The sequence below is a fragment of the Prescottella sp. GW823-FHT02E09 genome (assembly GCF_058797375.1).
The window spans coordinates 737,177-782,954 of sequence record NZ_JBXAJP010000001.1; the positions used below are offsets into that span (position 1 = coordinate 737,177).

Genomic DNA, 45,778 nt, shown 5'->3' on the forward strand with positions numbered 1-45,778 from the left:
CGGGGCTCTTCCCGCCCGTGGTGATGGTGTGCTCGATCGGCTTGTGGATCGTCATCTTCGACCGCAGCCCGACGTGCTGGCCGCGCCGGAGAATCACCCACGGGGCCGTCGGGTCGGCGTTGTTCGGGTCATCGTTCGGATCCGCGATCGTCACCGTCTCCGAGGTGCCGTCGGGGGCGATGATCCGCACCAGGTCCCGGATCGGATCCACGATGGTTCCGGTGACGCCTGCGGCGACCCGCCGCCGGACGACGTCGAACACGAGGGTCGGCCGATCGAGAAGGAAGTGGCTCGGGCACGGTTGCGGATCGCCGGGGAACCACACGTCGGCGGTGAGCTGCAGACCCGCGTCCTCGAGGGTGTGGATGACCAGGTCATAGAAGTTGTCCATGCGGGAGTCGAGGGCGCACCATTCCGCGACACCGTCCCGTTCGGCGATGTACGGGATCATCACCATCGGCCACTTCGCGTTGTCAAAGTTCGCTTTCCAGTTCGCCGCGTTCCAGATGTCGAAGAACGGGATCCACCCGGGCTGTTGCTCGCGCAGCAGGTTCCGGTGGGCGTACCCCTTGATCACCTTGATCGCGTTCCCGAATTGGGTGTCGGACTTGGGGAATTGCGCTCCCAGCGGTGCCATCGTGTTCGGCCAGCACTGCCAGTGCTTGGCCTCGTCCAGGACGTGGAGCGCGATCGGCCGCACGACCATGTTGCCGTGGTCGTCCTCGTCGATCTCGATGTCCTTGACCTTGTAACACTCACGTTTCCAAGGGGTTTGGAAGACGAGGAACACATCGTGGTCGACGGTTTGCGCGTCGATGAGCCACTGCGCGAGGTCGTCCTCGCCGGGGATGGTGACCGCGGCTTCGCCGGCGTCGTTGCAGATGTCCTCCCAGTCGGCGTCGTTCTCGCCGAACACTTCTCCGACAAGCTCGAGGTTCCGGTCGTAGATGAACACCCGGTCGCGTTCGTTGCTCGCGGCCTGTTCCGCCTCGAACCGGGCATCGATGGCCGCGAGGCCCGCGTCGAGATCGACGCTCATGGATCACCCCCAGGGCATTTGGTGGTACCGCGGCATGAAGCAACGCAGCTCGGCCTTGACGGGCGCGTTCTCCACGCGCACGGGAAGCTCGGTCGGCGTTGTGCCGGGCGGGATTTCGAACTGGAAGTTGACGCCGCGCATCTTCGGCCACACGAACTCCCCCGACGCCGAGGACGGCGTTTCGAAGTTCTGCCGAGTGCGGACCTTCCACACGTCGTTCTGCACCGGGATCGGCACGACGCGGCCCGACAGTGCGTCGGGCAAGAACCAGCGGCCCGGGGTACCGCCCCACTCCACCCACAGCGGTACATCCGTCAGGTTCGACACGAGGACCGTGCCCTCATGTGTGCCGGCCGGACACTCGAACTTCTCGACGTCGACCCCGGAACGCAGGTACGGCCAGCACGCGACCGCAACCATCTCGAGGTCGAGCTTGCGGGCCTGCATCGAGATTCGGCTCGCAGGCTTCATCTGCCGGTCGAGACGCAGGCTGATCGTGCGGGTGCCGCCGGTCTCGGTCCTCGTGTCGAGGTCGAGATCGGCGTCCTTCGACCAGGCGCGGTTCCACGCAGCGAGCAGCTGCTCGAAGTCGCTCCGGGTGCGGCCCTGCAGCCGCACCCGGAAGTCGAGCAGCCGTTCCTCGACCTTCGTCATCCTCGGTGTCGAACCGATCTGGTACGCGCGTGATGTGCGTGCCGCGGTGAACGGCGGTGGCACGAACAGCGCGTCGAGGCCGCCGACGATCCACGCATCCTTCGCGAGGTTGCGTGGACCGCCGAGCGGCCACACCGATCCATCGACCCCACGGGCCCGGACGGAGTCGACCAGGCTCACCGCTGCCCCCTGTCGTAGCGGCGGCTGCGCGTGCGCTGGTTCGACCAGATACCGACCTCGTTCATCGTTTCTCTGTCCGCCTTTCCGTAGACGTGGAACGTGTCCCCCTCGGCGCCGACGGGCGCGTACTCAAGGGACGACAGAGCCGACGCCGGCATGACGTCGGCGGGCGCGGTGGTCGACTGCTGCATCCGGTCGAGCATCGGGATCAGCTGCTCGAACGTCGCCGTCTGCCGCGGCGAGAGGACCCGCTCGGGATGGATGATGTCCTTGAGCAGGTAGCCCTTACCGCGCGCGATTCCGCCCTGGTCGTAGAAGCCGTTCTTCTCCCAGAACGACCGCGCCCGAACGGGATCGCCGTAGCGGTCCCGGATGTAGTCCCGGCCCGCGAGCCCCTGGATGTACGGATCGGGGTTCTCGTCGGGCAGGTACTGGTCCTTCGTCGAGCCGAGGAACTGGAACAGCGAGAACGCACCCGACTGCGGGTTACGGGCGAGCGGGTTCCAGCTCGATTCCTTGCCGACGATGAAGTCGACCGCGGCCCACTGCTCGCCGGTGTCCCATCCGAGCGGTGCGAACGCCCGCTTGACGACGTCGACAACGGATTCCGGATCGCCAGCAGGGTCGACCGGTGCCGGGGCAGCCGCCGACGCCGGAGCGGTGCCGGAGTCGCCGACCGGATCCAGGTCGCCGGTCGGGCCGTCGTCGAAACTGGCCTCGTTCCGTGCACCGGCCTCGTCGGAACGGCGCCGGCCGGTGTCGTCAACGAGCTTCATACCCTCGAACCGGTTCGAGAGCCCCACCATGCCGAGCAGGCCATTGCCCCACTCCGCGAGGAGCGAAGTGCCGATCTGCGCACCGACACCACCCCAGTCGATCTCGGACGCGTACGTGCCGGTCGCGTCGAGATTCGCCTGTGCCGCGAGGATCCCGTCGCGGGCGCCGAGAACAGCGCCGACGACCGGGTGGTCCTCCTCGATCCCGAACTGACGCCGCACCGCGGGGGTGTAGTCGCCGTTCACGATCAGATCCCGCAGCCCGAGGACCGCGTCGACGTACGGGTGGTCTTCCTCGATCCCGACCCGCGACAATGCGCTGGTGTAGTCGCCCGTCTCGAACAGATCCCGCAGAGCCATGATCTGGTCCCAGTTCAGGACCGCCTCCGGCTTGCCGGTCTCGTTCCGGACGATCGAGAGCCCATTCGGGATCCAGCCGCCCTGGTCACGGAACAGCCCGAATCCGTCCTTGGCCCTGCCCCACACCGACGACAACAGCGATCCGAGGCCGAGAACCTTCTCGGACAGGAACGCCGACGCCTTGTCGCGACCGTGGTCGAGGAAGCTCGGCGGAATGCCGAGCCACTCCGGCGGCGGTGTGCCGATCGCGGCACCGATTCCGGCCTTGATCGGGTTCAGGAAGAAGTCGAAGATGCCCGCGATCTTCTGCTGCAGCCACGACGTCTTCTGTTGCGGTGACGGACCACCCGCCGATTCGAACGCACCGTCAGCGCCGATCGCCAGGTGGAACAGGCCCGGCGACTTGCCCGCGAAGATCGGTGCATCCGCGCCGACCGCGGGGCCGCCATACGCGACATAGTTGTGCGCACCACCCGATTCGACGTTGGTCGTCGAGTACGGGCCGACACCGGTGAGGGTGCCGGCGGTGTGGCCGCCGCCCGGCCCGCCCGGGTCATCCCACACGCCGACCGAGAATCCTTCGCCGAGACCGGGTGCCCACGGCTGCCCGCCCGGGAACGATCCCGTCGCCCACTTCCACGAGCCGTTGCCGCCGTTGAGGATGGCATCGGCGATCGCCGACACGTAGCCCGAGCAGTCCTCGAAGCCCCACGTGTACGGGTTGCCGTTGCGCATCTTCGCGGCGCGGTGGCCGTTCTCGAGCTGCGATTCCCACGCGGGGCGGATCTCTCCGCCGTCCTTGTACTTCGGGAGCAGCCAGTCGAACATGCCCTGCGGGTTGACGTTGCCGAGGCCCTTGACCGCGACCTTGGCGCCGTAGGCGTTGACGTTGTCGCGGCCGAGCTCGCGGATGATCTGCCCGCCGTCCCAGGTGAACGGGACGCCGCGCATGATCATGTCGCGCAGTGCGTAGACGGCGTTGTGGCCGCCGACGCGCTGCACTTCCTTCGTGGTGAGCATGTGCTCGCCGTTCGAGCCCCACATCAGCACGTCGTCGGACGTACCGGTGCCGGGCCCACGGATCGCGCCACCGGTCGCGTGTTCCGGGATGCTGGCCAGTTCCTCGGCCTTGTCGAGCCCGAGGAGATCGGCCGCCTTGTTCCAGGCCTTCAGGATGCCGCCGTTCCAGACGGTGTTGATCAGGAAGTTGATCGGCTTCGCGAGGATGGCCTTGAGACCGTTCCACTTGCCCTGGATCCCCTTCACAACCTCCCCGAAGAAGTCGCGGACCTTGCCGAGAGCGCCGGTCATCGCGTCCCACGCGGGGCGGATCACCTTCTCCCAGACCCACGCGATACCGGCGCCGAGGCCGTCCCACGCGGGCTTGATCGCGTTGTCCCAGATCCACTTGAAGAAGTCGCCGAGAGCCTGCAGCGCAGCCTTGAGGCCGTCCCACGCGGGGCGGATCACGTTCTCCCAGGCCCACTTGATTCCGGCCGCGAGGCCGTCCCACGCGGGCTTGACGAGGGAGTTCCACACCCACCCGAAGAACGCGCCGACTGCCTGCAGCGCGGCCTTGAGCGCGTTCCAGGCGGGCTGGATCACGTTCTGCCACACCCACGAGATGCCGGCACCGAGGCCGTCCCACGCGGGCTTGATCAGCGAGTTCCACACCCACCCGAAGAACGCGCCGAGAGCCTGCAGCCCGACCTTCATCAGCGCCCAGACGGGCTGGGCGACGTTCTCCCACAACCAGGTCAGGATCGCGCCGACCATCTCGATGTAGAGCTTGACACCCTCCCAGAGCAGCAGGAACTCCGTGATGACGACAGCCAGCGCGATCTTCAGTCCGGTGAATACCGGCTGCACGATGTTCTCGTACAGCCACGTGAAGATCGCACCGATCGCCTCGAAGATCGGCCGGATGAAGTCCCACGCCGCGGCCATCGCGGCCTTGATGCCTGACCACACCGTCTCCCAGATCCGCTTGCCGGTCTCAGTTTTGGTGAAGAACCACACCAGCGCGCCGACGAGCAGGGTGATCACCGAGACAATCGCCATGATCGGGTTCGCCTTGATCGCCGCGTTCAGCGCTCGGACGCCGACGGCGGCGCCCTTCGATGCCGTCGACGCGACGGTCTGGGCGATGCCCCACGCACGCGTCGCGATCGTCGAGGCCTTCGTGGCGATTGCGTGCGCCTTCGTGGTGATCATCGACCGCTTGGCCCACACGTCTTGCACCTTCACGGCGGCCGTCGCCGCAACCACGGCACCGCGGTAGGCGGTGTAAGCGCCGACGACGAGTGTGACGACCCCCGGGTGCGCGGCCATCAGGTCGGCGAGCGTCTGCACCGCCGGGACGAGGATGTCGCCGATCACAGGCAGCAGCGCCTCGAGGACGTCGAGGAACACCGACCAGGTGCTGATGCCGATCGCTGCGGAGGCCTGTCCGAGCGAGCCGACGATCTGCCCGACCGGTGGGCCGAGTTCGACGAGGATGTCCTTGACTGTGCCGAAGATTCGGCCGATCTGCTCGCCCCAGCCGCGCACCATCACGCCGGCGTCGATGACCTTGTTCATCCAGGGCAGGTCGACGTCGGCGCCGTCTCCGGCGATCACGCCGAAGAACAGCTTCACGGTGTCGCGTGCCTGCTCGATCGCTTCCCGCGTCCGCAGGATGCGGTCGACGAGCTCGGAGTCCTCACTTACGCCGAGCGCACGCCCGATGTCGGTGGTGAAATCGCCGGTCGCGAACAGCTTCGTCGCGGCGAACAGCGAGTGGATGTTCTCGCTGATCGTGACGATCCCGCGCGCGAGACCCGAGTTCGAGAGGTCCTTGCCGGGGAATGCCTTCTCCCACGCCTCGCCGAACGCGCCCGTCGTCAGCAGCTCGAGGACGCCCTTGGTCTTGGCGTTGATGTTGTCGATCCCGCCGGAGATGCCCTTGAACACTCCGGGTGCGGCCTTGAACGGTGCCGACAGTAGGGTCTCGCCGAGTCTGCCGAGCGCGGCACCCATGTTCTTCATCGAGCCCTGGAAGGTGTCGCCAGCGGCCAGGGCGGACCCGCCGATCGACGACTCGAGCGCCTTCTGGAAGGTCTCGAAGTCGATCTTCCCGTCGGAAGCCATCTTTCGGACTTCCTCGGCCGTCTTGCCGGTGACCTTCTGCAGGCCGGCCATGATCGGGATCGCGTTCTCACCCATCTGGGTCAGGACGGCGCCGCTGAGCTTTCCAGACTCGGCGACCTTCATGACCATCGGCGCGACCTCGCCGAATCCCTTGTTCGCGAACGCTGCGGAGTCGCCGACCAGCTTGAGGGTGCGCTGCAGGTCCTTGCCGGGCTTGATGCCGTTCGACAGCGCCATCGCCGCGGCGTCGGCCGCCTCGTTGGTGCCGAACGCAGTGCCCGACACCGAGGCGCTCACGTCGCCCATCACAGACTTGACCTCGTCGGCGGCCAGGCCGAGGCCCTTGAGCTTGGCCTGCGCGTTCTCGATCGCGGTCAGCCGGTTGAAGCCCTTCGTCAGGGCGGTCCCGAGAACCGTCGCGACGGTCGCCCCGACGGCTATCGCCCCGGTCTTCATGGCCGCGCCGATACCGCCGACGAGCTTCGAACCGATCCCATGGCCCGACGTCTCCGATTTCGCTGCGAGACGCTGCAGGAACGACTCCGACTGCGCGTCGGCCTTGCTGCCGTCGAACTGCGCCTCGATGCGCTGCACGCGCATGTCGCCGGCCTTGCGCTTGGACTCGGCTTCCGCCAGCGATTTCGACGCGGCTTCACTGCTGCGCTTCGCCTTCTCGACCGCCTCCTCGGCGGCGGCGAGCCGTCCGACGTCGGTGACGCCCTTCTCGCGGAGCGCCTGCAGCTTCGCCTCGGCGACGGTCTGGGCGCCGGCTGCATCGGCGGCCTTGCGGCGTGCTGCCTCCTCGGCCTTAACCATCGACTCGAGGTCGCTCTTGGCCTTCGCCAATCGGCGTTCGTTGATCTTGACGTCGACGTTCTGCTCGATCGGGTTGCCCTGGATCTCCGAGCGGATCCGCTTGAAGTAGCCCGTCATCGACGGCAGGACGTTGAGGAATGTCTGCCCACCCTGTAGGTCGGCCATGGGGCACCCCCTAGTTTTCGGAGTAGCGCCGCGTGTAGCGGGCGCCGAGGAGCTGCGACGAGATGTCGTCGTGCTCGCGGAGTGCGACGCGTTCTTCGGCGCGGTCGTGCGCGGTCTCTGGGCGGGGCCGACGCTGGGGCGGCTTGCCGCCCTTGCCCTTGAACTTCGGACTCGCGCCCCAGACGGCGTGGACGACGTGCTCGAGGAGTTCAGCGACCTCGGTCATCAGCTCGCGTTCGGGCGTCCACCCGATCAGCGAGGGGCGGTTCGAGCGCGGCGGTAGTTCGCCGCGGGCTTCCATCTCGAGGATCTGGTCCGCGCGTTCGTCGTCGTCGGCGATCGCGGCGTAGTACCAACCCCCGACGGGGAGGGTGGGGAGCATGCGCATGAAGTGGTTCCACGGCAGGTCTTCGTGGTCGCGCACCCAGTCGTACAGGCGCGCGTCTCCGGGCATGCCGAACAGGTCCCGGTCGATCGCTATGCCGTAGCGGTCGATCTCGTCGACGAGGTAGGCCCAACCCTGGTCGGGTGGCGTCAGTAGCGCGAAGTGTGCGCGGATGTCGTCGACGAGGTCGGCGAGTTCGCTGATCGGCCGGCGGGCGTACGCGTCGGCGATGGTGTCGGCTGTGTCTTCGTCGACGAGGAGATCGAGGACGTCGTGGATGGAGGTTGTGGTGTCGAGGTCGGCGACGTCGTCGGCGGCGGGCACCTCGATGACGAGTTCGGTTCCGTCGTCCAGAGAGACGAAGAACGGGCCGACGGCCTCGTCGAGAAGTGTCTCGAAAAACGATGCCGTCGACCCGTTCTCGTCTGCGTTCATGGTCAGCGGCGACTACGGCCGCCGCGGCGGCGGTCGCGGCTGCGGCGTTCGGCGCGGTTGATCGCGGAGTCGGCGTCGAACAGGCCGAAGTGCTTCGACATGTCGCGTGCGATGTCTACGAGCACATCGGGATCGAGCGGTCCGATGTAGTCCTCGAGGTCCTCGTACTGGTCCCCGAGGAACAGCTTGAGCACGCTGCGGGAGGTCTTCGCCTCCTCGATGTCCATCACGGTGTAGCCGTCGGGCTCCTCGACGACGAACTCCGGCGAGTCCGCCACTCGGAAGGTGAACGGTTCCTTTTTCGGCCGGGTGGAGTCGTACTGCCTTGCAGCAGTGCCATTTCGCGGCTCGAAGCTGGTCACGGTGTCGATGTCCTTCGCGCTCACTGCGCACCTCCGTTACGTCGGCTGGTCTTGGGCTTGGGGGCGTCCGCGGCGGTGGCCGCGGCGGCTGCGGATTCGGCCGTGCTTTCGACGGCGTCGCGGGCCTGTTGGGCGTCGAGCGCGAGCTTGCCGTCCGGATCCTCGGCGGCCGCCGATGCAGCGGCAGCGGCGACGTCGGGCACGGACGGCGACGACTCGGCCGGTGCCTCGCGGTAACCGGAGGCGAGCAGCTGTCGGTGCTCGGAGTGATCGCCTGGCGTGTAGGTGCGGCCGTCGGGTGAGACGAGCGTGACGGGCCGCCAGCCCTCCATGCTGAGGGTGGGCATCGTTCCCATTGATTTTCTCCCGTATCTACGACGCTGATGGCACACTCTTCGTGTGTTCAGACGTGTTGAGTTGTATGAAGCAGTAATTGATGCCATCGAGAGCGAGCTCGAGGCCATTGATTCGGCCGACCCCACAGACGAGGCGGTCGTCGCCGCGCTCGAGGCAGACCTCGGCGAAGCGAAGTCGCATGCTCACCTCAGGAATGGTGTTGTGGTCCCTTCGAGCCCAAAGCTGTGCGCTGTCGACGGCGAACCGGCGCCATGCCAGCGCATGCAGGAGCTGGGGCAGAAGTACAACATCCCATTCCAGCCGACGCTTTAGCGCGGCGACGAAACTAGGGCCCGCCGGGGGTGGCGCCCTTCTTGAAACCGGCGTCCTCGAGGACGCGGTTCCAGCCGGGGCCGCCGAAGAAGTGGCGTACAGAGACGCCGTGGACCGGGTCGACCATCGCGTTGACCTTCGTCGGCCACACCAGTGCGCCGCCGGCATCCGACAGGGTCTGCTCGCCCATCTCGGCGACCTCGCCCGCGTAGAGCTGCCGGCCGAGATAGATCCGGTCGACGCCGACGCCGAACTGCGACAGCAGCAGGTACCGCAGCTGACGGATCTCGGCGATCGCGGGCTGGTCGAACGCGACCTCACCGGTGACCGGGTCGGCGGTCATCGCCGACAGGTCGATACCGAGGTTGTTCTCGATGTTGTAGCGGTTGGTTTCGAGACCGGTGAACTGGATACCGGAGATGTCCGAGATCCAGTCGGACATAACCGGATTCGAGTACCCGATCGCGTTGATGTCGTCCTTCTCCATCTCGCGAGTGAGCGTGATGGCGTCGTCCTTGAGGAGCAGGCCGAAGTCGAATGCCCCCTCGGGCAGCTCGGCGAGAGCGGAGTTCGGGCCTTCGGTGATGAACTCGATCGGGTCGACGGACATGGGCATGCCGAAGATGTGCATGCGCTTGGGCTTGAGGATGAGCTCGCGCTGGTGCCGCGCGACCTCGAGCTTGCCGATATCGGTAGCCATGGGTGCCTCCTGGGCATGAGAAAGGCCCACAACGAATGTCGTGGGCCTCGTGGATGTTCGGGGTGGGTCAGCGCCGCCAGGGCTTCGACAGGCTCAGCGCGTAGTAGGCGACGACGCGGCGGACGTCCGGGTTCTCGAACGGTTCCGCCTCCGGCGGGGTATCGACCCGGCACGAGTCGACACCGATCGGCTTCGGCTCGTCCTCGACGTCGATCTCCGCGTCGACGATTCGTTCCATGTAGTTCGCGACCTGCCGAGCCAGCTTCGACGCGGCCCGCGGATCCGGATCGTGGCAGACGATCATCACGCGCGGGTAGTCGCTGATCCCGTCGTCGTGGCCGCCGACGCGGTTGATCTGGATCCCGCGGCCACCGTCGTCTTCGACCGGCGGTTCGGTGTCGGTGTCCCCCAGCGGCGCGAGGTACGCCATGAGCACGTCCTCGACATCCGGGAACAGGGTGTCATCGATCTCGACGACCATGTCAGTACCTCCGCTTCTGGCTCATCGCCTTCATCGCCGCCTCCTGCGCGCGCACCGGCCGCGAGCGGCGGGTGCCGAACAATGCGGACTGATTTCCACGGCGGGACGCGACGATCCGCGATCCCGGCCGCCCGTCCCATCCGGTCGCAGGTTCGACGCGGACCTTGTAGGCGAGCTGACCGGATCGCTTGTGCCGGCGCGCTTCCCTCCGGAACGCGTCAGCGCCGACCTTCGCCAGCCGAGCAGTCGCCACCTGTACCTGCCTCGACGCCATGATCGCCTTAGCGTCCTTCGACGAGAACCGGATGCTGCCGGGCTTACCGCTAGCCATTGGTCCCCTTCCCGTTCCAGCGTTCGAGGTAGCCCCAGACGTACTCGGCGACGCCCTCGTCGTCGAACCACGTCTGCAGGTCACCGTCGACGTGCAGCCGGTCACCGATCCCGTCGACCGCGAGGATGTTCTCGGACGACTCCGGGAAGCCTGGAGGGGCGTAGAGGACCCACCGGGTGTGCCGCTCGAGGGGTACGCCTTCCGCCGAGTCGACCGGTTGGACCGAGCAGCCCGGCCACACTGCGCCTGGCCGCTCGGTCATGACTCCGCGTTTGCCGCGGGCCCGTTCGATCACGCGCACGGTCTGGGTTCCGAGGTCATCCATGTCAGTCTCCGAAATGCCACTGCGGCATCACTGATTTGGAGATGCCGAGGAGCTCGCGGTGGAAGTCGCTGAACACAATCAGTTCGCCCGGGTTGGCCAGGGTGCCGCCACGGGAGACGCCGCCGGTTGCCTTCGTGAAGGAGACCAGGCCGCGGAACTTCTCGGTGTCCATGGCGGTTCGCACCACCTGGACCACAACGAAGTTCGCGGCCTGGTCGCCGTCCGCGATATCGGGTCGCTTCTCGCGGATCCACAGGCCTGCGGCGGCGATCATGGCCTCGACGTTGACCCGCTCGTCGCTCGAGAGGGGGCGCCGGCCACGATTGACCTCGTCGGCGGTGGCGAACTCTGCCATCGTGCGCCCCCTGTTCTACTGCGTGTCGAGTTCGTCGACGGCGGCGATGATGGCGTCCTTGTTCGCCATCGCGGCAACCTTCTCGGCGGGGATGCCGCGGGCCTCGGCGTACGCAGCCCACAGCTTCATCGAGGCGGCGGGTCGCGGTCGTTCCGGATCGGCCCCACCCGCGGCCGTCGGCGCGGTAGACGCGTCGGAGCCGCCAGCGGCGTGGTTGGCGTCGTCGGCATCGCCTGTGCCGGCGTCGCTGTCGCCGTCGGATTCGTCGTCGTCGGCATCCACCTCGGACGCGGGGACGATCGCGCCTGCGTTGAGCAGGCGCCGGGCCTCGAGCTCGTCGAGGTCGGTGATCAGTGCGCCGCGGCGGTGCCGGATCCGCCTGGTGGCGTTGCCCTTCTCGTCGACATCGAGGATCTGGTCGAAGCGCAGCGCGGTGAGGACGTAGCCAGTCACGGGCCAACCTCCTCCACGAGCCCGGTCAGCCACAGGCCAGCGTTCGGCTGATCGATGCCGAGGGCGCGTTCCTGGGTGGAGTCCGTCCGCCAGGTCTCGCGCGGGCCGCCGTTGGGGCCGTTGCCTTCGGGGTAGAGCTCGGTGTGCTGCAGCGGGCGGGCGTCGCCGTAGAAGCCGATGGTGCCGCGCTCGAGGATGAACGCACGGTCGATCGGCCAGCTACGCGACTGGATGACCTGCAGCCCGTTGATCTTCGCGGGCAGCGCACCGGTGTACGCGATGTTCTGGTCGGCGATGTTGCCCTGGTAGACCTTCAGGACGTCATCGTTGTCCATCAGCGTCGCGAGCAGGCCCGGGTGCAGGACGATGGTGTCGGGCACGAAGCCGTAGTACTCATCTTCGCTGCCTCCCTCCGCCTCCGTCGGGGCCGCGCTGGTGACGATGCTGATTGCCTCCGCGATGTCCTTGCGCGGCTTGCCGCCAATTGCGTCCCATGCCTTCGGCACGGGCACGGTCGGGACGGCGTCAGCCTGCAGCACGAGCTTGGCGGCGCGGTCGTTGGCGCGGATGAACGTGTTGACCAGCGCCCGGATCTGCTGGTTGACGTCGTCGACCTGGTTCTTGCGAATCATGTCGTAGGTGACGCGAACGCCCTTGCCGCGCTTGGTGCCGAAGGCGATCTTCGGGATGCCACGTGCGGTGTGGCTGACGGGGATCTCGCCGAACTCGGCGAGCTCGTCGATGTCGTCGACGAGGAACATCGGGTCGCTCTCGCGGTAGGCATAGATGCCGGCGACGTTCGATCCGGCGTTGCGCAGCAGGGCCTCGGCGATGAACTGGTTCGCGAGGAGCTGCTTGAGCCGGGTGGGGATGAACAGCGGGTTCTTCACGAAGTCGGCGACGGTGATGCCGGCGCCGTCCGTTCCGCTGACAACGTTGCGGATCGTCATGGTGGGTTACTCCCTGGTGGTGGTGGTCAGGCGATGCGGATCAGGCCGACACCGTTGGCGGCGACGCCCTTCGGTTCGGTGCAGCGGCCGACGATCGCGGCGGCCGGCGCGTCGGCGGGCGCGGGGCCGACCTTGCCGTCTCCGGTCGAGACGAGTGCCTCGCCGAACTTCGCTGCCGCCGAGTAGGTCACCTTCACCTCGGTGCCCGAGTAGGCGACCGAGACAACGGTCGGGATCGGCATCGCGTTGACGACCGGGCGGCCGATCGCGTCGGTGGTGGGACCGCTCTGCGCGGTGTCGGGGCTCTGCCCGTCGGTGATCGCGACGCCGAGGACGCGTTCGCTGTCGGCGGCCGCGACGCCGATGCGGCCGTTGTCGCGACCCTCGACGAGCTGGCCGCCGAGGATCACCTCTGTCGGGGTGAACGACTTCGGGCCGCCCTGCGTGATCTGTGCTGCTCCGGCCATCAGATGCTCCAGTTCTTGAAGAGGTCGTTTTCTTCGACGCTGTCTGTGGTCTCGGCGGCGGCGTTGTGGCCGTGTCCGATCTCCTCGAGCGGCACGAGGCCCTTGGCGAGGGAGTTGATCGCCTGCGTGGCGCCGTCCCGGTCGGCGGCGAGTGCGGTCAGCCAGTGCTCGCGGCGCGCGGGCCCGAACTTGCCGTCGCGGATTGCTGCGTCGACGAGGGCCTCGTCGGCGTCGCGGAGCTGCTGGACGCGCGCCTGCTGCCCGGACCGCGCTTCGGCGACCGTGGTCTCCCACTGGGCGCGGTCGACGGTGACCGTGTCGGCGGTGTTCGATGCGCCGGCGGCGCCGGTTTCCGCCTGCTCGGCGAGCGCCTCGTCGATGGCGGCGAGAACGGTTGCCTCGTCAGCGTCGGCGTTGACGCCGAGTCGCTCGCGAAGGCTCTCGATCAGGGTGGACATGGTGTCCTCCTTCGTGTTGTTGACCTCCGCCTTCGCGGCAGAGGGGCCTGGGGGCGCGGGTGGCGGCGTCGGAGCGGCCGAGCGGCCCGCGTAGTTGAAGATCGACAGGTCGAACGCGTTCTTGGCGTCGGTGTCGGCGCGCTTGGCGGCCGCCACCTTGTCGGCCAGTCCGGCGTCGACGGCTTCCTGCGCCGAGTACCAGGTTTCGGAGCGCATCGCTGTGCGCCAGGTCTTCGCGTCCCCACCCGCGCGTTCGGCGTAGATCGACGCGACGTTCTCGCCGACCTGTTCGAGTCGTTCGGCGGCCGCGCGCATGTCGTCGGCGTTGCCGGCGCAGCCCATCATCGGGTCGTGGATCATCATTTCGGCGTTGCGGCTCATGATGATCTCGTCGCCGGCCATCGCGATGAAGCTCGCAGCTGACGCGGCGAGGCCGTCGACGTGCACGGTGATCGTCGCCTTGTGCTCGCGCAGCGCGTTGAGGATCGCGATTCCGTCGTAGACGCTGCCGCCGGGGCTGTTGATCCGGACGGTGATCGCGTCGGCGTCGAGGTCGGCGAGCTCGCGGGTGAAGTTCTTCGCCCCGACGCCGTCGCCCCAGTAGGTTTCGCCGATCCGGTCGTAGATGAACACCTCGGCTGGCTTGTCGTCTGCCGCAGCGTGGATCCGGTACCAGCCTGTGCGGTTGGTGCTCACGCGGATTCTCCTTGGTTGTCGTCCGCGGAACCCGGTTCCGGGACAGGAAGGTTGAACTTCTGCCGCAGTGCGACGCGCAGCAGTTCGTCGGGCTCGAGCAGTCCGGCCTGCGCGAGGATCGCCAGGGCCGAGGCGGTGGCGTCCTGCTGGGATCCGATCTCGTCGAACACGATTCGCGGTGCGGGCTCGTCCGGGCCGAACTGCAGATCGACCAGGTCCTCGACGACGTGCGCGTTCGCGACGTCGCGGATGTCCTCGCCGACGGCTTGCACGGAGTCGTTGAACGTCTTCGACAGCACCGACGCGAGACTGTAGGAGCCGCCCTTGTCGAGGTTGAGGAAGTGCGCGAGCGCGGTGAGTGCCATCTGCTTGTCGTGGTACTCGATGGCCCGCTGCATGTCGGGCAGGTTGCCCTGCACGCCGAGCAGCGCGAGGGCCTGGCCGGGAGCGAGGCCGACGCCGGCCGAAATCCCGCCCTGGTACGCGGACGCGAGCCGACGCATGTGCTCGACTTCTTCCTTGTCGGCCTTCGCTGCTGTGCCCACGGGCACGCCCATGCCGTTGCGGCGCGCGGTCGCGGCCTGGATCCGGATCAGTTCGTCCTTGAGTAGCCAGTGCTTGTAGGCGGGCCGCAGCAGCGACTCGCCGGTCCAGTCGCCGGGCTCGGGATCGCGCACGTATGCGACCAGTCGCGAGACGGGGATAACTCGCCCGCCGAGCCCGTGCACAACTTTGCCGCTGTTCGCTGGTGGCAGCTGGGTGATCGATTCCAGTCCGCCGTCCATCGCGACGGTGATCTCCGAGATTGTGCGCTGTGGGCGCGGTGCGAGCTTGCGCAGCCACAGGCGTCCGGCATCGTCGATGCGGTAGACCTGCTCGAAGTAGCTGTGGCCGTACGGGAGCATCAGCAGCGCGGTCTGTAGGTGCTTGCCCCACGAGAACCGTCCGCGGATCCGTTCCTGCGGGCCGACCGCGACGCCGTCGATCGTCAGGCCGAGGTTGCGGGCGACGTATTCGGTGACCTCGTCGCGGGCACCATTCTGGGTCAGGCGCCATCCGGCGCGGCGGATCGGCAGCCCGATCGCCTGCACGACCGACTTGATGCGGCCGTCCTCGCGGTTCATCCGTCCGTAGACCTGATTGCACTGCGGCCACCGCAGTTCGGGCACCTGCTCGTCGGTGTTCCACTGCTGCAGGTCGGTCGTGCGATCGGTGACGTACCCGATTTCGTAGGACGGTGCGACGGGCTTTTCGTCGTCCACTCGTCACCTCCTCTCAGAACGCTGCGGCCAGCGCGTCGAATTGATCGGTCGACCAGGCGCCGCCGAGGCCGGTCGACTGCTGCGGGTAGGCGGGCGCGACCGAATCACCGGCCGCGCGGGACTCGAACGTCAGCAACGCCCACCGCGCGGTGACGAGCACGCTCAGGGCCGCGGTGACCGCGCCGTCGCTCGTGTCGACGACCCAGTCGCCCTGTGGCAGCTTGCGTTTGCCCGCAACCTCGAGCGCGTCCTCGACCACTCGTTGTCCGGTGTGGCAGAGCAGGGCCGCCTCGACGTCGTCGAAGAACCCCTTGCAGGCCATCTGGGCCTGGTTCGTTGTGGACTTCACAAGCTCGAGGCCCGCGGTATCCATCAGCGGTTCGAGCACCGCTGCCGGCGAGCGGCTGTCGGTGGCGATCACGCACGGCTCGAGCGCGTCAGCCGCGCGGGACAGCAGCGCGACGATCTCGGGGTTCGAGGCGACCCTCAGATAGCCGACCTCGACGTGGATCCGGCCGTCGGCGGTGCGCTGCGCCGCGCCGATGGCCCACTGCTCGGCCGCTCGCGCTACCGCGAGCGCGACCGTGCCGACCCGCTGCGCGTCGTGGTCGACGAGACCCATCCACTGGTCTCTGTCGGTGAGCGCCCACGTCTCGCGTTCCTTCTCCACCGGCCAGTCGCCGCGGCCGAGGACCTCGACGTCGAAGCTCTTGCGGCCCTTCGGTGTACTAAATCCGCGCATCAGCTTGCGGATCTTCGGCGCGGTCTGGATCACACCGTAAGACGGGTTCGCGTACTTCCAGGTCTCCTCTTCGTCGCGAGACATCCCGTCCGGAGCCATGAACTCAGCGAAGTAGAGCCCTTCCTCGCCGCCGAGCCCGCGCTGGCGGATCGCCGCGAGCACACCGCCGTTCGGGTGCTGCTCGGCGTTGACCGCCGACGACGCGTAGATCGTCTGCGGATTCGACGAAGCCATCTGCGTCGGCCCGAGCGCCGCGGTCTCGCCCTCGGTGAGGTTGTATGCCTCGTCATAGATGACCAGGTCGACCTCGTCAAAGCCCCGGCCGGAGTCGTTCGAACGCGTGCAGAACACGATCTTGGCGCCGGACTCGAGCTCGATGTAGCCCTTGCCCTGCGAGCAGGTGTTCTTGACGACCCGATTCCGCAGGCTCGGACGCGACTTGATGATTGCCCACAGTCGCTTGTACGCGTCCTCGGCCGTCGGCCACAGCTGCGAGGTGTAGATGATCCGCTCGCCGAGCTTATAGAGCCCGAACAGGCACCGCAGCACCAGAATCAGGGACTTGCCGTTCTGCCTCGGAACGATCAGGCAACAGTCGGGGTGTGTCCACATGCCGTCGCGAGCGGTCGACAGGATCGCGTGCATCGCGTCGCGCTGCCAGGGCATCGCCTTCTTACGGGCGCGGCCGGCGAGAATGATCGCCTTCTCCCCCAGCTCGATCGAGCCCGGAAACGCGGAGAGGTGGTGCGGTTCTTGGCGGCCGGTGAGCGTCGGAAAGTCCTCACAGGCCAGCGAGGTCGTCATCGTCGTCTCCGCCCGCCCGGACGTCCTTCTGCCGGCGGATCTCGCCGAGGATCTGCCGCAGCACACCGGCCTGCTGCCGCGACTCCTGCATCACCGAGTCGATCCGGATCTCGACGACCCGGTCATCGCCCCGCGCATCGACCAGCTGGGCCCAACTGCCGGCGTCCCCGCGCAGAAGCTCGTCGAACTTGTCGAGGCGGTCCTTGATCCGGGCCGCTTCGACGACAAGGACTGTCAGCGAGTAGGGATCGGTGTCGTCGTGCAGCGCGTCGTAGAGGCGGCGACCAGCGGGACCCAAAGCCAACTCGCCAATCGATTCCACGTGTCACCCCTCCCGTGCGGCTTATAGGGTTCCCGTTCATGTCTGTCTTGAACTGGGTACGAGACATCGTCGAAACAGTCGGAGGCGTCGCAGTACTCGTCGCAGTCGCGACGCTCCTGTATATGGAGTGGTCTCGTCGCCAACTCAAGTTCGCGCAGGAGTCCCAAGGACTCATCCTCACGCGAACGAGAGCTCTAACCACCATGGGATATGACCTCGAGACAGGGAGGATGTACACGCTGCGAGTCGCAGCTCGAGGTCCCGGCGTCCGCTACGACGTGCGCCCTCGTATTTGGGCCAACATCGATGACCTTGCCGAGTCAATCGACGCCCAGAATCGTGCTTCAAAGCGAGTGCCCCGCTTCGACAACAGTTCGAAGCCCCTGACGCTGGTGGTCAACGTTCCGGACGGGAAGGAAGGCGAGTTCTGGCTCGGTATTACCTACCAGGTAGCTCACGGCGATGGCGTACGCCTGTCGGCTGCACGAATCAATCTGGAAACGGGCAATCTGCAACTCTGGAGGTGGTGCCGATGCCAGACGCTCCGAAGCTGGTACGAACGCCAACATCGACTCTCGATCATCGGTGGTGGAAAGCGCCGACCTCGCGGACGATGGGAGAATCGGCCGATCCGTGAGATGGACGAGAGTCAGGGTCCTCGCGGCGGCTCCCCCCTCGGGACTTCCGACTGAAAAACGGCCCCGTAAAAAAACCCTGACTAGGGGCCGGCCAGTCAGGAGACCCACACCCCTCAACAATTTCGGGGGTGGGGGTGCCGGTCTGCGTCGCCGCAGGTCAGGGCCAGGGCAGGAGCCGGACGCCGAGCTGGTCGTCGACAGCGCGAGCGTCTGCGACTTCCATGCCTGTGACCGCCGGGCGTAGGTGGTCGTTGCGACCGGCTTGGCGTTGCTTGTTGCATATTCCGTGGAGCAAGCGGTCCGCCTTGGTGCCGCCGTGGGCGCGGGCGTGCGAGTGGTCAGCTGCGAGCGATCCGGACGCGCGATCGGCCGAGTCCGGGTTGTAATCCCAGTTCTGTGTCCGATCGCGATACATTGGCTTGTCGCACCACCAGCACGAGCTACCATCGATGTGGACGCGGAATAGTGTGGCGCGCCCCTTCTGATGTGCCCAGCCGAGTCCCCGCTCGGTGGTCGTTGTTAATGACAAAATGCCCCCTTCGCGCGCAGACTCCGCGGTCAAGCGACTCAGGAGTCGATTGTCGGATCGTCCTCCATTTCAGGCAGGTACGAGTCATATGCCTGACGCAAATGCCTCAACCCCTCTTCCTGATTCGATTGGTACTTCAGCGAGTCTTGGACGAAGTTCATACGGAAGCGTGCGTCAGCGATGATCTCCGACCAGGTACGCACCTCGATCTTGTAGGGATTCATCTGCACACACCCGAAGGGAAAGGTCGATTGACGACGCTGGTCATCGACGACATCTGATATAGAGTTGCCGACTAGAACGAAGCGCCATTCGACACCTTCGCGAGCAAAACGCTCATCTTTGTATATCGCGCTCGCATAGCTACGCAGCTGGGCCACGTCCTCGTCTTTCAACTTATGACTGGGACGCTTCAATTCGACAACGAGAAAATTTGATCGATTCTCACTCACCCGCATTTTCCTGCCCAATACAAGGTCAGGAATCGCGATGGAACCATCTTCGCGCAGAGGCTCGACGACCGGGGACGACGAGTCGGCAACCTCAACACCGGCCTCGTCCGATGAAAGGAATTTCTGATACTGCCTAAGGACTTTACCAAGCGATACATCATCACCCGTTGTCGACCACTCTTCGCCAAATATCCAAGTCTCATGAGCAAGGATCCTATGGAGCTGCCGCCGCTCCTGGAGTCGCTTCCGTGTCTGACGCTCGAACAGAATTGCATTAAGACCATTTAGAAAGTCAATTCTGGTGCCAATCTTGTGGCCGGACTGAATTAGATGCGCTAGAGAAGTGCGATCGAGCACATTCTGAAGCTCATCAATTCTCGCACTCGGCAGGTTTGTGAGCTGCTTCAGGAGTGGGAACAGCCGATCAGGGTCGGTCTCAAAAGTTTCTTTCAATAGTGCTAGCGCCAGCGCCTTCGTCTGCCTTGACTTCGACTCATCTATCGTCCGGGATGCAGCGAGCGCCACCTGCTTGAAGGCCTCCTGTGTGGCGACTTGAACTGGGTCAAGAGCGCATTCCTCAGATTCGGAACCATTCGAGGAGTACGGGTAGATGCCCTCGGATTGCCAACGCTTCAGCGTCTCGGCTTCGCGCCTGCGCGCCAGTACGGAAAGCTGTTCGCGCAGTTTCGTGCGCGCTGCCCGAATGACGCGTTCCGCGTCTGGCGCATCTTCGTCCGGAACGTCACTCTCCAAAGTTAGCTCTCGCTCGGAGAATCCATCCCACTCCAGGTATGCACTAAACTGCAACCCCGGCGCCTGCACCCTGGCATATACTTCGTCAAGCACCGAACCGTCGGAATTACATAGGTAGATTCGACGATCAACCGCCGGGATGTCCCATTCAATCACAGTTAGATGAGCTTCACCCGCTATGCCATCAGGCAAGTCGACCGCGAGTCGATCCTTAGAAATTATCACTTTGCTCGGATCAACTTCAATGCCGAGTAGTTCAATCTTGAAATCCGGGAATCGTTCGATATGAAGCGCAAATTCTGTTGTAAGTCGAGTACGCAAGGACTCTGGGTCGTCGAACGCCTTTTGTGCAGCCTTCGAAATCACTTCAGATTTGACGATTGTTCCCTGCCGAAATCCTGGTGGAACAGCCGTGGTGTCGATATCGAACGTCTTCAGATCTGACCTGGTTCCGGTAGCCACTACAGTGCAATACTGCCCGCCGGATGACACCGTCGTGCTCTCCCAGGTAACTCGATCCCCGATGGAGAACGCGGAGTAACGTCCTCGTCCATACCGGCCATGGACCGGCCGTCCGCCATCGGATTTCGTTCCGGTAGCTGCCTTCCAACTGTCTCCCACGCGGGCAAAGGCCCGATTGATGGTCGTGCCGTCCATGCCCCGGCCGTTGTCCGCAACGAGGACACATGCGAGTGCGCCCATCTCGTCGTTCTCGACGGATACGCTGACGTGCGTGGCGTCCTCGTCGAACGCGTTCCAAATCAGCTCGCAGATTCCCACCGCCGGCGTCTTTACGTAGCCTTCGAGAAGACGGTCACCTGCAACAACCTGGATCTTTGCCATCCGTGCATGTTCCCATAGCCAGGTCCGCGGTGTATGTCCGTCCACCCAATTGCAGTGTCAGATCGCCAACCGCGCTCCTTGACAGCACTGACTATCGGGCCACCCCTGCAAACTCCAAGGACCCGTCCGGAAGTCTGTGCGCCCGCCGACGGCAGAAGTGTCGGCGGGCGCGTGTCCCCCGGGCGCCGTGCGGCTGCACCTTGGGGCCGGGATCAACCTCCGGCCATCCGGGCGCTCCAAGCTGCCGCAGCCGTCGTCCTGTCCCGGAAGTTGAGACACCGCGTGCCGGGCCTCGCAGCTCGCGTGCGGTGTAGATAATCAATCGTCATGACGGACATATGGCTCCCACTGGACGCGGGCGACACCGACGCTCCCTATTCGGTGCTCCACAAGAAGGTGACGCCGTGGTTGCGTCCCTCGCTGACTGAGTGGATCGCGAAGCGCATCGGTTTCGACGGCTACACCCACCCAGAGGTCCTCCGTCAGATCGAACGGGTACTGCGGGTGCAACTCACCGCGCACAACCTCGCAGACATCGCGGCGATGAACATCTTGACGTACTTCGAGAACGCTGGGCGAGAATGGGTCCTCGTCGACTTCTTGCTCGCATCGAGAGCTACTGCCGCCGACGTGCAGACACTGGAGCAGATTCTCCTTCAGTCAGGCTCCGCTTGGGGAACGAGCAAACGAAACGGCAAGAATGCACTGGCTCTTCGGATGACAGAAGGAGCTGCAGAGGCAATCGAACGGACTATCGCTGTGAGCGGCCATCCGGGGGCGCGGCTCGCTGAGGCTTTCCAATCAGCGTATGGGGTTCAGCCAGACCCGTCTCAGGCCTACAGCCTCGCAGTGAAGGCCGTCGAGGACGCTTCGATTCCTGTCGTGCTCCCGCTTGATTCGAATGCAACCCTCGGCAAGGTGATCTCGTCGATGCGCCAGTCGGGCCGGTGGAAGTTGCCGAACACGCGTGAGCATGGAGACCACCCGACGTCAGAAGTGGTGATCGGGATGATGCAGATGCTGTGGACGGGGCAGCACGACCGCCATGGTGGCGTTATTCCACCGCCGCCACCTGTCACACAGGCAGAGGCCGAGACTGCGGTGACTGTGGCCGCCGCGCTGGTCGAATTGTTTGTCTCGCAGAAGATCCAGAAGCTTTGACAGGCGGTTCTAACGCCGAAGGCGCGAGGGGATGGTTTCACCTCTCGCGCCTTGCGGCGTCAGCTTAACACGGGGATCGGCCGTCGCAGGTCACGCGCCCTTTGGATGTTTCAGGTGCGCGTCGAGGACATCGCCGAACAGAAACACGCGCTCGGACCTTCTGCCTGCCTTCGCAATCCACACCGGCGTAATGACCTTCTCGTCGGCGAGGTACTTCACGCGACGTTGAGTGAGGTCGGCATACTCGCCGCCCATGGTGTGCGCCATCTGAACGCACGATCGGGCGTTCAGGTTGAGGCGGCGGGCCTCTTCCCACCTCGCTTCATCGATCTGCCGGGGCGGTTTCTCGGCCGGCCGGTCGACGACGGCGACGGCCCAGTTGTAGCTGTCGAGGATCTCCGTGTAGGCCTCGTGAGCGTCGTCGGTGCGGGCGACGTCGTAGACGTGTCGGGACAGCCAGCGGGCGAAGTGCGGGGCGCGGCCGTCGCCGGGCCACTGTAGATGACGCTCGGTCGCAACGTAGTTCGTCCACGATCGCAGTGTGCCGAGCAGCTGGTGCCCGCAGTCGGATGCGCGTTCGTTGAACGCGAGGGGCACCTCTTCGTCCTTGCCGACGCGGGTGATGGTCTTGTTCGTGAACGCGGTCTGGCAGGTGATCGCGTTCTCGAGCTCGGCGGCCACCCACTCGACGATCTTGTCGAGTCGGTCGACGAGCAGGCTGATCTCCGAGCGGTCCAGCTTCATCTGGTCTGGTTCGGTCACCACAGGGTCAGCTCCTTGGGTCGGTGTCCAGGGCGGGTGAGGTTGAGGGCAGACTCGAGCACCCGGTCGATGTCGTCGGTGCGGGGCCCTCTCGGTTCGTCGAGCGCGCGGAGATCCGCGACGACGGGGTACGGGAGACTTCGTGCATAGGCGCGGAGCTGCTGCCTTGTGACGGTGACCAGGACGTCGCCGAACGCCTTGGCTTTGAGCTCGAGGCGCGGGCCGTTGCTGTTCCAGATGTGGAAGCGACGAGACGGCCCCTCGCCAGTGGGCATCCATCCGTTCGCCTCCGCTGCCCAGCTCGGCTCGATCGGTCCGCCGTGGCTGCTGTCGCCGTTCGGGAGGAGTCGGTCGACGCCGGCGCCAGATCGTGCGAGGGCGGGCACGATCCAGAACGGGCTGGCGCAGAACAGAAACGCGCGCTGTTGGGCGTTGAGGGTCATGCGAACCCCCTGCGCTCGTAGGCGCCTTCGACGGCTCGGTCGCGGGCCGCGATCGCGTAGGCGATGAGTGGCGCGCTGTCGGCAGACTGCAGCATGTCGCCGAACGCGGCCCGGCACCCGTCGCACGGTTCACCGACCGTCGCGACGGGCTGCCGGCACCCAGGGAGCACGCAGTCGGGCAACAGTGTGACGAGGTAAGTGCGTCCCATCAGCTACCACCTCGGGTTATGGTCGGACCAAGATCGTTTTCGGGGGCGGGACGTTCTAGGGGGAAGTCCATGAATAGTGATCTCGTGCTGGTGCTTGGCATCGTGTTGATTGCGTTGGGGGCCGCGGGCACGCTCGTCGCACTGCTGTTCCTGGTGTGGATGTTTGGTCCGGGCGCGATGGTGTTCGCGGCCGGGTTCGCGATCGTCGCAGTCGTCGGGGCGCTGATGGTCGGCGTCGCGGAGTAGCTCACGGCTGGTCACCGCCCTTCCCGGTATCGGTCCGCGTTGCGCGGATGACGAGGGTTGATGAACACGAAACGAAGGCAGTCACACTCAGCGTCGACGCTCGGCAGCGGCCGCCAGCACCGGCCGCACTGGACGTGGACGACGATCAGGCTTGACTTCTCACTCATGGCTCGGGGACCGCCGTCCACGTCCAGGCGCCGTCGGCGTCGGCGATGCGGTAGGTGCCCGGTGGCATGGGTGCCTGGTTCATCGCGGTGAGTCTCTGGTGGAGGCTGCAGCGGGTGAGTTCGCCGTCGAGGCGTTCACGGAGCGGGTGGAGGATCGTGCAGTCGTCGGTCGTCAAGGTGACGATGTGATCGGGCGTGGGGTCCGAGAGGATCCGGTCGACAGCGTAGGGACTCGGGCAGTCGACGTTCGAGCACTCGATCCGGCCGCCCTCGTGCGCGAACGCGATCAGGGTCTGGCCGCAGCCCATTGGGCAGTAGCCCTTGATGTCGGTCATCCGAGTCTCCCTCCGAGAGTGTTGATCTGGTCCGCGATCCAATCGGTGTAGGTCACGCCAACCGGACGCATCTCGCGGAGTGCGTAGCTCGTATGGTCGCCGCGGCGCAGGTAGCCGTCGAGGTCATGCGCGGCCTGTCGGTAGATCGCGTGGACCTCGTCGCGGTTCCGCCAGTCGATCGCGACCTGCTGCCACTCCTGCCGTTTCAGCCGGCCGACGAGGTCGATGCCCCAGCCGAGCAGGTTCGAGAGGCTGAACGCGCGGGTCTGGTCGGCGAGCGTGCGGAGCGGGGAGTTCACCGGGCAGCAGCAGATCGCGTCGGCAGGGTCCGCGGCCCACAGCGTCGGGACGGACAGGGCGACGTGGCGGTACCCGGCAATCCCCCACGCTCCGCGGGTTGGCGACGCGTACTGCGGCATGAACGGATCCGAGATCAGCCCGCAGCCGACGACCTCAAGCCGCGGGTGGTCCCCTCGTGCGACCTCGGCGGCCACGTTGCCGGCGAGCGCGGCGCCGCCCGAGTAGCCGAGCAGCAGCACTGGATTCGGGTCCTCGTCGATCATGCGCAGCAGGAGCTCGCGGCCGGTGCGTAGCGAGTCGTCGAACGCGGGCCCGAGCGGCAGCGGCACCGGGCCGTATGACGCGGTCCACGGGACCTCGATCACGCGGAAGCGCGTCGGGTCGAGGCTGCGGGTCACCGCCGAGCACATGTTGCCCTGCAGGGGTTCGCCGATGCCTCGGCAGGTGAGCACGGTGATCATGCCTGGTCTCCGATCTTGTTGTTGGCGCGGGCGTTGGCGATCGCGAGGGCGCCGCGGATCACGGCCCGCAGGCGGGCGGCGATCTCCTGGAATCGCGGGTTGCTGTGCGCGGTCGGCGTGCACAGGACGAGGTCTTTGCGGATCCGGACGCCGCCATCGAGCTGGCCGGGGTGGGTGACGATCAGCGGGTTCTCGACCGGGGCCTTGCGGTCGCGGAGGAACTTCTGTCCGTCGAGGAGCGTGCGGGCAATGACAACGGTGCGGACCGGGAACAGTTCGGCGTACGAGCGGAGCGGGGTGTCTCTCATCGGTTTCTCCATGCCTTCGCGTCGGGGCAATTGACCCAGTGCGGTTCGTAGAGGGGGCGGGTGGATCGGCGGACCGCGGCGAGCTGCGCGCCGACGAGGACGCCGGCGTAGAGGACTCCGCCGTGGACGTCGAGCGCGACAGTTCCGGATTTCGCGGGTGTGGTGTCGACGGGCAGGTGTTTTCCGGCCGGGGTTTTGCCCCAGTGGATCTCAGCGCGGCACGAGCGGCACCGGGACGGCTCGGGTAGTTCGGCGCTCATGCGTGGATTGCCTCCTGTCCGGCGAGGGCGACGTCGTAGGCGGATCGGGCGTGCCGTAACTGCCCGCCGCCGATCCGTATCTGCCATCCGTCCTTGCGTCGTTCGGCGGGCGAGACCAGCTCGGGTGGGTACTCGCCGAGCGCGCGGGACCCGTTGCCGCGTGGGCGGACGAGCGCGGTGCGCATGCATGGGTCGAAGGCGAGGACTGCGCCGAGGATCTGCGCGGTGGCGAGCAGAGCGGACGGGTCGGCGGCTGCGCGGCCCTTCATGTGCCAGCTCGGCCGGACGACGTCCTCGACGGCGATCGTGACGCCGTGGCCATGGCGGGGAAGGTCCGCGGTGATGGTGGCCATGGCGCCGAGGACCTCGTGCACGTAGGCCAGCTCGATGGGCAGCATCTTCTCGGCGGCGTTGACGACGACCTGGTGTTCGACGACGTCGCGGCCGGTGATCAGGCACAGGCCCGTCGAGCGTCCGCCGGGGTCGATGCCGAGGACGACGGTGTCGGTAGTGGATTGCATGATGGTCATCTCCTGCCTCAGAACGGCGGTTCGTCGTCGTAGCTGCCTGCCTGTGAGGCGTGGCCCCACGGGTCGTCTGCCGGGGGCCGTTCGCGGTCCTGGTTGCCCGCGTAGCCCCCTCCGGAGCCGTTGCCGGACCGGGAGACCTTGTTGACCTTCGCGGTCGCGTAGCGGAGCGAGGGGCCGATCTCGTCGACTTGGAGTTCGACGACCGTGCGCTTTTCGCCTTCGCGGGTTTCGTAGCTTCGTTGTGTGAGTCGGCCCGAGACGATGACGCGCAACCCGCGGGTGAGGGTCTCGGCGACGTTCTCGGCGGCCTCGCGCCAGATGTTGCAGCGCAGGAACAGCGCGTCGCCGTCCTTCCACTGGTTGCTCTGCCGGTCGAAGATGCGCGGTGTCGATGCGACGGTGAAGTTCGCGACGGCCGCGCCGGCGGGGGTGAATCGGAGCTCGGGATCGGCGGTGAGATTGCCGATGATCGTGATGACGGTGTCGCCAGCCATGGGGTGGTTCTCCTAGTTGATGGCGCGAAGTTGTGGATAACTCGATGCCTGCTCGCGCGGAAAGAATTGGTTTCTTTTGGTTTTGGAAGGACTGGGCGCCACTGTGGTGTCGCCTTTGGTGCGCTGTGGTGTCGCCTTTGTGCGCTGTGGTGTCGCCTTTGCGTCCGCCAGAGCCGCCACTGCGGTGTCGCCTGTGGATGAATCGCTAACAGGCTGTGGATCATTCAAAGGCGCTGCTGTGGTGCCGCCTTCGCGTGCGGAAGGTGACGCTGTGGTGTCACCTTCGGAAGGCGTTGCTGTGGTGTCGCCTTCGTGTCCGTCGATGGCGGTCATGTACGGCAGTCGGAACGTGGTCGTGCGGCCCTTGTACGCGTAGACGGGCGAGCCGTCCGCGGCGAACGCGATCGGAACGCGTGGGTCTGCTCCGACGGCGGCGAGGCGCGCGAACGCGGCGCGCAGCCCGGATGCGGTCATGTTGACTCGCAGTCGCAGTTCCTCGTTCAGTCGCCAGCACGTGCGCGTCTCGACGTCGCACCACTCGGCGATTGCGACGAGCACGAGACGCTCGGGGGCCTTGAGGGACGGCGGTGCACCGTCGAGCACTTCCTTGACCAGCTGCCATGCCATACCGGCAGCACCTCCGTTCCCTCTTGCCCTGCTGATTGCCGCTGACCGGTCACGGCGTGCCCCGGTCGCCCCTCTGCTCGAGTGCGGCGTGCATGCCGGCGTCGTCGACGAGGACCTCGCGGGCCTTCGATCCGTCGGCCGCCGAGACGATCCCGAGCGTGCTGAGCTCGTCGAGGAGCCTGGTCGCCTTCGCGAACCCGATCCGCAGGCGCCGCTGCAGCATCGATGCCGACCCGAACTTGGTGGCGAGGACCATCTGCGCGGCGTCGCGCAGCAGGTCGTCCTCGCCCGCGGCGACGAGCTTCTCGACGTCGAGCTGGTCGTCCTCGGCGGCCGCCGGCGCGTCGGCCGCATCGTCGGGGCCCGGGTCGTCGAGCGCGGGCTGCACGACCTCCGGCGCCGCCCCCTCGGGCTGTGGATCGGCCGGTTCGTCGGGGAAGTCTGTCGAGCCGATGAACGCGCCCCCGCCGTACCGGAGCAGCCACGCGCCGTCCAGCCGGTCAGGGTCCTCCAGGTAGAGGTCGGTGTTCGGGCGGTCCGGGTCGTCGTGGTCCCACCCGGACACCGGTGCGATCGCCCCGACCCACTCGTCGCCGATCTGCGCGAGGTGGATCTGGTTCGAGTGCCGGCGGAACAGGTGCAGTGTCTTGTCCCGTCGGGTGGCGATCTTGAGCAGAGTCGCCAGATGGCTCGGTGCCCAGGTGGTTCGAGCGGTGTCGGGCAGGTCGTCCCCGCCGTCGTTGCGCGGGATCGGGAGCGGATCGCCCGCGAGGATGCGGTGGATGCGCGCGAGCGGGTACCCCTCGATATCGGAGACCTGGAACTCGAACCGGTCGCCGTCGTCGAACAGCGTCGCGGTCTCCATGACGGTGACGGTCTTGTCGTCGAGGACGACGTCGACCGCGTGTCCCTTGTCGCCCTTCGCGAGCGATTTGAGCGCGCCGATGATGACCTTGCAGTTCATCGTCGGCCACACCATCGGGGGCAGTTCGCCCGCGCAGCGGGTCCAGGTGTGCCCGAGGACCGCGCCGTTCGTCGACGTGCCGACGAGGAGTGTCGTCTCCTCGGGGTCCTCACCGAGGTGGCCGCGGGTGGTGCGCAGGTGCACGCCCCGGATGTCGGTCGCGGTGAGCACGAGGTCGGTCAGGAGCTCGATGAGCGACTTGGTCGCGATGGTGATGCTCACTGGGCACCGCCTCGCGCGGCGGGCTGCCCGCTGGCTGCCTTGATTCGGCCTGCCGCCTCGGTGAGCAGTTCCCGCGCGGTGCGGCCGCCGGGCAGCGCGACGTCGAGCATCGCAGCGTCCTTCGCCATCGCCCAGGTCTCGTTCACCCACTCGGCCGAGTCCGCGGCGAGCGCGAAGCCCTCGAGGTCGACGAGCGAGATCGGCGCGACGAGATCACGGGCGGTCGTGTCGGATCCGCAGCCGAGCAGATCGAACACGAGCCATTCGAGGGTGAACTCGGGGCGCATCTCGAGGCGATCGACGCCGGGCCGGTATCCGGCGCGGGGCGAGCGGACGCCGACCACGCGCGGTCCGGTGTCGTGCGAGTACCGCACCCACGCGCTGACGTCGCGGGTCAGGGTCTTGTGGGCCTCGATCTTGTAGTCCCGCTCACCGGGGATCGGGCGGCCGTCCTTGTCGAGCGCGACGGTCTCGGTGCCGATGGCCGTCACGACCGCGATGCCCGGGAACGTCTTGAGCAGCCGCATCAGCTGGCCGTGCCGGTCGGCGCCGTCGTTCCACAGGTTGCCGGCCTTGATGTCGGCGTCCGGGTCGTCCTGCAGGATCTTCTGCGCGGCCTTCGTCTGCCGCGCGCGGCGGTTGACCCAGTCCTTGATCATTTCCCACTCGGTGGTCATCGAGTCGAACACGAGCATCACCGGCGGCTCCCCGGCTGCTGCGGCCCGCGCGGCGACGGCGTGCACCTGCTCGACGGCGGCGAAGATCGACGGCCACGAGCCGTTGTGCACGACGATCTCGAAGTCGGCGCCCTCGATCGCGCCGTACTCGTCGGCCGCCCCTTCGCCGAGGTCGAGCCAGAACGCGCGGCCGACACGCTCGCTCGCGGTCAGCTCGGCCGCAGCGTACGTCTTGCCGGTCTTCGACGGGCCCTCGAGCAGGATCAGCGGGAAGGGTGGGCGTCCGGTGGGTTTGCGGGTCTGCAGTTCAGTCACAGGTGGTCTCCTCGAAGTCGATGACGGGGGCGCCGGCGGCGATCGCGTGGGCGTTCGCGCGGCGCTGTTCGATCAGCAGCGCGTGGGCACTGCGCAGGCGGGTCTCGGCGAGCAGGTCGCGCTCGATGTCGTCGATGCCGCTGTCGCTCATCGGCGTTCGCCGGTCAGGCGCAGGTTGTCGGGGTGGGTGGCCAGTGGGCCTTGGCTGCCGGAGTAGTGGACGTACACCCAGCGGTCGTCGACGTGCGAGACGATCCCGGTCTCGGCCGGTTTGCCGGTCGCGACGCTGAGGTAGACGACGCGCTTCCCTGCGTGACGCCGGAACTCGTGGAGGGTGCACGCCTTCCACAACGACGCCGGCGTCGTCGGTAACCGAGGCTCAGCCGGCGCGGTCATGCGGCGAGTCCGAGCAGGGGCAGGGTGATCGCTTCGGTAACGCCGGCCCACGCGATGCCGCCGAGCGCGATGCCGAGGACGATCGCGGCGAGCCACGCCTCGCGGCGGTACCGCTGTGCGCGGTCGATTCCGGCGCGGCCGTCGTCGGCGGTCGCGAGGATCGCGGCGTCGCGGTCCGCGGCGAGCTCGGCCGCGATCTCGTCGGGCCGGGCGTTCGTGGTGTCGATGACATCGACCGGTGTGGCCGGGGTCTGGCGGGTGAAACCGAACATGGTTGGGCTCCAAAGGGTGCAGTTGACCGCGCGATGGCCCGAGGGGACTCGCGTGATGTGTCGGTGGGTGGTGTTAGAGGATGGCGCCGGTGAGTTCGGCGGCGAGATCAGCGGCGGCCGCTGGCGTGAGGGTGGCACGGAAGCTCGTTGCGTCGGTGCGAGCGATCAGTCGAATGGTCCCGGCCAGTCCCGGGCGGACTGTGAAGTCAACGCCCGGCGTTCCGACGGTGGCCGCGACGCCGTGGCGGACGGTGAAGTGCTGCGGGTTCTTCACGCGATCGATGTAGACGAGTGCGTCCCGTTTGCACTGGTGGTGTCCGCCCTGCTGCTCCCACTCGTCGCCGATGATAAGTTCCTCGACGGCCCATACCTTCCCGGTGCGGACGAGGCGGAACTGCCCGTCAGGGAGGTACTCGACGAGCGCCGATCTTGCGGGGAGGTTCCGCGGTCCGACGGGCGACGCCGCGGCCTGCGCAGCGTCGACGCTCAGGAGCTCGGCAGCGACGGCCTGATCGATCAGCCCAGCGGAAAGCATGCGCGCCAACAATTCTCGGAGCGTCTCCCGTGCACGGAGGACGTCGGTTGCATCAGTCACGGCTGTTCTCCCTTGAACTGGTTCACGAACTGCTCGGCGATCGCCGAGTGATGGTCGATCAGGGCACGCGCGCGGCCGGATGGCGGTACGTGCTCGAGAGTCGTGTCGAGGACGCTGTCGGCGTGATGGTCGGTCATGCCAGCGCCACCGCCGATCCGGTCTCGACGTCGAGGCGCAGCGGCCGGGTGCCGCCGAGCTTCCCGTGCAGGTAGCACAACCCAGAGACGGTGATCCGCAGCTGCGACGAGAGTTTCGGTTCGCCGGAGTGCGGATGCGTGTATGCAGTCGGCCGGCGGCGGACATGCTGGATGTGGGACTGGTACGGCTCGCCGCGACGGTCGAGCAGCCCCAACTCGCGGAGTGACTTCGCGAGGCGGTTCTGCCCGGTGTTGATCGCCGGGTCGCAGCTGAGGATCTGCGCGGCCTCGCGGAGCGAGTAGTCGCCGTCGGCGTCTGCGAGCGACTCCCACGCTGCCGCAGCGGGTTCGAGCTCGGCGACCGTCGCGGTCAGGGCTTCAACCTTGCGCGTTGTGATCGCGAGAGCGCGATGGACGATCTCGTCCTCGGTCAGCTCACGACGAACCGGCGCCACCTCCGCTTGGCGGGTGCGGATAGCGAAATATGCCTGCGCGGCGGCAACCTCAGGCTTGCGCGGATCGCCGTTCATCGCCACCAAGTAGCAAGCAAATCGCGCCAACTCGTAGTTCTCACGCGGGCGGCCTCCGGACTTTTCCGAGGAGGCTCGGAAAAGTCCGGAGGCAGCATGTCCGCTGGCAATCGCCGACGCCTTCGCGCGGTCGACGACCTCGGGGACGCGATCCCATCGGTCGTAGCCAAGCAACGGCATGAGGTCCCGAGCAGACCAGAATTCGGTACCGTCCGTCCTAACCTGCCGAATCTGGTCGAACGGGGACTGTTCGGCATCGAACAGGTTCAGCTCACTCATCGCGCACCGCCCGTGGTGTCGGACTCGGCGGCGACATGCGCCGCCGAGTCGCACCCGTCTCCTACGCTCGGGGTTCCCACACCATCCGAACAGGGAGAAGATTCGTGAGTGGATTGACGTTCGAAGGAGTGATCGCGGACGACCTGCCGATCACCAAGCGTGCCATCGAGGCCGCCCGGGAGGTAGCGGACGCTGCGGCCGTGAGCGGCGACTTGCAGGCCGCCTACCGAGCGCCGCTCGATGGCCTCCTCAACGCCATCGCCAACCTCGAACGTGAGGTGATTGCATTGAAGGCCAAGGCCGCCGGCTAGTACCTGAATCATCTCCTCGCGCACGATCTCGCGGATCTGCGCGACGAGGCCTGGGTCCGACGGTGGTCGTGTCGTAGAATCCGACATCAGATTTCCTTTCGTGGGGATCAGTGCCCGCTCGGTGTTCCAGCACCGGGCGGGCTTTTTCGTGGGATCAGGAAGCGAGTGCTGGGGGCTGCGGTATGTCGCGGAACCAGCTCCGGAGGGTCTCGCGGCTGACGATCACGCCCGTGAGGTCTCGGACCTCATCCGCGATCGCCTGCCAGCTACGACCGGAACGGCGTGCGCTGACAACCAGGCCCCGGAGCGTCTTCCCCTTGAGCTGAACCTCGATGAGGTGTCGGGTAGCTGTGGCCATGACCGAAAGCTTGCAATGCAAGCTGTTGAATGTCAAAGATGTCATATAGAACGCATTACATCCGCACCAGGTCAGACTGCCAAAATGTTTGCGAATGCGACCAAGCATGTGTAATCATTCGTTGCATGACCACTGCACTGAACAGTTCGTGGCGACCGGCCGATTCGCTCGCCAACCGCATGAAGCTCGTGCGCGCAGAGCTCGGCATGTCGCAGCGCGAATTCGGCGCCAAGTGCGGGATTCCGGCGTCGCAGATCCAGAGCATCGAGGACGGCAAGAGCCCCCGCGGCCTGGACGTCAAGGTCAAGAAGATCTCACTGGCCTTCGGCGTCGACCGCGACTGGCTGATGTGGGGCGGCCCCTTGAACGACGAAACGCCCCCGCCCACCGGTGCGGTGGACGAGGGCGACTCGAGCGGTGCCCCCAGTAGGGCTCGAACCTACGACCTGCGGATTAAAAGTCCGTAGCTCTACCAACTGAGCTATAGGGGCGTGCGGGCAGCAGTCTAGTGGGATCGGTCGGCCTGTGGGAACTTCGCCCCCGGCAATCGGGATCACGACGAGGATCGGTGCAGCGCCGAAGTATCCGGCCGTCGGCGCACCGGCGAGGGAGAGTGCCGCACCGGTGCACCGACGACCACCCTCCCCCGAGGGTTCGACGAAGGGCCCTCGTCGGGAAGAAGTGGCGAACGCCCCGTCTCCAGACTGACGGGGCGTCCAGCAGAACCGTCGACAGCACCCGAAACCGACGGTCGGCCTCTGCGCGAAGAGGCATCAACAGATCACCACACCGTATGGAGCCACGGAAGAGCTCGGGCGGATGTCGGGCGCAAGGACCCACGAACGAGGGACGAAGGACCCACGCTCCCGGACAATTTCGACTCAGGGCCGCCGGCGAGCCAGTTCGGCGTCCAAGCGCTCGTCGTACGCGGTCGCGAGTTCACGCAGCGCCGCGGGGCAGTCGCCGTGGTAGGCCGGTCCGTGCATCAAGCCGAGCGCGGCCGGTTCGAGGTCGGCGAGTTCGCGAAGCGTGGATCCGAGCGCCGGTGTCAGCGCCGTCGCATGCCCGAGATCCTCGGCGGCCAACGCCGGTTCGACGATGTCGTGCTCGGTCTGCGCGGGCGGTCGGCCGAATGCGGTGAAGAAGTCGCCGCACAGCAACGTCGACGTCGTCTCCTCGTACAGTAGGCCGGCGTCCCAGCCGTGCGGAACGTGCGGGGTCTCGATGCGCCGCAGCCGGCGGCCACCGATGTCGATGACCTCGCCGTCCTGCAGCGGTCGGGGTGGCCGGTCGGCCAGGTAGTCGATCTGGACGAAACACCCCATCGCTCCGTGTGCCACCACGGCATCGGGGGCCGCCGCCAACCACCGGTTCATCGAGCCGCTCTCGTCGGCCTCCACATGTCCGAACGTGATCCAGCGCAGCGTGTCCACGGGCAGCAGACGGGCGGCCGCATCCGCGACGGACGGGAACAGCACCGGTAGACCGGTGTGGAAGAGCAGCGGCTCTTCGCCGAGGATCAGGAACTGGTTCATCGCCAGATCGGCTTCGTCCACGAACGTCGACAAGCGGAAGACGTCGGCTGCGATCTCGGTGATCTCGGTGGGCTCGGTGACCTCGGTCGGCATGGTTCCGCCTCTCGAATGCGCCCCCGGCCCAGACTGCGCCGCCGGTGGACTCCGCGCAAGGCCCGAGCGATCACATCTCGGGTCCCGGCGCCTCCCCGGACGACTCCGGCTCCCGCTGATGAAGATTGGCGCGCAACTCCGTCAACTCCTCGCCGCGCTTGCGGTACCGGACGTTGAGGAACACGACGGCCGCAAACACCAGGACACCGATGATCGCTCCCCACAGCGAGGCCCCGCGGAACCCCGGCGCGTCGACGTCCATCGTGCGCTCGCCCGCGTGCGCTGCACTGTTGCCGCCCAGGACCACTGTCAACGTCAACAGGTTCGGGATCGCGACCACGATGCCGAGCACCAGCAGGGCGATCACCCAGACCTTCGCGTGCTTGCGACGACGCGAGCGCCACGCGAGATAGAACAGCAGCAACGGAACCGCCGTGCACAGCGCCCCGTACAGCAGACCCCAGGTGATGCCCTGCGAGAAGCTGCCCGACGCCAGTGCGCCGACGCGCTGCGCCCACCAGCGCGGCAGGAACGCCGCCAGGATGAAGTACGCGATGACCAGTGCAGCCAGGATCACGCCGGCCCAGATCGCCTTCTTCGCCCACGGCGGCAACCCTGCCCTGGACGGTGTGGTGGTGGCGGTGTCGCTCACGTCGGTCCTCCCGTCGTCGGCGCCCCGTCCTCGGCGAGAACGATGCGCGCCAAGCTCTTCGGTGCGATCAGCGTGTACGACGTGCGCACCCACTCCCGAAGCTGGGACCACCAGTCGTCACGACCGGTGTGCGGGACGGTCACGGATACCCACCCGTGCCGGCCGAGCCCGTAGCCGGCCGGTTGCACCCCCGATTCGGTGGCAACCACCGCGGCCGCCTCGTCCTTGGGGAGCTTGATCGACAGGCTCGTCGCCTCGGGGTCACTGAACACGAAGTTCTTGCCGCGCACGCGGAAAGTGGGGTGCCCGCCCCACTCCTCGATATCGACCCGCTGTGCCTCGGGCAGTTCGTCGACGATCCGCTGCAGGCGGCTCATGTTCGCGACCATGGCGCGATTGTGTGCCTCTTCCCTGCACGGCCGCAAGACTTTCGACAGGACGATGCCGTCTCCCGATGGTTCGATGGGACGGTGACTGCCACACCGCCACCCACGAACACCCGAACTCGCGGCATCACCGCAGTGATCGAGGGGTTCTTCGCCCTCATGTGGTTCGGCTGGGGGTCGGCCGAGGCGCCCGACCGGCTCCGCGCCGTACTCCTGGCCGGGCAAGTCGTCGCCGGACTCGTCATGATCGCGGGCATCGTGACCGCGATCCGCAGCACCGGGGAACAGACGCCGATGGCCGATCCGCAGGTCCGACGGCGGTACAACGTGATCGTGGGCGCCGAGTTCGGGGTCCTCTTCGCCGGCGCGATCGCGCTCGGAGCGCTCGGGCTCGGCAGCTGGACCGCGGTGTGGGTCTGCGCCGGTGTCGGCATCCACTTCGTCCCGCTGGCCCGGCTGTTCGCCGACCTGTGGCTGGTCCCGCTGGGCATCGCGGTCACCGCGATCGCGGGGGCGGCGCTCGTCGTCGGGCTGGTCACCGACGTCGCACCGAGCACCGTCACCGGGCCCGGCGCCGGACTGCTGCTACTCGCCGCCGCCGTCGCGGTGCTCTCGACGTCCCGGGCCGACGCGCGACTTCCGGAACATTCCTGAGGCCCCCGCCACCGCGATCAGCAGCAGCACACCGACGAACCCGACCGTTGCCGGCCAGCCGCCCCACGCGTAGGCAACGCCCGCCCCGGCGCCCGCGACACTCGAACCCAGGTAGTACGAGAACAGGTACATCGACGACGCCTCCGCGCGATGCTCGGTGGCGAGCAAACCCACCCACCCGCTGGCCACCGAATGCGCGGCGAAGAATCCGCCCGTGAACAGCAGCATGCCGAGGAGTACCAGCGGCAGCAGCGTCGTCAGCGTGATCGTGAGCCCCGCCGCCATCACGGCCACCGCACCGAGCAGGACCGTCGCGCGTCCGAAGCGGTCTGCGGCCGTGCCCGCCGCAGCCGACGTGTACGTGCCCGCGAGATACATCACGAACACCAGACCCACCAGCGCCTCGGGCAGCGAGAACGGCGCCGCGAGCAGTCGGAAGCCGAGGAAGTTGTAGACGGACACGAAGCCGCCCATCAACACGAAACCCAAGGCGAACAGCGTGGCGAGCGCCGGATCACGAAGGTGCCCGGCCAGATTCGCGAGCACGATCCGCGGATGCACGCGTTGCGGCCGGAAATTGTGTGACGGCGGCAGCGTGCGGGTCATGACCACGGCGAGCACCAACGCCAGCACCGACGCCGCCTCCATCGCCCAGCGCCACGATGCGACGTCGAGCACCGCCGACGGGACCAGTCGGCCCACGAGTCCACCGATCGTGGTGCCCGCGATGTAGCGGCCCATCGCCGATCCGAGATCCCGGGAGCCGACCTCCTCGGCGAGATAGGCCATCGCGACCGCCGGAATCCCGGCCAGCGCCATCCCCTGCACGGCCCGCCCGACCACCAGCACCTCGACGGTCGGGCTCAGCGGCACCAGCACGCCGAGCACGCTCGACACTGCCGCGGACGTCACCATCACCCGGGTCCGGCCGAAGCGCTCGGACAGCACGCTCGCCGGGATGATCGTGACGGCCACCATGCCCGTCGTCACCGACACCGCGAGCGCGGCCACCGCCGGGGCCACCCCGAAGTCGTCCGTCAGCGCCGGCAGCAGCGCCTGCGCCGAGTACATCGAGACGAATGTGGTGAGCCCGGCCGCGAACAGCGCGAGGGTGATCGCACGGTACTCCCGTGATCCTCGGGTGGGGCGGGCGTCCGGTGGGTGTGTCGACCCCACGACCGGTTCTCCCGCGAGCGTGTACTTCATGCATCTGCCTCCGTCGACCATCATCGCGATGCCCGACAGCCAAAGGAAATGCATTTATAAACAGCTGTTGATACATCTTGTGCATAAGCTTGTCGGGTGGAACTGATCGAGAGCCTGCGCTGGTTCGTCGCACTCGCCGAGACCGAACAGGTCACGGCCGCGTCGGACATGCTGCGCATCTCCCAACCGACGCTGTCGCGCCGGCTGGCCCGGCTCGAACGCGACGTGGGTGTCGCACTGTTCGACCGGCACGGCCGGCGGCTCGAGATCAACGACAGCGGGCGGGTGCTGCTCGAACACGCACGCCGGGCCCTGACCGAGCTGTCGACGGCGCAGCGGGAGATCGCGACACTGGGCAGTCCCGACGGCGGCACCGTGCGGCTGGGCTTCCTGCACTCGTTCGGAACCTGGCTGGTCCCGGAGGTACTGCGGGCCTATCGCGACGAACGTCCCCAGGTCACGTTCTCCCTCTACCAGAACGCCGCCCAGGCCCTGGTCGACCGTGTCGTCGAGGGCCGCGACGACCTGGCATTCGTGTCTCCGCGGCCGCGGACCCCGCAGGTCCACTGGGCGGCCGTCACGCACCAGCGGCTGGCCCTCGCGGTCCCGGCCGGTCACGCGCTGAGCGACCGGACCGTCGTCGACCTCGGCGCCGCCGCCGACGAACCGTTCATCGGGATGCACGAGGACTACGGGATGCGTCGCATCTTCGACGAGCTCTGTGCCGAGGCGGGCATCGTGCCGAACGTGGTCTTCGAGTCGAGCGAGCTCGCCACCATCGGCGGCCTGGTGTCGGCCTCGCTCGGCGTCGCGGTGATGCCGTGGCAGGAGCCGCACGCCTGGCCGGAGGGCGTGACTCTCGTACCGCTGCGCGGCGCCGGACGCGACATCGGCATCGTCTGGGCGAGTGGGCGGCCGCTACCGAACGCCGCGGAGCGGTTCCTCCGATTCACAGCAGATTCCCGGCGGGGAGAAGCGTGGAAAACGGGCTCCCCGAAGGTCACCGACGTGTAACGTCCGACACAGTCGACACGGTGGGCTCGATAACGGCGAGACCACAGGGAACGTGCCGCCCCGGGGGATTACTCAACAGCATCTGCTGTCACTCGAGCCTCCCCCTTCCCCTCTAACCTACGGTACCGTAGGTTGGCAGCACGTTCCCCGAGGAATGCGTGTCCCCCAACTCGTTACGGAGGCAGAATCGGATGTCGCGGGATCTCACCCAGCTCGAGCTGCTGCAGGAGCTGCAGCCTGTTGCCGAAGAGAACGTCAATCGCCACCTGTCGATGGCCAAGGATTGGCATCCGCACGATTACGTCCCGTGGGACGAGGGCCGCAACTTCGCCGCGATGGGCGGTGACGACTGGGATCCCGAGCAGTCCCGCCTCGACGAGGTCGCCAAGGCCGCGATGATCACCAACCTGCTCACCGAGGACAACCTCCCCTCGTACCACCGTGAGATCGCCGAGAACTTCTCGCGCGACGGGGCCTGGGGCACCTGGGTCGGCCGGTGGACCGCCGAGGAGAACCGGCACGGAATCGTGATGCGCGACTACCTCGTGGTCACCCGCGGCGTCGACCCGGTCGAACTCGAGAACGCCCGGATGATCCACATGACCAACGGTTACAGCTCACCGGCCGGCGACAGCGTGGGCCTGCTGCACTCCGTGTCGTACGTGACGTTCCAGGAACTCGCGACCCGCGTCTCGCACCGCAACACCGGCAAGGCCTGCCAGGACCCGGTCGCCGACAAGATGCTCCAGCGCATCGCGGCGGACGAGAACCTGCACATGATCTTCTACCGGAACATCTGCGGCGCAGCGATGGACATCGCACCCGACCAGACGCTCAAGGCCGTGACCGACATCATCATGAACTTCGAGATGCCCGGCGCCGGCATGCCGAACTTCCGCCGCAACGGCGTGCTGATGGCCAAGCACGGCATCTACGACCTGCGTCAGCACCTCGAGGAGGTCGTGATGCCGGTGCTGCGCAAGTGGAACGTCTTCGACCGCACCGACTTCTCCGCGCGAGGCGAGGACACCCGCGAGGGGCTCGCCGCGTTCCTCGAGGACCTCGAGAAGAAGGCCACCAAGTTCGAGGAGATGCGCGACCGGTCGCTGGCCCGCGATGCCGCGCGCGCCGAGAAGGCCTCCTGACAGGTCGCCACCTGCCCCGTTGCGGCTATCCTGTGCCCGGTACCGGATTCGGTACCGGGCACAGTCTTTTCTCCAGTAGCAGTTATCCCGAGGTCTTCATGTCACCCCTTCGCATCGGTCCCCTCGAGCTCGGCAGCCCCGTCGTGCTGGCCCCCATGGCCGGCATCACGAACGTCGCGTTCCGCACCCTGTGCCGCGAACTCGAACTCGAGCGCGCCGGGAGCACGTCGGGTCTGTACGTGTGCGAGATGGTGACGGCACGCGCGCTGGTCGAGCGGCACCCGGTGACGATGCACATGACCACGTTCGGCCCCACCGAGACTCCGCGGTCATTGCAGCTGTACACCGTCGACCCCGAGATCACGTACGCCGCCGCGAAGATGATCGTCGACGAGAACATGGCCGACCACATCGACATGAACTTCGGCTGCCCCGTCCCCAAGGTCACCCGCAAGGGAGGCGGCTCGGCCCTGCCGTACAAGCGCCGCCTGTTCGGGCAGATCGTCGCCGCCGCGGTGAAGGCGACCGAGGGCACCGACATCCCTGTGACGGTGAAGATGCGCATCGGCATCGACGCCGAGCACCACACGCACCTCGACGCGGGCCGCATCGCCGCCGCGGAGGGCGCCGCCGCCGTCGCACTGCACGGCCGCACCGCGTCGCAGCGCTACTCCGGCACCGCCGACTGGAGCGAGATCGCCCGGCTCAAGGAGCACGTCACCGACATCCCGGTCCTCGGCAACGGTGACATCTTCGCCGCCGAGGACGCCGAGAAGATGATGGCCGAGACCGGCTGCGACGGCGTCGTCGTCGGACGCGGATGCCTGGGCCGTCCGTGGCTGTTCGCCGAGCTCAGCGCGGCCCTCAACGGCAAGGAGATTCCGACCCCGCCGACGCTCGGCGAGGTCGCCACGATCATGGTGCGGCACGGGCGTCTGCTCGCCGACCACCACGGCGAGGACCGCGGCATGCGCGAGATGCGCAAGCACATCGCGTGGTACATGCGCGGGTTCCCGGCCGGCTCCGAACTGCGCAACGGGATGGCCCGGGTGTCCTCGCTCGCCGAACTCGAGGGCTTCCTCGACCAACTCGACCCGACGGTGCCGTTCCCCAAGGACGCCGAGGGCCCGCGCGGCCGCCAGGGCTCCCCCGGCACCGTCGCACTGCCCGACGGCTGGCTCGACGACCCCGAGGACACCCTCGTCCCGGTCGGCGCCGACATCATGCATTCCGGCGGATAACCCCGGCCGATGAACGCCGACGCCTAGACTCCGGAGAAGCTGCAGTCCTCGAGGATTCTTCCGGAGGGAGATGTCGTGGCCACTTCACCCGCCGATTCGGAGGCCTGGCCCGCACTGCGGGTCGCGGACTGGGAACCCACCCGCGACACCCTGCACATGTGGACGCAGATCGTCGGCAAGGTCCGCCTGGCCCACACCCCGCTCGTCAACCACTGGTGGCAGGTGCCGCTCTATGTGAGTGCACGGGGGCTGACGACGTCGGCGATCCCGTACCGAAACCGCGTCTTCGACATCGAATTCGACCTGTGTGATCACCGTCTCCGCGTTCGCGACAGCAGCGGCGCCGGGATCGACTTCGCGCTCGAACCGATGTCGGTGGCACAGTTCTATGCGCGGACGGTGGCGATCCTCGACGAACTCGGCATCGAGACGCACTTCCTGACCTCGCCCAACGAGGTGGACCCGGCGATACCGTTCGCGGAGGACACCACACACGCGTCCTACGACCCGGTCGCGGCCAACCTGTTCTGGCAACAGCTGATCCAGGCCGATCGGGGCCTGCACGAGTTCCGGTCCTACTTCACAGGCAAGGTCAGCCCGGTGCACTTCTTCTGGGGCTCGTTCGACATGGCGTGCACCCGGTTCTCGGGACGGACCGCGCCGACACATCCGGGTGGCGCACCCAACTGCGGCGACTGGGTGATGGTGGAGGGCTACTCGCACGAGTTGTCGAGCTGCGGCTTCTGGCCCGGCGGCGGTGAGGAGGGCGCGTTCTACGCGTACGCCTACCCGGAGCCGGACGGGTTCGCCGACCACCCGGTGGCGCCCGACCAGGCGTTCTACAGCAGTGAGCACCGTCAGTTCCTGCTGCCCTACGAGGCCGTCCGGACCGCGAACGACCCCGGCGCGACGCTGCAGCGTTTCCTGCAGACGACGTACGAGGCGGCCGCCGACAACGCCGGCTGGGATCGCTCGGCACTCGAATGCGACCCGCGGCGTTGGGCTTCGGACCGCTGATCGGTCACGCCCGTCGCCGACTGTGACGAAGAAACTCCCGGCCGCGCACTGATGCCGCGGCGGGCATCCATCAGTATCATTGCGACGTCGTCGAGCGACGGTACTTTTTTGGAGGCGGAGAGGTCAGGGCGAATCGGTGGGTGACGAGCACAATCCCGGTCACGCCGCGCCGGAAGGCCGAGCGCCCTGGGAGCGCCCCCTCGCCGACAGCACCTATCGCGACGCGCAGACCCGCCGACACGGACGGCACGAGTGCGGCCCGGACGCGATTGACACCCCGGGATCCACGGGTCGACGCGCTGATGACGGCGAACCCAGTGAACGGCTGTCCGTCGCCGAACTGATGGAGAAGATGGGCCGGCCCGCCGGCCGGTCCTCCCGCGGGCGGCGCGCCCGGGCAGACGAGCACGACGACCGGGTGACCGGCGCCGGTTCCGACGCCGAGCCCTTCGACGATCCGGACTCGACCGAGATCATCCCCGCCGTCCCAGACGACGATTACCTGTACGCCGAGGACTTCGACGACGACTCCGAGCCGGCCGCCCCGAACTGGGTGGAGGCGGCCGTGACTACCGCGTCACCCCAGGCTGTCGGCAACCCTCAGTCGACCAGGCTCGCTGCGAGCAAGAGCCGCAAACAACGCAAGCTCCTGATTTTCGCGCGGTCCGCGGTCGCGTTCGTCGCGGTGATGGCGTTGCTCTCGACCGGCGTCGTGTGGGGCTACGTGCGGTCCGCCGAGGGCGGCTTCTCGCAGATCGCCGCGCTGGACACCGACTCGACCGACATCATCGACCCGGGCGGGCAGACCGGCGACGAGACGTATCTGATCGTCGGCACCGACACTCGGGCCGGCGCCGCCGGAGCGGTCGGCGCGGGCACCGTCGAGGACGCCGAGGGCGCCCGCTCGGACACCGTCATGCTCGTCCACGTCCCGGCCGACCGCAGCCGCGTCGTCGCGGTCTCGTTCCCCCGCGACCTCGACGTGGAGCGCCCGGTCTGCCAGGGCTGGGACAGCGCGACCGGCGAGTACACCGACGAGACCTATCCGGCCGCCGACGGCGACAAGCTCAACGCCACCTACGCACTCGGCGGTCCGAAGTGCCTGGTGAAGGTGATCCAGAAGATGTCCGGCGTGAAGATCCGGCACTTCGTCGGCATGGACTTCGCCGGTTTCGAGAGCATGGTCAACGAGGTCGGCGGCGTGAACGTGTGTGTCCCGCAGCCGCTGATCGACGGCGAGCTGGGCGCGATCCTGCCGACGGCGGGCAATCACACCCTCGACGGCAAGAAGGCGCTCGACTACGTGCGCGCCCGGCACGTCGAGGCGGAGGGCAACGGCGACTACGGCCGGATCAAACGCCAGCAGCTGTTCCTGTCGGCACTGCTGCGCGAGGCGATGTCCGGCAAGGTGCTGTTCGATCTCGGCAAGCTCACCGGCTTCGTCAACGCGTTCACGAAGGCCACGTTCGTCGAGAACATCGACACCAAGTCGCTGCTCACGCTCGGCCAGTCGCTGCGCAACGTCGACGCCGGCGCCGTCACGTTCATCACCGTCCCGACCGCCGGAACCAACGAGTGGGGCAACGAGATCCCCCGCCTCGACGACATCAAGGACATCTTCCAGGCGATCATCGACGACGAGCCCCTCCCCGGCGAGAAGCGCGGCGAGGACGACAAGAAGGACGCCGTACCCGCCCCGGACCACACCGCCGAGCAGCTCGCGCTGAGCCCGGAAGAGGTGACGCTGCAGGTGTCCAACGGTTCGGGTGTCTCCGGGCTGGCCGCCACCACCGCCGACCGGTTCGCCGCGTACGGGTTCCAGATCTACAGCGTGGGCAACTACACCGGCACCAGCACGCAGAACGTCGTCCGGTTCTCCCCCGGCCGCGAGGCCGAGGCCGCGACCGTGGCGTCGTCCATCCCCGGCGCGGTGCTCGAGTCGGCCTCCGGCCTCGGCAACATCGTCGAAGTGGTCCTCGGCAGCGACTTCGACCGCACCCTCGTCGCGCCCGCCGAGGCCGGAACGCCCGTCGCATCCGGCCTCGCACGTGTCGGCGCCGACGAGGAGATCGAGCTGCCCGCCGACCTCGCGGTCACCAACGCGACGGACAATCCGTGCATGTAGCCGCCGGAACTGTGCCTGTCATTCACCCGGCGTTCACCTGACCGTGGTGACTTGGTTTCCGCTGCACCGTAGGCTGTGACCTCATGCGCGTCGCTTACAACGAACAGATGACCGAGCTCGCCGACACCCTCGGCGAGATGGCGGGCTTGGCAGGGGCGGCCATGGAGAAGGCCACCCAGGCCCTCCTCAATGCCGATCTGGGGCTCGCCGAGCAGGTGATCGGCGAACACGAGAAGATCACCGAGCTCAGTGTGGTGGCCGAGGAACGGGCGTTCGCCCTGCTGGCCCTGCAGGCCCCGGTCGCCGGTGACCTGCGGTCGGTCGTCAGCGGTATCCAGATCGTCTCCGACATCGACCGCATGGGCGCACTAGCGCTGCACGTCGCCAAGATCACGCGCCGTCGGCACCCCAACCACGTCCTCCCCGAAGAGGTCAACGGCTACTTCGCCGAGATGGGCCGGATCGCCGTCGCCCTCGGCGCCGGCGCCAAGGAAGTCCTCGAGACCCGCGACCCGGAACGGGCAGCGCGGATGAACGAAGAGGACGACGCGATGGACGACCTCCATCGGCACCTGTTCAGCGTCCTCATGGACCGCGAGTGGTCGCACGGCGTCGCCGCCGCCGTCGACGTGACCCTCCTGGGTCGCTTCTACGAGCGCTTCGCCGACCACACCGTCGAGGTCGCGCGCCGGGTCATCTTCCTCGTCACCGGCAAGATGCCGGTCGAAACGCGCAACGAATCCGACGACCTCACGTCGTACCCGGAGCTGTAGACCACGAGCATCGACGCACCCGCCGGGCATGCCCGGCGGGTGCGTCGTTTCTCCCGACCTTGTCGATCCGTTCTCCGCACGCCGTATTTGCCTTGCTGTACCGGCCGGCGGTCCGGTTCCATGGAGGACATGTCCGATTCCGCCGCCCTCGACGACGCTTCCTCCTCCTCCCGACGCTGGGACAACGTGCGAGTTCTCGCCGGATTCGCCCGCCCGCATCTTCGCTCGCTGATCCTCGGCCTCCTGATGGCGCTGGGCGGCTCGGCCGCCGCGCTCGCGACGCCCATGGTCACCAAGTGGGTCCTGGACACGCTCGGTACGGGCGCCTCCCTGCGCAATCCGATCCTCGTCCTCGTCGGTCTACTCGTGGTCGGCGCCGTATTCGGCTGCGCCCAATGGATGGTGCTCGGCGCCGCGGCGGAGAAGGTCGTCTACGACGCACGCACATCGCTGGTGCGCCGATTCTTCGCTGCGACAGTGCAATCGGTGCAGAAACGGTCGGTGGGCGAACTCGTCACGCGCGTAACCTCCGACACGGTGCTCCTCCGGGAGGCGGCGTCCTCTGCGGCCGTCAACATCGTCAATGCGACCGCGCTGACAGTCGGCACCGTCGTCTTGATGGGGGTCCTGGATCTGCCGCTGCTCGGCGTGACCCTCGCGGCCATCGCGGTCGTCATGGTCCTGTTCGGCGCCCTTATGCCGCGCATCGCGGCGGCCGAGTCGCGCACGCAGGAATCGCTGGGCCGACTCGGGGGAACCCTGGAGGGCGGTCTGCGGGCACTGCGCACGGTCAAGGTCTCGCTCGCCGAGGACCGGATCGGCGACCTCGTCACGGCGGACGCCGCGGACGCCAAACGCCATGCGGTGACGGCCGTCCGCGTGTCGGCGACCGCCTGGACCGTCGCTTGGACCGGCATTCAGGGAGCGATCATCGCGATCCTCGCTTTCGGCGCGTGGCGCGTGGCGGACGACAAGATGGCCGTCTCGACCCTGATCGCCTTCCTCCTGTACGCCTTCACGCTGATGGGCCCGATCTCCGATCTCGCCCAGAACATCACGGCACTGCAGTCCGGGATCGCGGCCGCCATCCGCATCCGGCAGATGCAGGATCTGCCCGTGGAGGAGGACGGGGTCGACCGCGCCGTGAGCGTCTCCCCCGACCTCGACGGTCATCTGATCGAGCTGCGCGACGTGACGATCCGCTACCACGGCACCGACGACCCCGCCGTGCGCGAGCTGAACCTGTCGATCCCGGCGCGGGGCCACACCGCGATCGTGGGTCCGTCGGGCGCCGGGAAGACCACACTGCTGTCCGCGATCCTGCGGTTCGTCGAGCCCGAGCACGGCACCGTCCGGCTCGACGGGATCCCGTATGCCGAGCTGAGCCACCACACCGTGCGTGCCCAGCTCGCGTACGTGGAGCAGGAGACGCCGGTGCTGCCCGGCACCATCCGCGAGAACATCCTGTTCAGTCACCCGGAGGCGTCGGAGGAGGAGGTCCGGGCCACCCTGCGACTACTGCGGCTCGACACCGCCGTCGACGCGCTGCCCGACGGGCTCGACACGCCGCTCACTGCGACATCTCTTTCCGGGGGTCAGCGGCAGCGCGTCGCGATGGCCCGTGCCGTGCTGCGCCCGAGCCGTCTGCTCCTGCTGGACGAGGCGACCGCGCAAGTCGACACCATCACCGAGGCGGCGATCGTCGACGCGATCGAGACCCGGGCCCGGACCGGCGCGGTGGTCACCATCGCTCACCGCCTGTCCACCGTCCGCAACGCCGACCGCATCGTGGTGATGGACCGCGGGCGGATCCGGTCGATCGGCACCCACGACGAACTCCTGATCAACGACGACCTGTACCGAGAGATGGTCGACGCCGGACAGCTCGAGTCGGCCTCGTGACGCTCCGCCGTCCGGTCGGGTGATTCTCCAGGGAACAGCGGTGCGAGGCCCGGTCGCCGCGCCCGGGCCTTTGTTATCGCCGTTCCCCTTTCATTCAAAAAATCGAGTCGCGTGTCGGTCTCTGTGGTTGCCGTATCCTTCAAAA

At 67.1% G+C, this 45,778-nt stretch carries 54 protein-coding genes, 1 tRNA gene and 1 pseudogene (1 of these 56 only partly in view); 13 read left to right on the plus strand and 43 right to left on the minus strand.

Going from position 1 to position 45,778, the window contains the following annotated elements:
- The 6 genes in view from AC1RIF_RS03605 to AC1RIF_RS03630 are tightly spaced (at most 10 nt apart) and all read right to left on the minus strand, a layout consistent with a single transcriptional unit that may run on beyond the window.
- Positions 1–1,039, minus strand: partial view of a Gp37-like protein gene (locus tag AC1RIF_RS03605; RefSeq protein WP_492599980.1) — the 5' portion only. 536 nt of this gene lie to the left of the window's left edge; only the first 1,039 of its 1,575 coding nucleotides appear in the window; its start codon is at positions 1,037–1,039; its stop codon lies off the left edge, out of view.
- Positions 1,040–1,042: 3 nt separating this feature from the next.
- On the minus strand, positions 1,043–1,873 hold the full coding sequence (locus tag AC1RIF_RS03610; RefSeq protein WP_492599981.1) for a hypothetical protein: 831 nt from the start codon (positions 1,871–1,873) through the stop codon (positions 1,043–1,045).
- A complete protein-coding gene (locus tag AC1RIF_RS03615) occupies positions 1,870–7,119 on the minus strand; it encodes an aggregation-promoting factor C-terminal-like domain-containing protein (protein WP_492599982.1) in 5,250 nt (1,749 codons plus the stop codon). The genes AC1RIF_RS03610 and AC1RIF_RS03615 overlap by 4 nt, the downstream gene beginning before the upstream one ends.
- 10 nt (positions 7,120–7,129) lie before the next feature.
- Positions 7,130–7,939 (minus strand): hypothetical protein, encoded by an 810-nt coding sequence (locus AC1RIF_RS03620; protein ID WP_492599983.1) that lies wholly within the window; start codon positions 7,937–7,939, stop codon positions 7,130–7,132.
- Positions 7,940–7,941: 2 nt separating this feature from the next.
- Positions 7,942–8,325 (minus strand): hypothetical protein, encoded by a 384-nt coding sequence (locus AC1RIF_RS03625; RefSeq protein WP_492599984.1) that lies wholly within the window; start codon positions 8,323–8,325, stop codon positions 7,942–7,944.
- Positions 8,322–8,657, minus strand: a complete 336-nt coding sequence (locus AC1RIF_RS03630; protein ID WP_492599985.1) for a hypothetical protein — start codon at positions 8,655–8,657, stop codon at positions 8,322–8,324. Before AC1RIF_RS03630 ends, AC1RIF_RS03625 begins: the two co-directional genes overlap by 4 nt.
- Before the next feature lie 43 nt (positions 8,658–8,700).
- Here AC1RIF_RS03630 and AC1RIF_RS03635 point away from each other — a divergent pair, with 43 nt between their 5' ends.
- A complete protein-coding gene (locus AC1RIF_RS03635; RefSeq protein ID WP_492599986.1) occupies positions 8,701–8,970 on the plus strand; it encodes a hypothetical protein in 270 nt (89 codons plus the stop codon).
- A 13-nt stretch (positions 8,971–8,983) separates the two neighbouring features.
- On the opposite strand, the gene AC1RIF_RS03640 is transcribed toward AC1RIF_RS03635, so the two are convergent.
- The 13 genes from AC1RIF_RS03640 to AC1RIF_RS03700 form a co-directional block, all read right to left on the minus strand.
- Complete coding sequence (locus tag AC1RIF_RS03640) at positions 8,984–9,670, minus strand: hypothetical protein (protein ID WP_492599987.1); 687 nt, start codon at positions 9,668–9,670, stop codon at positions 8,984–8,986.
- A 67-nt stretch (positions 9,671–9,737) separates the two neighbouring features.
- Positions 9,738–10,151, minus strand: a complete 414-nt coding sequence (locus AC1RIF_RS03645; RefSeq protein ID WP_492599988.1) for a hypothetical protein — start codon at positions 10,149–10,151, stop codon at positions 9,738–9,740.
- A 1-nt stretch (position 10,152) separates the two neighbouring features.
- Positions 10,153–10,482 (minus strand): hypothetical protein, encoded by a 330-nt coding sequence (locus AC1RIF_RS03650; RefSeq protein WP_492599989.1) that lies wholly within the window; start codon positions 10,480–10,482, stop codon positions 10,153–10,155.
- Positions 10,475–10,807, minus strand: coding sequence for a hypothetical protein (locus AC1RIF_RS03655; RefSeq protein ID WP_492599990.1), 333 nt, complete (start codon positions 10,805–10,807; stop codon positions 10,475–10,477). Before AC1RIF_RS03655 ends, AC1RIF_RS03650 begins: the two co-directional genes overlap by 8 nt.
- Before the next feature lies 1 nt (position 10,808).
- Positions 10,809–11,162 (minus strand): hypothetical protein, encoded by a 354-nt coding sequence (locus AC1RIF_RS03660; RefSeq protein ID WP_492599991.1) that lies wholly within the window; start codon positions 11,160–11,162, stop codon positions 10,809–10,811.
- Between the two features lie 15 nt (positions 11,163–11,177).
- On the minus strand, positions 11,178–11,615 hold the full coding sequence (locus AC1RIF_RS03665) for a lipase chaperone (protein ID WP_492599992.1): 438 nt from the start codon (positions 11,613–11,615) through the stop codon (positions 11,178–11,180).
- Positions 11,612–12,565: a phage major capsid protein gene (locus AC1RIF_RS03670; protein WP_492599993.1), complete on the minus strand. Its 954-nt coding sequence runs from the start codon at positions 12,563–12,565 to the stop codon at positions 11,612–11,614. The genes AC1RIF_RS03665 and AC1RIF_RS03670 overlap by 4 nt, the downstream gene beginning before the upstream one ends.
- A 26-nt stretch (positions 12,566–12,591) precedes the next feature.
- Positions 12,592–13,032: a hypothetical protein gene (locus AC1RIF_RS03675; RefSeq protein ID WP_084870392.1), complete on the minus strand. Its 441-nt coding sequence runs from the start codon at positions 13,030–13,032 to the stop codon at positions 12,592–12,594.
- Positions 13,032–14,186 carry a head maturation protease, ClpP-related gene (locus AC1RIF_RS03680; RefSeq protein ID WP_492599994.1) on the minus strand — a complete coding sequence of 385 codons (1,155 nt, stop codon included), beginning with the start codon at positions 14,184–14,186 and terminating at the stop codon, positions 13,032–13,034. The genes AC1RIF_RS03675 and AC1RIF_RS03680 overlap by 1 nt, the downstream gene beginning before the upstream one ends.
- Positions 14,183–15,448 (minus strand): phage portal protein family protein, encoded by a 1,266-nt coding sequence (locus AC1RIF_RS03685; protein WP_492599995.1) that lies wholly within the window; start codon positions 15,446–15,448, stop codon positions 14,183–14,185. The genes AC1RIF_RS03680 and AC1RIF_RS03685 overlap by 4 nt, the downstream gene beginning before the upstream one ends.
- A 13-nt stretch (positions 15,449–15,461) precedes the next feature.
- Complete coding sequence (locus AC1RIF_RS03690) at positions 15,462–16,994, minus strand: terminase large subunit domain-containing protein (protein WP_492599996.1); 1,533 nt, start codon at positions 16,992–16,994, stop codon at positions 15,462–15,464.
- Positions 16,972–17,316: a hypothetical protein gene (locus tag AC1RIF_RS03695; RefSeq protein WP_492599997.1), complete on the minus strand. Its 345-nt coding sequence runs from the start codon at positions 17,314–17,316 to the stop codon at positions 16,972–16,974. Before AC1RIF_RS03695 ends, AC1RIF_RS03690 begins: the two co-directional genes overlap by 23 nt.
- Before the next feature lie 1,205 nt (positions 17,317–18,521).
- Complete coding sequence (locus AC1RIF_RS03700) at positions 18,522–20,531, minus strand: ATP-binding protein (RefSeq protein ID WP_492599998.1); 2,010 nt, start codon at positions 20,529–20,531, stop codon at positions 18,522–18,524.
- Positions 20,532–20,858: 327 nt separating this feature from the next.
- Between AC1RIF_RS03700 and AC1RIF_RS03705 the strand changes: the two genes are divergently transcribed.
- Positions 20,859–21,692: a hypothetical protein gene (locus AC1RIF_RS03705; RefSeq protein ID WP_492599999.1), complete on the plus strand. Its 834-nt coding sequence runs from the start codon at positions 20,859–20,861 to the stop codon at positions 21,690–21,692.
- Positions 21,693–21,782: 90 nt separating this feature from the next.
- Here the strand turns inward: AC1RIF_RS03705 and AC1RIF_RS03710 are convergent, their stop codons facing one another.
- From AC1RIF_RS03710 to AC1RIF_RS03720, 3 genes are read right to left on the minus strand one after another with little or no spacing between them, the layout of a single operon-like run.
- The gene (locus tag AC1RIF_RS03710) at positions 21,783–22,454 is read right to left on the minus strand and encodes a hypothetical protein (RefSeq protein WP_492600000.1); all 672 of its coding nucleotides are present in this window, start codon (positions 22,452–22,454) and stop codon (positions 21,783–21,785) included.
- Positions 22,451–22,897: a hypothetical protein gene (locus tag AC1RIF_RS03715; RefSeq protein ID WP_492600001.1), complete on the minus strand. Its 447-nt coding sequence runs from the start codon at positions 22,895–22,897 to the stop codon at positions 22,451–22,453. Before AC1RIF_RS03715 ends, AC1RIF_RS03710 begins: the two co-directional genes overlap by 4 nt.
- Positions 22,894–23,106, minus strand: coding sequence for a hypothetical protein (locus tag AC1RIF_RS03720; RefSeq protein ID WP_492600002.1), 213 nt, complete (start codon positions 23,104–23,106; stop codon positions 22,894–22,896). Before AC1RIF_RS03720 ends, AC1RIF_RS03715 begins: the two co-directional genes overlap by 4 nt.
- Positions 23,107–23,175: 69 nt before the next feature.
- On the opposite strand from AC1RIF_RS03720, the gene AC1RIF_RS03725 reads away from it, so the two are divergent.
- The gene (locus AC1RIF_RS03725; protein ID WP_492600003.1) at positions 23,176–23,352 is read left to right on the plus strand and encodes a hypothetical protein; all 177 of its coding nucleotides are present in this window, start codon (positions 23,176–23,178) and stop codon (positions 23,350–23,352) included.
- 163 nt (positions 23,353–23,515) lie between these two features.
- On the opposite strand, the gene AC1RIF_RS03730 is transcribed toward AC1RIF_RS03725, so the two are convergent.
- From AC1RIF_RS03730 to AC1RIF_RS03800, 15 genes are all read right to left on the minus strand, one after another.
- Complete coding sequence (locus AC1RIF_RS03730) at positions 23,516–23,854, minus strand: DUF6085 family protein (protein ID WP_492600004.1); 339 nt, start codon at positions 23,852–23,854, stop codon at positions 23,516–23,518.
- On the minus strand, positions 23,851–24,615 hold the full coding sequence (locus AC1RIF_RS03735; RefSeq protein WP_492600005.1) for a hypothetical protein: 765 nt from the start codon (positions 24,613–24,615) through the stop codon (positions 23,851–23,853). Before AC1RIF_RS03735 ends, AC1RIF_RS03730 begins: the two co-directional genes overlap by 4 nt.
- On the minus strand, positions 24,612–24,923 hold the full coding sequence (locus AC1RIF_RS03740; RefSeq protein ID WP_492600006.1) for a hypothetical protein: 312 nt from the start codon (positions 24,921–24,923) through the stop codon (positions 24,612–24,614). The genes AC1RIF_RS03735 and AC1RIF_RS03740 overlap by 4 nt, the downstream gene beginning before the upstream one ends.
- Positions 24,920–25,183, minus strand: a complete 264-nt coding sequence (locus AC1RIF_RS03745; protein ID WP_492600007.1) for a hypothetical protein — start codon at positions 25,181–25,183, stop codon at positions 24,920–24,922. The genes AC1RIF_RS03740 and AC1RIF_RS03745 overlap by 4 nt, the downstream gene beginning before the upstream one ends.
- Entirely contained in the window at positions 25,180–25,704 is a 525-nt protein-coding gene (locus AC1RIF_RS03750; protein WP_492600008.1) for a hypothetical protein, read from the minus strand. Before AC1RIF_RS03750 ends, AC1RIF_RS03745 begins: the two co-directional genes overlap by 4 nt.
- A 17-nt stretch (positions 25,705–25,721) precedes the next feature.
- Positions 25,722–26,207, minus strand: a complete 486-nt coding sequence (locus AC1RIF_RS03755) for a single-stranded DNA-binding protein (protein WP_492600009.1) — start codon at positions 26,205–26,207, stop codon at positions 25,722–25,724.
- Between the two features lie 12 nt (positions 26,208–26,219).
- Complete coding sequence (locus tag AC1RIF_RS03760) at positions 26,220–26,834, minus strand: hypothetical protein (RefSeq protein WP_492600010.1); 615 nt, start codon at positions 26,832–26,834, stop codon at positions 26,220–26,222.
- Positions 26,835–26,883: 49 nt separating this feature from the next.
- The gene (locus AC1RIF_RS03765) at positions 26,884–28,020 is read right to left on the minus strand and encodes a DNA translocase FtsK (RefSeq protein WP_492600011.1); all 1,137 of its coding nucleotides are present in this window, start codon (positions 28,018–28,020) and stop codon (positions 26,884–26,886) included.
- Positions 28,017–29,012, minus strand: a complete 996-nt coding sequence (locus tag AC1RIF_RS03770) for an AAA family ATPase (RefSeq protein ID WP_492600012.1) — start codon at positions 29,010–29,012, stop codon at positions 28,017–28,019. The genes AC1RIF_RS03765 and AC1RIF_RS03770 overlap by 4 nt, the downstream gene beginning before the upstream one ends.
- Positions 29,005–29,163, minus strand: coding sequence for a hypothetical protein (locus tag AC1RIF_RS03775; RefSeq protein ID WP_005513060.1), 159 nt, complete (start codon positions 29,161–29,163; stop codon positions 29,005–29,007). The genes AC1RIF_RS03770 and AC1RIF_RS03775 overlap by 8 nt, the downstream gene beginning before the upstream one ends.
- Complete coding sequence (locus AC1RIF_RS03780) at positions 29,160–29,408, minus strand: hypothetical protein (RefSeq protein WP_492600013.1); 249 nt, start codon at positions 29,406–29,408, stop codon at positions 29,160–29,162. Before AC1RIF_RS03780 ends, AC1RIF_RS03775 begins: the two co-directional genes overlap by 4 nt.
- Positions 29,405–29,680: a hypothetical protein gene (locus AC1RIF_RS03785; RefSeq protein ID WP_492600014.1), complete on the minus strand. Its 276-nt coding sequence runs from the start codon at positions 29,678–29,680 to the stop codon at positions 29,405–29,407. Before AC1RIF_RS03785 ends, AC1RIF_RS03780 begins: the two co-directional genes overlap by 4 nt.
- 73 nt (positions 29,681–29,753) lie before the next feature.
- On the minus strand, positions 29,754–30,275 hold the full coding sequence (locus AC1RIF_RS03790) for a hypothetical protein (RefSeq protein ID WP_492600015.1): 522 nt from the start codon (positions 30,273–30,275) through the stop codon (positions 29,754–29,756).
- Positions 30,272–30,412: a hypothetical protein gene (locus AC1RIF_RS03795; protein ID WP_492600016.1), complete on the minus strand. Its 141-nt coding sequence runs from the start codon at positions 30,410–30,412 to the stop codon at positions 30,272–30,274. Before AC1RIF_RS03795 ends, AC1RIF_RS03790 begins: the two co-directional genes overlap by 4 nt.
- Positions 30,409–31,221, minus strand: a complete 813-nt coding sequence (locus AC1RIF_RS03800) for a phage antirepressor KilAC domain-containing protein (protein ID WP_492600017.1) — start codon at positions 31,219–31,221, stop codon at positions 30,409–30,411. The genes AC1RIF_RS03795 and AC1RIF_RS03800 overlap by 4 nt, the downstream gene beginning before the upstream one ends.
- Before the next feature lie 104 nt (positions 31,222–31,325).
- On the opposite strand from AC1RIF_RS03800, the gene AC1RIF_RS03805 reads away from it, so the two are divergent.
- Complete coding sequence (locus AC1RIF_RS03805) at positions 31,326–31,532, plus strand: hypothetical protein (RefSeq protein WP_492600018.1); 207 nt, start codon at positions 31,326–31,328, stop codon at positions 31,530–31,532.
- Positions 31,533–31,686: 154 nt separating this feature from the next.
- Here the strand turns inward: AC1RIF_RS03805 and AC1RIF_RS03810 are convergent, their stop codons facing one another.
- The gene (locus AC1RIF_RS03810) at positions 31,687–31,890 is read right to left on the minus strand and encodes a hypothetical protein (RefSeq protein ID WP_492600019.1); all 204 of its coding nucleotides are present in this window, start codon (positions 31,888–31,890) and stop codon (positions 31,687–31,689) included.
- 179 nt (positions 31,891–32,069) lie between these two features.
- Between AC1RIF_RS03810 and AC1RIF_RS03815 the strand changes: the two are divergent.
- Positions 32,070–32,225 (plus strand): annotated as a pseudogene (locus tag AC1RIF_RS03815) (helix-turn-helix domain-containing protein); the annotation flags it as partial.
- A gap of 83 nt (positions 32,226–32,308) precedes the next feature.
- Here the strand turns inward: AC1RIF_RS03815 and AC1RIF_RS03820 are convergent.
- From AC1RIF_RS03820 to AC1RIF_RS03835, 4 genes are all read right to left on the minus strand, one after another.
- Positions 32,309–32,381: transfer RNA gene (locus AC1RIF_RS03820), tRNA-Lys, on the minus strand.
- Between the two features lie 390 nt (positions 32,382–32,771).
- Positions 32,772–33,518, minus strand: a complete 747-nt coding sequence (locus AC1RIF_RS03825; protein ID WP_492600020.1) for an oxygen-binding di-iron domain-containing protein — start codon at positions 33,516–33,518, stop codon at positions 32,772–32,774.
- Between the two features lie 70 nt (positions 33,519–33,588).
- Positions 33,589–34,170 carry a hypothetical protein gene (locus AC1RIF_RS03830; RefSeq protein WP_492600021.1) on the minus strand — a complete coding sequence of 194 codons (582 nt, stop codon included), beginning with the start codon at positions 34,168–34,170 and terminating at the stop codon, positions 33,589–33,591.
- Positions 34,167–34,559, minus strand: coding sequence for an MmcQ/YjbR family DNA-binding protein (locus AC1RIF_RS03835; RefSeq protein WP_492600022.1), 393 nt, complete (start codon positions 34,557–34,559; stop codon positions 34,167–34,169). The genes AC1RIF_RS03830 and AC1RIF_RS03835 overlap by 4 nt, the downstream gene beginning before the upstream one ends.
- A gap of 81 nt (positions 34,560–34,640) precedes the next feature.
- Between AC1RIF_RS03835 and AC1RIF_RS03840 the strand changes: the two genes are divergently transcribed.
- On the plus strand, positions 34,641–35,210 hold the full coding sequence (locus AC1RIF_RS03840; RefSeq protein WP_492600023.1) for a hypothetical protein: 570 nt from the start codon (positions 34,641–34,643) through the stop codon (positions 35,208–35,210).
- Here AC1RIF_RS03840 and AC1RIF_RS03845 read toward each other — a convergent pair.
- A complete protein-coding gene (locus AC1RIF_RS03845) occupies positions 35,142–36,416 on the minus strand; it encodes an MFS transporter (RefSeq protein ID WP_492600024.1) in 1,275 nt (424 codons plus the stop codon). The genes AC1RIF_RS03840 and AC1RIF_RS03845 overlap by 69 nt on opposite strands.
- 96 nt (positions 36,417–36,512) lie before the next feature.
- On the opposite strand from AC1RIF_RS03845, the gene AC1RIF_RS03850 reads away from it, so the two are divergent.
- The 7 genes from AC1RIF_RS03850 (at position 36,513) to AC1RIF_RS03880 (ending at position 45,633) form a co-directional block, all read left to right on the plus strand.
- Complete coding sequence (locus AC1RIF_RS03850) at positions 36,513–37,430, plus strand: LysR family transcriptional regulator (protein WP_492600025.1); 918 nt, start codon at positions 36,513–36,515, stop codon at positions 37,428–37,430.
- A gap of 191 nt (positions 37,431–37,621) precedes the next feature.
- The gene (locus AC1RIF_RS03855; protein ID WP_492600026.1) at positions 37,622–38,575 is read left to right on the plus strand and encodes an acyl-ACP desaturase; all 954 of its coding nucleotides are present in this window, start codon (positions 37,622–37,624) and stop codon (positions 38,573–38,575) included.
- 98 nt (positions 38,576–38,673) lie between these two features.
- On the plus strand, positions 38,674–39,816 hold the full coding sequence (gene dusB, locus AC1RIF_RS03860; protein WP_492600027.1) for a tRNA dihydrouridine synthase DusB: 1,143 nt from the start codon (positions 38,674–38,676) through the stop codon (positions 39,814–39,816).
- Positions 39,817–39,891: 75 nt separating this feature from the next.
- Positions 39,892–40,833, plus strand: a complete 942-nt coding sequence (locus tag AC1RIF_RS03865; RefSeq protein WP_492600028.1) for a DUF5996 family protein — start codon at positions 39,892–39,894, stop codon at positions 40,831–40,833.
- A 136-nt stretch (positions 40,834–40,969) separates the two neighbouring features.
- Positions 40,970–42,958, plus strand: a complete 1,989-nt coding sequence (locus AC1RIF_RS03870; RefSeq protein ID WP_492600029.1) for an LCP family protein — start codon at positions 40,970–40,972, stop codon at positions 42,956–42,958.
- A gap of 83 nt (positions 42,959–43,041) precedes the next feature.
- Complete coding sequence (phoU, locus tag AC1RIF_RS03875) at positions 43,042–43,731, plus strand: phosphate signaling complex protein PhoU (RefSeq protein WP_492600030.1); 690 nt, start codon at positions 43,042–43,044, stop codon at positions 43,729–43,731.
- 129 nt (positions 43,732–43,860) lie between these two features.
- On the plus strand, positions 43,861–45,633 hold the full coding sequence (locus tag AC1RIF_RS03880; RefSeq protein WP_492600031.1) for an ABC transporter ATP-binding protein: 1,773 nt from the start codon (positions 43,861–43,863) through the stop codon (positions 45,631–45,633).
- Positions 45,634–45,778: the final 145 nt, after the last annotated feature.

Excerpts from the sequence above, each read along its gene's own strand:
- AC1RIF_RS03615 (WP_492599982.1), bottom strand. The coding sequence starts at position 7,119 with ATGGCCGACCTACAGGGTGGGCAGACATTCCTCAACGTCCTGCCGTCG.
- AC1RIF_RS03620 (WP_492599983.1), bottom strand. The coding sequence starts at position 7,939 with ATGAACGCAGACGAGAACGGGTCGACGGCATCGTTTTTCGAGACACTT.
- AC1RIF_RS03630 (WP_492599985.1), bottom strand. The coding sequence starts at position 8,657 with ATGGGAACGATGCCCACCCTCAGCATGGAGGGCTGGCGGCCCGTCACG.
- AC1RIF_RS03640 (WP_492599987.1), bottom strand. The coding sequence starts at position 9,670 with ATGGCTACCGATATCGGCAAGCTCGAGGTCGCGCGGCACCAGCGCGAG.
- AC1RIF_RS03645 (WP_492599988.1), bottom strand. The coding sequence starts at position 10,151 with ATGGTCGTCGAGATCGATGACACCCTGTTCCCGGATGTCGAGGACGTG.
- AC1RIF_RS03650 (WP_492599989.1), bottom strand. The coding sequence starts at position 10,482 with ATGGCTAGCGGTAAGCCCGGCAGCATCCGGTTCTCGTCGAAGGACGCT.
- AC1RIF_RS03655 (WP_492599990.1), bottom strand. The coding sequence starts at position 10,807 with ATGGATGACCTCGGAACCCAGACCGTGCGCGTGATCGAACGGGCCCGC.
- AC1RIF_RS03660 (WP_492599991.1), bottom strand. The coding sequence starts at position 11,162 with ATGGCAGAGTTCGCCACCGCCGACGAGGTCAATCGTGGCCGGCGCCCC.
- AC1RIF_RS03670 (WP_492599993.1), bottom strand. The coding sequence starts at position 12,565 with ATGACGATCCGCAACGTTGTCAGCGGAACGGACGGCGCCGGCATCACC.
- AC1RIF_RS03675 (WP_084870392.1), bottom strand. The coding sequence starts at position 13,032 with ATGGCCGGAGCAGCACAGATCACGCAGGGCGGCCCGAAGTCGTTCACC.
- AC1RIF_RS03690 (WP_492599996.1), bottom strand. The coding sequence starts at position 16,994 with ATGACGACCTCGCTGGCCTGTGAGGACTTTCCGACGCTCACCGGCCGC.
- AC1RIF_RS03700 (WP_492599998.1), bottom strand. The coding sequence starts at position 20,531 with ATGGCAAAGATCCAGGTTGTTGCAGGTGACCGTCTTCTCGAAGGCTAC.
- AC1RIF_RS03705 (WP_492599999.1), top strand. The coding sequence starts at position 20,859 with ATGACGGACATATGGCTCCCACTGGACGCGGGCGACACCGACGCTCCC.
- AC1RIF_RS03715 (WP_492600001.1), bottom strand. The coding sequence starts at position 22,897 with ATGACCCTCAACGCCCAACAGCGCGCGTTTCTGTTCTGCGCCAGCCCG.
- AC1RIF_RS03720 (WP_492600002.1), bottom strand. The coding sequence starts at position 23,106 with ATGGGACGCACTTACCTCGTCACACTGTTGCCCGACTGCGTGCTCCCT.
- AC1RIF_RS03725 (WP_492600003.1), top strand. The coding sequence starts at position 23,176 with ATGAATAGTGATCTCGTGCTGGTGCTTGGCATCGTGTTGATTGCGTTG.
- AC1RIF_RS03730 (WP_492600004.1), bottom strand. The coding sequence starts at position 23,854 with ATGACCGACATCAAGGGCTACTGCCCAATGGGCTGCGGCCAGACCCTG.
- AC1RIF_RS03735 (WP_492600005.1), bottom strand. The coding sequence starts at position 24,615 with ATGATCACCGTGCTCACCTGCCGAGGCATCGGCGAACCCCTGCAGGGC.
- AC1RIF_RS03740 (WP_492600006.1), bottom strand. The coding sequence starts at position 24,923 with ATGAGAGACACCCCGCTCCGCTCGTACGCCGAACTGTTCCCGGTCCGC.
- AC1RIF_RS03745 (WP_492600007.1), bottom strand. The coding sequence starts at position 25,183 with ATGAGCGCCGAACTACCCGAGCCGTCCCGGTGCCGCTCGTGCCGCGCT.
- AC1RIF_RS03750 (WP_492600008.1), bottom strand. The coding sequence starts at position 25,704 with ATGCAATCCACTACCGACACCGTCGTCCTCGGCATCGACCCCGGCGGA.
- AC1RIF_RS03755 (WP_492600009.1), bottom strand. The coding sequence starts at position 26,207 with ATGGCTGGCGACACCGTCATCACGATCATCGGCAATCTCACCGCCGAT.
- AC1RIF_RS03760 (WP_492600010.1), bottom strand. The coding sequence starts at position 26,834 with ATGGCATGGCAGCTGGTCAAGGAAGTGCTCGACGGTGCACCGCCGTCC.
- AC1RIF_RS03775 (WP_005513060.1), bottom strand. The coding sequence starts at position 29,163 with ATGAGCGACAGCGGCATCGACGACATCGAGCGCGACCTGCTCGCCGAG.
- AC1RIF_RS03780 (WP_492600013.1), bottom strand. The coding sequence starts at position 29,408 with ATGACCGCGCCGGCTGAGCCTCGGTTACCGACGACGCCGGCGTCGTTG.
- AC1RIF_RS03785 (WP_492600014.1), bottom strand. The coding sequence starts at position 29,680 with ATGTTCGGTTTCACCCGCCAGACCCCGGCCACACCGGTCGATGTCATC.
- AC1RIF_RS03795 (WP_492600016.1), bottom strand. The coding sequence starts at position 30,412 with ATGACCGACCATCACGCCGACAGCGTCCTCGACACGACTCTCGAGCAC.
- AC1RIF_RS03800 (WP_492600017.1), bottom strand. The coding sequence starts at position 31,221 with ATGAGTGAGCTGAACCTGTTCGATGCCGAACAGTCCCCGTTCGACCAG.
- AC1RIF_RS03810 (WP_492600019.1), bottom strand. The coding sequence starts at position 31,890 with ATGGCCACAGCTACCCGACACCTCATCGAGGTTCAGCTCAAGGGGAAG.
- AC1RIF_RS03825 (WP_492600020.1), bottom strand. The coding sequence starts at position 33,518 with ATGCCGACCGAGGTCACCGAGCCCACCGAGATCACCGAGATCGCAGCC.
- AC1RIF_RS03835 (WP_492600022.1), bottom strand. The coding sequence starts at position 34,559 with ATGGTCGCGAACATGAGCCGCCTGCAGCGGATCGTCGACGAACTGCCC.
- AC1RIF_RS03845 (WP_492600024.1), bottom strand. The coding sequence starts at position 36,416 with ATGAAGTACACGCTCGCGGGAGAACCGGTCGTGGGGTCGACACACCCA.
- AC1RIF_RS03855 (WP_492600026.1), top strand. The coding sequence starts at position 37,622 with ATGTCGCGGGATCTCACCCAGCTCGAGCTGCTGCAGGAGCTGCAGCCT.
- dusB (WP_492600027.1), top strand. The coding sequence starts at position 38,674 with ATGTCACCCCTTCGCATCGGTCCCCTCGAGCTCGGCAGCCCCGTCGTG.
- phoU (WP_492600030.1), top strand. The coding sequence starts at position 43,042 with ATGCGCGTCGCTTACAACGAACAGATGACCGAGCTCGCCGACACCCTC.
- AC1RIF_RS03880 (WP_492600031.1), top strand. The coding sequence starts at position 43,861 with ATGTCCGATTCCGCCGCCCTCGACGACGCTTCCTCCTCCTCCCGACGC.